This window comes from Vibrio aquaticus, assembly GCF_003970385.1.
GTDB classification, from domain to species: Bacteria; Pseudomonadota; Gammaproteobacteria; order Enterobacterales; family Vibrionaceae; genus Vibrio; species Vibrio aquaticus.
The window spans coordinates 978,945-1,036,615 of sequence record NZ_RXZH01000001.1 but is presented as its reverse complement, the minus strand read 5'-3'; the positions used below and the strand labels follow the sequence as shown (position 1 = coordinate 1,036,615).

Sequence of the window (57,671 nt, the reverse complement as noted above, 5' to 3'; positions counted from 1 at the left end):
AAGTCATTATCTTGGATGGTTATGTTGAGAGTTTGACCACTTAAATCGATGTCTCCTAACCAAGTCGAGATATCAAAGACGGCAGTGACTGTTTCACCCTCAATATTCAGTGAATTGAGTGTGTAGTTGTAGTCATTGATCGATTCGTTGCTGCTATCAATGATGATATCGGGCTGAGTCCAACCTTGTGTTTTAGTCAGCACGACTTCAAGTCGATTGGATGCTTTATCCCATGTCGCTTCTTGTTTCGTAATCAGCGGGGAAGGCTTAGGCACCGCACTGATCGCCTGAGCGTGGATATACATCGCTTGCTCTGAAACCGTCAGCTCATTGGGGGTAAATGACAATGAAATCGGGTAGTCAGTCAGCACACATATCGTGGTACAAGAAGAAAGCGTTAGCTTCGCATCCACGACCACAGGTTGGGTGAAGTCTTTCACATGCAGTGTCATCGGGATCACTACATCGCCTTTGTATCCAAGCGTTTTAATGCCTAGCAGACTGTAATGTTCTGGGTGCGGCCAATGCCAATCCACCTTCTCAAGGTTACTGGATTCTCCCCAGTTTATTGACGGTGCAATACCGCCTTCTCCAGGCGTACGCCAATAAGTTTTCCAGTCACCAGATAAAGCGACATCCAAATAACCTTCTACGGTGTTATCCATAGGGTTGATTTGCCCCGTTAAGACAAAACGGGTTTTGACCGGTGGGTGATTTGGGTTGGTTAACCACCCAGTATCAGTTTGAGCATTCGCTACTAGCGAAAACAATAACGCACCGCTAAGCAGCAAAAAGCTTGCAAACGTACGCCATAAAAAAGCACATTGATTGTTCATTCGTGTGTCCAATGTCATCTCTCCCGGATCATATCGGAAGAGTAAAGAAAATATTAGGTGCGACAAAGCGCTAACAAAGCGTTAGAAGCGGTCGTTTATTCTCTGAACACACAAAACGTTAAGTGGCGCCGATATTTGGAGGGTATCGGTTCGGTAAAGGTAGGGGTGACACTTGCAGTAACAAGCAGCCAAGCGACAATCACCAACGCAAGAACAAACGTAAAAATAACGATGTTCTCTAAGTTCACTTTCGCGCTGCTGAGAAGCTTCTCTGTCAAATCGCACTTTTCGGAAATGTCGGAAGCCGGTTGCGAAACCTGAACACTCTCATCAACCGAAGCGTATTGGAACTGACAAACAGAATGGAAACCCGAATTTTGCGCAAGACAAACAGCCATCACCCATCCAATAAGGATTAAGGTAATTTTTGCCGATTGAGCTAACGTCAAATGTCTACGCAAGATAGTCAGGTTCCTGTAAAAAAGAAGCTCGAAGTATGACAAACAATAACAAGTGTTTGTTAGTGTAATGCAAGATTTTCCTTACACTAGACTCTTTTGTAAGAAGATTTTATCGATACCTTTGCTTGGAAAGTCGGTATAACGACCCACTTCTTTGAACCCTAACTTCAAGTAAAAGCCTTCAGCCTGAAATGTGTAGGTGTCCAGATAAAGAGCAGTAACGCCTCGTTTTAAAGCTTCTTGTTCAAGCTTCGACATCAGCAGCGATCCTGTGCCCGACTTTCGCTTGCTTTCATCTAACCATAAAAACTCAACAAACAAACTGGTCGTAAACAACTCACCCGTTAGACCACCGACAAAGTCACCGTTCTCATCTTCAGCATAACAGGCCAATGAGTGGCACTCTTCATCAGGAAGATTCTTCAAGTTGAAAGACTTTAATCCCTGATAAATAACATCTTTAATATTCTTTGGTGGATTTAAAACAAACTGTACATTCATCTTCACTTCCCTTTGCTACAAATACAAAAAAGCCAGCATTTAGCTGGCTTCAATTCGTTCGACTAGCTCGCAAAAGAGCTTAACATCCAAATCGCTAACAGAACAAATATTAGCCCCATGAACTTATGTTGGTAGGTTCTAAATTTTGCATTCTCTAACAGAGGCTTACCTAATGTGCCAACCAAGGCCACAAGCACTAGGTTAAACAGTAGGCCCAACACATTGAGTAACAAACCCAGAGCAAGCATCTGCTCGCCCGATGTTGCCGTAATGCTGCTTGAAACAAACTGAGGCAAAAACATCACGAAAAATACCAGGGCTTTAGGGTTAAGTAGGTTACTAACTAATGCACGCTGGTAAAAAGTGGTTGCCATTTTACGCTCGCCACCCAGCTCTGGTGCATCTGCTGCACTTGCTCGTAAACAATCCCAACCCATTTTTAGTAGGTAAGCACCGCCAAGTAAATGCAGTGCTTTTAAAGCAATTGGGCTCATGGCAATTAGCGCTGACACACCTAGCGCAGCCAACAAGGTTAAGATAATCCCAGACGTGGCATTACCTAAACTGGCAAAAATACCGACTTTACGCCCATAGCTCATGCTCGAACTCGCAATAAGTAGCATGTCAGGACCTGGCAGCAATAGCAGTGCAACTACAGCGGTTAAATAAACCGGCAGCACAGAAATATCAATCATGATGTAAATTTTATAAGAACAGGAAGGCGCAGAATTTTAATCCAACAAAGAAACAAAATCCACGATATTAACCAAACAAATAGTTAAAACATCAGCATAGTAGACAGGTCGCATAATCCTAAATATCGTAAATAAAAAGCGCAATTTTGTACAAAAAATCTTTGGAGCGATAAGCTAGACTGGCTAATCCACTTCATGGAGCAAGGAACGCACATGGCAACCCGTGACAAAGAATCGGCGTATTTTCAGCTGGCCAGTGAGCTGGGTGGACTAGAGCTGCTCGATGCCAAATACACCAATCAGAACTTTTCTCGTCACAGTCACGAAGGCTATACAATTGGGGTAATCGAAAAGGGAGCACAACGCTTCTATCGAACTGGTGGTAACCATATTGCTCCGCAAGATAGCATTATCCTAGTCAATGCCGACGAAGTTCATAACGGCCAAACCGCGACCGAAGGGGGCTGGGCATACAAAGCGATGTACCCAGTTCCTGAGCAGTTTGAGCGTTTATCAGAGGGGTTAACTTCTCGCTTTTCGATCCCCTACTTTCCAGAACCTGTGGTCTACGATCCTGAGCTCGCTCAGCAACTTAGATTGGTGTTCGATACCCTTGCTCAATCCGACAATAAGCTGCTTCGCGAAACCCTCATCTACGGCACTCTTGTTAAATTGGTCGCTCGCCATAGCAAGACGAAGTTCGATTGGGAACCGAAAACCAAAGGCCAGAGGCAGTTGCTATTGGTCAAAGAGTTTTTGGATGATTTCCCACAGGCAGAAGTCAGCCTTGAGGATCTATCGAAGCTTGCTGGCCTTAGTCCTTACTACCTGACGAGAAGCTTTCAAAAAACGTTCGGTCTTCCTCCCCATGCCTACCAGATTCAAGCAAGACTTCGAGTCGCTAAGCAACTACTCAGGAAAGGTATGAAGATTTCTGACGTTGCTCAAGAGACAGGGTTCCATGACCAAAGCCATTTTCACCGCCACTTCAAGCGCACTATGGGGGTAACCCCAAGGCAATTTCTCGGTAAATAAGCGCAAGAATATACAAGCTAATAGGCTGGCTGACATGACTTAATAAAGTGATAGCAGTCAACCAAAGAGACAAATGATGGACACCATGACGATACACCACGATGGCGAGCAAAGCCGCACTCACCTATTTTGGCAAGGAACCGTAGCGATGATACCGCTGAGCGTTGCCGTGATCCCTTGGGGCTTATTGGCCGGTTCGTTTGCCATAGAATCCGGGCTAACCGTCGTCGAAAGCCAAGCACTCTCCGCCATTTTGTTTGCTGGTTCAGCGCAATTAGTCGCCACCGGAATGTTCAAAGCCGGTGCAACATTAGCCACGATGTTACTCGCTGTTTTTTTCATTACGTCACGACACCTGTTATATAGCGTATCAATGCGGGATAAAATCGCACCTCTGCCCTTAAAGTGGCGGCTTACCCTTGGTTTTTTACTCACCGATGAGCTGTTTGCGATTTGCGGGCAACAATCTGAGAAGCAGTTCAATCGGTGGTATGCATTAGGAGCAGGGCTGAGCTTTTACCTCTGTTGGAACTTAGCCACATTGGCTGGCATTGTCGCAGGCAGTTATATACCGGCATTGAATGAGCTAGGTTTGGAGTTCGCTGTTGCCGCAACGTTCATCGCAATTGTCATTCCCAATATCAAATCGTCACCGGTTTTGGTCGCCGTTGTGGTATCGATGGTGGTATCAGTACTGTGTTATGCACAAGGAATTGAATCAGGATTAATGATTGCCAGTGTCGCAGGCATGTTGTCTGGCTACCTGACTGAATCTGTAACGGGAGGCCAACAATGATCATGTTATCTATTTTAGCGATGACAGTCCTTGTCTTTCTTAGCCGCTATCTGTTTCTTGAACCGAGTCTTCCTTTAAGGCTTAATCCGGCTGCGCAGCGATTACTTTCCTATTCAAGCCCTGCTGTGCTTACCGCAATTTGGGCACCGATTGTATTCATGCCCGAGAAAGAGCTTTGGATAGCGCCAACGAATCCTTATCTGATTGGAGCGGTTATCGCCGCGGTTATCGCTTGGAAGACGAAAAATGTCCTACTAACGACCATTGTCAGTATGCTGATTTTCTTAACGTTGAAGTTGATTTAACCAAACAGTGCGGCGAGTAAGAGTAGCGCCGCCGTCATAACCGCAATCCATTTCACAAGCAGTCCTAAGTTGGTACTACCGCCTTTTGGCGCTTTATTACAACATCCCATCTCAACCTCTATGCTATGTTCAAAACATTAGCATAGGGCTTACCCTTAAGGGAAAGTAAAGACTTACTCTGCCACCCACTCTATTTCGATTAAGGTATCGTCACATTGTTTTAAGCGGGCTAAGAAAAGATCGGAAGGGTGGACTTCACCAACCCCTTGCGGCGTTCCCGTCATGATGATGTCGCCATCGCATAAAGTGGTGTAGCTATTTAGCTCTTCTAAGATCACTTGAGGTGGATACATCATTTGGCGTACCGAGCCTTTTTGGACGCGTACACAATTAATGAAGAGCTCAATTTCTAAATCGTCAATGGATATTCCATCAAGAGGAATGAAGCGACTGAAAACGGCCGAGCCATCAAATGCTTTGGCACGTTCCCAAGGTAAGCCCTTTGCTTTCAAGTTCGATTGAAGATCACGTTTGGTTAAGTCTAAGCCCAAACCAACGGCAGCCAGTTCACCGTTCTCGATTAAAAAACAGATTTCACCTTCATAATGCAAACGCTCTTGGTGAAAGGAATGAAGTTTTTCAGAAATAGAAGTGGTAGGTTTAGAGAACACCACCATTTGATCAGGAATGGCATTGTTGAGCTCTTGGATATGCTCTAGATAGTTTCTACCAACACAGACTATTTTTGTTGGCTGCACCAACCTATCACCAAGCTTCACTTTGCTCATTGCTTCATCCCTGTCATTTTTTAAGAGCCGATATTTTAATCGAACGTGCCAACAAGTTAATCATTTCCCTCGGAAAGTTAGACCCTGAACCCATATTATTGAAAGCACTTATCTCTGCTATTAATAATCCCTTAAATAGAAAAACGCCTATTCAATAGTGAATAGGCGTCAACACGAAAAGTGTGTTAAGGCAGTAGATTCTGTTTATAAGAAGTAACGGACACCGATGGTCCACTTGTCATCATCTTTAGTGGCAGGGTCATCATCCCCTAAGTCAAACTGGTAACCCGCGAACGTGACAAGTTTTGGTGTCACACTGTATTCGGCTTGAATCGCACTTTGGCTAAATTGGGTTTGTTCACTCGATGAAGACGTAGCTTTACCTTCAGCCGCTTCGTAGTTCACACTCAAGTTGAGCCCATTACCCAATGCGTAAGCAAAGAGTGCTTCATAATGTTCTGACTCGTACAAGCCATCATAGAAGTTGTCATTATTGGCATACACCAATGCCGCATAAATGCCATCACCATAACTGCCGTACTTAAGTGATACAGCGTGAGACTCGGCATCGACATTGTCCACGTCACCGCCATTGTAGACATAGCCTATCGCACCGCCCATCACGGAGAATGAAACGGCGATTTGACCTCTAGAGTCATAGATCCCAGCGTTGTCCCCAACTTCAGTATGTTTACCTTGCCAGCCTAAGCCGAAGTCCAACGACATCCCTTCACCCAGAGTAAGGCCTTTACGATATGTGACCATTTTGTCGCCACGGCCTGTCGCTAGATTTCCGTGGTTGTCATACAAGAAGTCATTGGCAAAGGCGATCGGCATATCGGCCACACCCGCAATGTCATAGTATGGTGCCCATTGAGTACCGAGTGCCAATCGGCCCGCTTGCTCATGGGTCATGCCGATGTAACCTAAACGAGTGGTAAATGAGGTATCACCACCATCGAGATAATCAATCGCCCACTCACCTTTGGCGTCGACAGTAATGCCATTGCCGACATCCTGTGTGCCACCAATGTTGATCCGAGGCGAGACTTGGTGAACTTCAACTTCGTCGCTTGAGCCGTACTCACCGAGTCCGACATCAACGTAGCCACCAAGGGAAATTGTTGAACCTTCGCTGTTATAGATTTCTGCTGCGAAGGCGTTTGTACCACATGCTGTTGCCGCGATGGTTGCGGCTAATAATTTAATTTTCATTTTGTAATGTCCGTATTTGGTTGTACCCATGTCCGAATTAGTTCTATTGAACTAAAAACTGCACGAACAAATAAACCGTAGTACGGAAAATGAAAAAGTTAAGTGCAACCACTTGCTTAATAAGCAGATAATATACACTTAGTCAGAACATGGCTTTTATCAATAGTTTTTAACCTAATGAATTCACTATTATTTCTAGCACGTGAATATCGGGCACAAACAATAACGACCTAGATCACATTTTAATAAATTAAATTGAACTTAGTCGAAAACAAAGAACAATTAGCTCACTATCTTCCATCTTTTTATGAGTATTGTTTTAATGAGTTCGAGCATTGACCGCTTTTATAAACGCCTGCTGCGCACCGTCTACTTCGAGCATTTTTGCTTCTTCAAGCAGTGCCAGTGCTTTATCTAACATGCCAACATTAACTGCATGTTCGATACTGGTCAGATAAAACTGTTGTTGTTGCGCTGATAAAGATTCCGACTCCCCTTTCGCCCCAACTTGAACGGTCATTACCTCAGCATTTTCATCAGACAGTTTTGCTAAATCTGCGTCTAATTTTTGCTGAGCCATATCGGTACTCGACACTATAGCGGGCTCTTCAACCACAACGGCACTGTCAGCTTTAACAATCAAGCTGAGCTCACCGTATTGCGCATGAGGGATAACAGGGTTTGGAACATCCGGCGGGTAGTTACCTCTTGCAATCGCATCAAGTTTTACTGGGTGAAGCACTTCAGACTCGCCTTTGAGCAGCGCATCTGTTGTATAAACCAATAGTTTCACTTTCTGCTTGCCGACAGGTTGAATGGTGATTTCAGCGGTAAGCCTGTCACCATCTAAGCCATAGGCGTGTTTATACTCAAAGTCACTATCGGTAAACGTTTTTAAAATTTGGTTGTCGTCATTAAGCAGGACTGCATTAGGATAAAAGACGCTTTTCTTGAAATGGCTGATGATTTCCAGTTCCACCTCTTTGCCTTGAGTATTAATACTAAACGCTGCAATTGGGCCTAATCCGCTTGTCAATTGGTATTGTTGATTGCTTTGATCAATTGAGAAGTTCACGCGTTTACTCGGTTCTATCTCTACCCAATCGACTTGAGCGTATGAACTGGCAACTTGTTGATTGGTCGGGGCGTCAAACACCACGGTTTCCGTTGTTGTACATCCAAACAACGCCATCGTAATGGCACAGCCTAATACTAAATGCTTCATATAAACCTCTGCATTGAAAACGGGAAAAGCCGACGTTGATGGTCGGCTTATACTGGACTTAGGTCATTTAAACGAGGGGATTACCACCACGCTTCCATTTGGATACCAACACTGAACTCAGAGTCGTCCGTTTTGCCATTGAAGCTTTCGCCTTCGTGATCCATAAAGTAAGAACCGTATACTCGGATTTCTGGACGAGCCCAGAAGCTAGAACCCGCAGACCACGCCTGTGCAACGGTCACTTTAGAGCCAGCAGCATCTGTTGTTGTGCCGCTCTTCTTAGTTTCATCCGCAAAGTAGCCTAGTTCGAACACTGTTTTCATGTGCTCATCCCATTTGTACATAGGACGTACCACTGCGTTGTATGCTGTAATGTCACCGTCATCCGTATCTGAAGCTTGCGCGTACATGACTACGTGACCCAGTTCCCAAGCATCACCCATTCCAGTCACACCCCAGTTGATGATTCGGAAGCCGTCAGCGTCATTGTTGCCGCCACTGCGATCGTACCAACCACCGCCACCGTAGGTCGCCATCTGTTTACCGTAAGAAGCCGTACCGTACTGAAGTACCGTCTGGTTAAAACCATTTGATAGACCCTGGCCTAGAACCGCTGTTAAAAGAACACCATCATCAGCTTGAACAGTTTGGTCCTTAGCGTCAGAGGCAAAATCGTAAGCCACAGCCAGTTCTAGATTCGCATTTTCCCAAAGATCGATACCCGCGTAACGTAGGTCTAAGGTGTAACCTGAAACCATCTCGTCTTTGGTCTGTGCTTCTGACTTATAACACGCATCTGAGCTTGGCTTACCATCACAGCCAGGTAAGTCTTTATCAAAGACAAACGCTGTGCCATCGTCTACGGTCTGAGTGCCATCGTCATGCATCACCGCAACAGAAAGCTTGCCGCCACCAAGAGAGATATTCTCGATACCACCACCAGCACCGCCTGATGTATCTAGAAAGTAAAAGTCTGTAATGTGGATGTCTTTACGCTGGTAGTAACGTTGACCAGCCCAAAGTACCGCTTCCTTATCCGATTCAAACAAACCTTTTGCTTGAACGTTCATTACACGAAGTGCATTTGCGTTGCCTTCCCAGTTATTGTTACCCGCTTGACCGTAAGCAACTAGGCTTTCAAGTTTGAACGACACATCACCTTGGTTGTATAGCTCAGCATTTAGACCTAGCTCTGCGTATAGGTCGTCTTCGTTTCCTAAACGACCTACTTTGTTCTTCTCATAAGTAACATGAGAACCTTCACCACTTAGGCCAACACCGCCACGCGCATAACCATGGAAGTCCACATCGACTGCGAATGCTGAACCAGCCGCTAAAGTCGCTGTCACTGCAGCAGCAATTACACTTACTTTTTTCATTATTAACTCCATTTAGGGATTATTATTTTTTTGTTCTCTTTCTCTTCACCCTGTAAAGGCAGCAACAGAGCCGAGCAAGAGAAGTAAGGAAGGAGTAAGGCAAAACACCCATTCCCCTTTCGTTTCAACTGCGAAAAGAGTAACTGGGGAGGAGAAAGCTGAACTCATCCGAATGAGAAATTACTTAGGGGGATGAGAGAGGAGTAGAAAATTAACCGAATGATATTTTTCAAGGACAACTCACATTATTAGGGTTGAGTTTTAGGGTCAGTGAAAAAATAATCCCAACATAATGTTAAGTAGCTCACTATTTCTTGGAATTTGACGGAAATAATGAAATAAAATTACATTGTTACTTTTTTAATATGCCTCTTGACCTAGTGCACGCGAATCTATTAACTAATACTCAGCAATAAACAACATCAGTAAGCTATGACAATGCAGTGCTCTCGTCCGTACCCCCTCGGGGCGACACCAAATCGTGAAGGGTGTAATTTTTCTATCTTTGCACCACAAGCCAAGAATATTCAGCTCGCTTTATTTGATGAAAATGGAGAGTTTAAAACCTACCCTTTGTTAAATGAATATGCTGGTATTCGACACATCTTTTTACCCAATATCAAAACAGGGCAAAAATACGGGTACATCGTCAATAAAGCAGGTAAAGAACACTATATTTCTGATCCTTATGCGAAGGCTCTCGATAACGCATTGCATTACCATCCTCCTTTTGACTCGGAAGCTAGCTTTGGTCTAGCCAAGTGCGTTGTAGTTGATGACGAGTTCGACTGGCAAGGGGTAGCAAAGCCAAACCGACCGCGTGAAGAGATGGTCTTGTTTGAGACTCACGTCAAAGGTGTGTCTAAGCTTAATCCTGATGTTCCAAAGCAAGACCAAGGCTGCTACCTAGGGTTAGTTAGCCCTGCGATGCTTGAATTTTATAAGCAGCAAAACATCAACACATTGCAGCTACTTCCTGTTGCTGCGTGTATGCATGAGCCTCATCTGCTCAATATGGATAAGGTGAACTATTGGGGTTACAACCCGTATCTGTTTATGGTCCCGGATCCTCGCTATGCCTCTCATGATGCCGTCACCGAACTCAAGACAGCGATTCGAGAGCTACACCGCAATGGCATCGAAGTCATTCTTGACGTGGTTTATAACCATACGGCCGAGGGCGGTGCAGATGGCCCGGTCTTCAACCTAAAAGCATTAGACCCTCATTACTACATTCGTCACGATGAGCACTACGCGAACTTTACCGGTTGTGGCAATACCGTTGATCTCTCTTATCAACCCTCACTCAACTTGGTGATGGACACCTTACGTTATTGGGTCCAAGAGTATCAAGTTGATGGGTTCCGCTTTGATCTTGCCGCGACACTAGGCAGACACGGGGAGCACTTCAGCCCTGAAGCCGCCTTCTTTAAGTCCGTGGCTCAAGACCCTATTTTACGCGAAGCCAAGCTGATTGCTGAACCTTGGGATATTGGACCAAACGGCTACCAAGTGGGTAATTTCCCGTTCGGATGGAACGAATGTAATGACCGCCTGCGAGACATCACTCGAAGCTTCTGGCGCGGTGACCAAGGGTTCTTAAAAGAGTTCGCCACTCGCATTATGGGGTCTCGCGATCTGTATAGCGCGGCGAACTGGCCCTACAAACTGACCGTTAACTACATCACCTATCACGATGGGTTCTGCCTGCAAGATTTAGTCTCTTACAAGCACAAGCACAACGAAGCCAATGGCGAACAAAACCGCGATGGCCACGGTGACAACCGCTCTGATAATTATGGGATTGAGGGCGAAACCGAAAATCCTGTAATCATAGAGAAACGCGAGAAGCAAAAACGTAACTTTATGGCGAGCTTGCTGTTTGCTTTTGGTATTCCGCATATTTTGACGGCTGACCTGTTGTCTCATTCTCAAGCAGGTAACAACAATGCCTACTGCCAAGACAATGAACTCAGTTGGCTTGACTGGCAAAGCAATGAAAGAAAAGCGTCATTTAAGCAGTGGCTTGCCGACATGGTAGAGGCTCGCCAAACGTACATGGTGCCTTTCATACAAGCTTTTAGCGGAGAAAAAAGAAACACTAACCGAATCTTCTGGCGCCGAATTGATGGCAGCTTTATGGAGCATGATGATTGGAACCGCTTGAGCTCTGTTGCATTACACCTTGGTATCGGCAAAGAGGGAGATGAACTCTTTTACTGCATCAACCAAACCAATGCCCCTGCTCGCTTCACGTTACCTGAAACGAGTGATCGCGAGTGGTTGATGATTTGTAATACCGACTCGCACGAATTGCACCAGACCATCGATCACAAGCAGGTCCTTGTCGCCCCTTCCTCTATCGCGATTTTCCATCGCACTGCCTAACTTCACAAAAGTGAGCGATATGGTGATATATCGCTCAATTTTTGAATAAAAAAAACTCATTCGCTAGATTAATATGCATTGATGTGCTTGCAAAATCTGTTTACTATACGCCACATAATTACTATACCTATATAATCAGTTGGCACCCATGGCTTTACCCAAGTTACTCATACGCACACTCAGACCGTACATTATACTGCTAGTTCTCGGGATGATATACGCGGCCTACCAGCAGCTTAATAAATCCGAACAAAGCGCCTATCAACAATCCTTCTCCAACCTCAAAACCGCATCTGAGCTTATTTTTTCTCAAGTTGGCGCCGCCGCCAGTCAGCTCTATCTACTCGATGACAGTGCTTCCATTTCTGACTTTGACAACAGCGCCAAGAACATTCTTCAACTGACTCCCATTTACAGCGACATCATTTACGTCAATAACGAAACCCACCAATATCGTTCTGTCCTGCTCAATCCAACCGATTCTGAACAACACTCAGAGATGAGTTGGCACCCACTAAACAGCATCACCTCAAAGCTTGCTGTCTCTTCCGTTTATGAAAAAATACCGGATGTGTGGGTTTTCGCGGTCAAGTACATTCAGGAAAGTGGCAATGAGATCTGGATTGAGTTTAACCTTAAATATGCCACTCAAAGCCTACGCGGGCTGAAGACCCTCGATCATGGTTATGTGTTTGTCGTTGATGGCACAACTGGCCGTTTGGTTTTCCACCCTGACCCTTCTCGCATTGGTTCTCCATCCGTCAGCTATCATGCGGGGATTAGTGAGCTAATTGAGACTGGGCTTCGTTTCGGAAAGTACGAGTATTACTACAAAAGTCAGTTTAAGATGTCTGTTTTCGATGGCGATAACCCGATCAATTGGGTTTTTATCTCCGGCACCGATCGTTCGGATATTTTGTCGACTTCTTACCAATTTTCGCTTACAGCTATCGTGATCGGTTCTTTGCTTTTCCTTGCTGTAGCCATTAACTACCTGACCTACCAACTTAACCAAAACTTGGCCGACCTCAATAGCAGAGAAGATCTTGCCGACTTCAAACATAAGCTACGAGATATATTGGACCGATTTTGTCATCACAACGGCGTTCAGCTCTGTTTCTACGACGCTGATTATGGTCATTTCACGACGATTGATTATCACGGCAACAGCAATATCGTGTTGAAAGATAAAGATTTGGCAAAGCACTTCTCGCCAAGCTCATTAAGCTATACCGGTAAACGTTACGCAGACCCATTGGCGAAGAAACTGCAAATCAACTCTCGCCACTATACGATTCCTCTGTTTGATAAAGAGAGTTTGATCGCGGTTATCTATATGAAAGCGACGTTCCCAACGTATCGCAGTATCTTACGTATGATCCGTGATTATTCTGAGGTAGCACTGACCAACCTGATGCTGCACAAGAAGCTGCGTAGTAAAGATGTAATGACACATTTGGATAACAAGCTGACATTACGCGACAAGATCGACGCTAATATTGACAAAGAAGGCACTTATCTTGCTATTTTAGATATCGACCACTTTAAGCGCATCAATGACAACCAAGGCCATTTAGTCGGTGACCAAGTCATCACTCACGTTGCTGATTTAATGAAAAAGTGTTTCCCAAAACCTAACTCATTAAGCCTTGCTCGCTTCGGAGGTGAAGAATTCTGTATTCTCTTTAGAGCCAATGACGAAAACGATGCCTATGAGCAATGTGAGATGTTCCGTCACCTCGTCGAGAAATCAAAAATCGTCGTCGATGACATGCCGGTTCAATACACTGTCAGCATCGGTATTACGTCAAACACCATCAGCCAAAACATCGCAATTGGCCGAGCAGACAAAGCGCTCTATCAAGCCAAAGGCTTAGGCAGAAACCAAGTGGTGTTGAATACGTTTCAAGCTTAATCAATGGAGGGAAGTGCTGTCAGTGCTTCCCTTTTTAGTTATAAAAGCGCTACCAACATTCTAATCACTAAGCGTATAAGTCATCGAAGTAACGATTAGAATTCTAGACGTATAGAGTATAGTTTTACGGAACGTTGTTTATCCTCAATCATTCGAACAGTGTTAAAAGCAAGCTGATAACGATGAGATTAAGTGTAAATATGTAAATGGTATTTGATGAACATGACTTAAGAAGCCAGCTAGCAATGGGAATGCCCAGAAATGACCCTAAAGTAAACAGAGCCGCGGTGTGGACATCTGCTTGCCCTCCCGATAGATAACCAAGTGCAGTCACCATCGAAAGGAAAAAAGCCAAAACAACTGATGTTCCAATAGCTTTCTTTATATCGACTTTTAACACACTATTTAATACTGGAAGTAGTAATACCCCGCCTCCAACTCCTGTAGAACCAAGAATAGAACCACAAAAAACACCTGATAAAACCGCCACTTTCTTGTTGCTATAGGGTTGACGGTCTACCAAAATACGGGCTGCTGCAGTTCCCCTTCTCTGCTGAAGATACTTACAAAGCACAGCGATAAGGGACCCAATCATTACTATAATAATTAACGTATTTATAACTTGATTCATATAAGAACTGTAAAGTGGATCCTCATTAAAATAAACGACAGCTTGAGTAACACCTATAGATACAGGTAATGCTCCTACAAACAAATAACAAGCCGAAGGCCAAGACACGTTCTTAGCACGAATGTGACTCATCGATGCAGTAACCTTAACCAATGAAGATATAAGACTCGCCGTACCCACGGCTAACACAGGGTTCATGTCGCAAACAATTTGTAACATTGGAATAAGCAAAACCCCACCACCTACCCCAGTTAAACCAAGACAAAGACCAAAGAAAGCACCTAACACAAATTTTATTTCGAAAAGCTCTGTCTGTATAAGGCTTAGTAAAAACTGGATTACATCCATCAGAAGACCCCTATTTTATCGGAGCCTTATCTTATCGAATGCTATGTAGATCAACTTATGGCAGCGGCAATAAATGTTTTCATTGATTATCATCCTGATGAAATATATCTTCATAATATGGAAATTTGATGTTGTGAGGAATGGCATGCAAAGTCAATATGGTTGCCACGTTATGGCTAAACCATCTGGTTCAATTTGTAATATCGACTGTGAATATTGTTTCTATCTCGAGAAGGACAAGCTGTATCCTGAACGAAACGCGCATTGGAAAATGAGTGACGAAACACTTGTTCAGTATATTAAGCAGCAAATTGATGCCCAACCTGGAAATCAAGTCGACTTCGCTTGGCAAGGAGGAGAGCCAACGCTATTAGGTTTGGATTTTTATCGCCGCGTTGTAGAGCTGTGTGAAGAGTTTAAACAAGCAAAAACCATAACACACAGCTTTCAAACTAATGGCCTTCTCATTGATGAGGAATGGTGTCATTTTTTCAAACAAAACAACTTTCTCATTGGACTCTCGATTGATGGGCCAAAAGAAGCGCACGACTATTATCGAGTGACTCGCTCCAAAAAGCCAACACACGAAAAAGTTGTCGCAGCGGCTAAATTACTAAAGAGCTATGGTATTAAGTTCAATACGCTAACCGTGGTCAATGATAAAAATGTCAAACAACCAAAGCAAGTTTATCAATTTTTGAAGGAACTTGGCTCCACACACCTACAATTTATTCCTATCGTGGAGAGGTTAGACAATCAACCTCTATCCGATAGAATCACGCTGGCAGGGCCAGACCAAGATCATGAAGTAATGGCACCTTGGTCAGTTAAACCAAAAGAATATGGGCAATTTCTCACTGATATTTTTGACCAATGGGTTGAACAAGATGTTGGAACCATTTTTGTCCAAACCTTTGACTCTACGCTTGCCTCATGGCTAGGACAACCGGCAGGTGTTTGCTTATTTGCCAAAGAATGTGGCCACTCTTTCGCTTTGGAAGCGAATGGCGATTTATACCAATGCGACCACTATGTATACCCTGAGTACAAGTTAGGAAACATCCACATCCAAGATATCAGTTCTATGAACAATAGTGCTCGAGCCATTAAGTTTGGGAAGGATAAATCAACGAACCTTAATAGCGATTGCAAACAATGTAGATACAAGTTCGCTTGTTTTGGAGGATGTCCAAAACATAGATTTTCTCACTCACCGAACGGCCTACCCCACCACAACTACTTGTGCTCTGGATACCATCATTACTTTACGCATACCGAATCTGCTATGAAAATAATGGCATTCTTAGTAAACCAACAGCGTCCAGCATCCGAAATTATGACATTTATGCGACAGAAAAACCAAAGATCAGAAGGAGACATCACGTCAAAATCAATCGGACGCAATTCTCCTTGCTCATGCGGAAGTGGTCGTAAATCCAAAAAGTGCTGTCACTCAAACTAAAGTCGAAAAATGGCATTAATATGGAAATTTCTGAACTAAAGCTCCCCATTGATCTCATTGAACCAATCGACGTAGTAAAAAAGCAGGTCATCTATCAGTCAGGCCAGAAGTCACATGATATTTACTATTTGGAGTCTGGGTTAGTTGGTTTATATCAAACGTCCGAGGTTGGCAACGAAAGACTACTCAGGTTATACGGTACAGGGTCTTACTTTGGCTATAGAACGCTTTTCGCAAATGGGTATTATCCTTCATCTGCAAAGGCAATGTTAGGAAGCCGGCTAAAGAGAATCAAGTTAAGGTCAATAGAAGAACTGAGCACCATTAGCCCTAAGTTGCTCAACCATTTAGCTCAAGAGGTGTGTACTGAGCTAGGAGAGGCTGAGCATAAAATTATGCAGTTCAATACGTTTAACTCAAGAATTAGAGTATTGGACGCTTTAGATGTATTGTTCAACTTATATCCAGACTATCCGTGGACATACAGAGAGGTAGGTGAGTTTAGTGGTACTGACATTACGACTGTCTTGAGAACATGCAAACAACTAAAATCGATGAACATCCTGGATAAATCTACTCGTAAAATTTCGCTTTTAGACATGGACGCGTTGATAAAGTACAGAGCTAAGCAACTGTAAGATTGAGCACTAAAAAAAACTCACAATGCATAGGGGTGGACATCATGAGGTTTGATTCGTGGAGCTCCGTTGCTTGCTATGCTGTCAGCAATTACTCTTGCTTACTGAGGATTCCAGTCACCACTCTTATCACCTTCATTAATTTCTGGGTTCAATAAATGATGTGATCCATTTTTGGTAGGGTGATAGGTAAACCCATTTTCTACCCATGCTGGATCTAGTATCGGTCGAAAGTCTCGCGTATCAAGTTCTGTATAGAAAATACTCCAAATACGTTTGTCTACCTGCCAAGTTTTAATCTCTTCCCACAAAATACCGATTCGGTTATTACCTAAGTATTGCGTTGACACATTACCAAAGCCAGATTTGGTAATAGGCTGAACTTGCACAACTGGAGAGTCAGTTTCACTCAACATGTCGTTTGGATTAAATTTATGTATCCACGCTTCTTTCCGATGATGCAACTTTTCATCGTTTTCAGCCGTTTCCCAACTGACCGATGTCGTGTAATAAAGGTTCTCACCATCTGAAGATAACCCTGACTGAGTCGGTGTTACAAAACGGCCAGTAAGACCAACCTTCACATTATCCTTATAAGGAGCATTCGGATAAAAGCCTATGTTCCATGAACTCCCAGCATCCAAGCTATACGCTAGCCCGGAGCCATCAAAGCCATAAGCAGAGCCATCTGCAATGCGACTAATCATATAGGTAGTATCATTATTTCTGTGATAAATGATTTGCGCTTCTCCAAACGTGGCTTTATCGCTACCAGTGGTAATTGTGTTGTATGCGCGACTCCATGACTGGCCTCCATCTTCTGTCAAGATCGAGTAAAAACCACCCTTAGCAACCTTATCCACCTCTGAGCAAGAATTTGATTTTTCGGATTCAAGGTGACCAGTTCGCATAGGAACAATAATCCGACTACTTGACGTAAGCTCTTGTCCGTTAACGATGACAGCGCGCCCTGGACCTACCCAAGATGTTTCACATTCTCCCATAGCTTCTGAGATCATTGCTGGTTCAGACCATGTTGTCCCCCCATCGCTACTAGTTACATGATATGCCTGAACTTTTTTAATATCATTTGTTAGAGTATGAAAAACTGAATTAAAAAACAGGTGGACTGTATTCGTAGCCTCATCGAATATCGTAGTCGGGTTCATAAGGCTAGATAAGTAATTTTTATGAGTAAAGTCTTGATTATGCAATATAACTCTACCCGCTTCTAAGTATCCTGTTTCACGATTCAACTTTCTCATAACAATATCTTGTTTTCTAAAATCACCAACCCCAATCGGTCGCCTTTCAGCAAAGAAAAGTACTTCGTCATTTCCAATAGCAACCATTGACGGAAGACGGTATTGATCAGGGTTACCAGAACTGAACACAGATAGATTACTTGATGTTCGATAACGGCCACTCTCAACAGGCACATAAAGTTCTTGGCTCTCTATTGCGTCAAGCCTCAAATTAGGATCATTAACTTGTAGAGACTCTGGAGGAGAGTCAGCTAAAACTGGTCCAGCAAAAAAAAGGGATATAACAAGGGGATGTAGAAGAATTTTCATTATCAGTCCTTTAGATATATTGTTTCACGTTTGTTCATTGAGTAGTGAAAATTACTTACCACTACTCATGACTCTATTTTTTGTTATCACTTACTCGAGTTCTATCTCAAAGCATTGATTTGAAGCTGAGCCATCACTTTTCTCACCACCGATGACCAGCATCTTATCTCGATACACTTCACTGCAACCATAAGCCAACCCTAGTGGGAGATTTTTTAATTGTTGCCAACGCTCTTCTGTCCAAACCCATGTATTGCAACAATAAGTTTTTGACAAACCTTCATGTGTATACAGTTTCCCAGCCCTATAATTTTCTTGACTCCCAATAAAGTAAGCCCCGCCACAAATCACTGGATGGCCATTAACCACACCAGAAAATGCTCCAGCAAGACCTTCATGTTCACGATCACTTCGAGCTATAGATTCAAAACTTCTTGATGTATTACAGCCTCCAACCAAATTAAATGCATTTACTTGAGAGACTCGTAATCCAGGCTTTATCTCACCGTCTAAGACCCATAACTCTCCATCAACTTCGAATGATGCAGAGCCACAAGTAGCAAGATACGGATTATCTGCAAGAACCGTCCAAGCTTTATATTCAATATTGAACTTCCAAATTTTTCGGTTCCAGTTATAGTATTCGATAGGCTGAGAAAGAAACCCGCGTAGTGCTAATGCTTTCTCTTCAGGATCTAGTAAGCTGATTTGGCGGCTAAAGTCGTCGAAAACTGGCTTACTGTAGCCTCCAACAAATATGACTTCGTTATCAGACTGAGCATGTGCCACACTACCTAGCAAACCTGCCGGGCAAGGGGAATTGTAGGACAACCAAACCGCTTCCTTTGAATCATATTGGTAAACTACCTCATTCATCTGACCATCCACTACACCGCCAAACAACCACAAGGAATTACCACATTGGGCTGATACTGGGTTTGATATGTTGCCATATGGAAAGTCGATGCATCGTTCCCAAGTTGCGTTTTCTCTAGACAAATTTAGGGAGTAGCACCGGGCTCCCAAAGAGCCGAGACCAATATAAAGAACATCGTTAATAATCGAAGAAAAGCCATTCTTAAAACCTGATGGCAAGGAAGAAAACTCATTTAAAATCATATTTAACCTAACAATCAAAAACAAACAACCGAATAAATAAATAGAAAGCTAAATGGAACAATCAATATGATTAATAATACATTTCTCATATATCACCCAATAAAAAGCCCAATAGAATTATTGGGCTTTTAAATTATTTAACACTACTCACCAAGCATTAGAACTTTATTTAACTCATCATCTGATATATCCAAGTTCTTTGCCCACGCCTTATAATCAAGCTCTTTAGCCTTGACTACAGATTCGTCCTTCATTGCTTCAATAACTTCATCAACAAAGTTATTCTGCTCTGAAATTTCATCACTGTGGACAAGATGCTTTGGGTACTGAGGTCTTGCGATATTACGGTTTGGATTAGGTGTGTATTCACTTAGTACTTTAAATGTTCCATCATCATCAATATAGTCTTCATCCCAGTGTTCAATTTCTTGCTTCACTAGTTCCTTTCGGTAAAACTCAGCGACCGTATCAAATTCCTGTCTGTTTTTTTCCAGTAAGTTCGTCGTCTCATGAGGATCATTACGTAAGTCAAACAGCTCCTCACGCCCACCACCATAGTAGTAATTATACTTATACTTTTGGTCCGTTAACGAACACCAACGGCGATTCGATTGCGAGTAAGAAACGTACTGAATCTCACGATTCTTCTTCTTATCTTCAGAGATTAAGGATTCGCCCATTAATGGGTATGGTGGTTCAAAATCTACACCGGCAATATCAAGCACTGTCGGGAAGATGTCATTAAGGTCCACATGATCTTTTTCACAAACAGCTGGCTCGATACCCTTAGGATATTTAACCATAAATGGAATTCGTGTCGCAGCATCATATGGCAGCCATTTCTGGTACAAGCCATGGTCACCAAGCATCTCACCATGGTCCGTAGTGAAGAAAATAATAGTGTTATCTAGCTGTCCAATCTCATCTAATTTGTCGATAACTCTACCAACATGTTCATCCACATGAGAGATCATCCCGTAGTAAACTTCGCGCATGCGTCGTATATATTCATCGGTAGGCAAGTCACCTAAGAGTTTATTTTCTTCAGAAAGCTCAGACAATGATGTTTCAGATTTAGCTGGCATAGGGATATCTTGGCCCTTATACATTTCAGCGTAATCTTCGACTGCGTTAAATGGCGGATGTGGTGCAATCCAGCTTAAATATAATAAGAAAGGACGTTTACCTGAGTTCTCTTCAAGAAAGCTAATACCTTCATCAGCTACCCACTTAGTGCCATGCAAGTGCTTTGGCAACACACTACGTTGGGGTAACATATATAAAAGGTTGCGTACGCCATGGATATTGAGAACATTCCCGTACCCGTTTTCTTTCAAAAACATCGCGTAATCATCATCTTCACGATACTCGGGCACTTCCTCCATTAACTTCAAACGTTCAAAGCCATGGTGCTCTCGCATTGGTTGAAAATGCATTTTGCCAATAGCAGCTGTCTGGTAGCCCGAGTGGGAGAGCAAACGAGGAAAAACAGGGATATCAGGGCATAGACGTGCTGCAAAATCATTGTCTGCAATACCATGATATTTAGAACTTACCCCTGTAATGAAATTATGACGCGCCGGGCAACAAATCGGGTTTGGAGTGTAAGCGTTTGTGTAGTTTTCACTGATAGCTGCCAATTTATCTAAATTCGGTGTATACATATGGGGATAACCGTGCGCTTTGATCGTGTCGTAGCGTTGTTGGTCGGTCATCAAAATAAGAATATTAGGCCGAGTGTCTTTTTTAGAAAGATTCTTATAATACTCAGTAACTGCGTTAGTAGCATTAAAACCACTTTTTTCTTCTAGATTATCCATCATTACCATTTCCAAAAATATTAAAGATAATGAATTGGTGATGCCTCACCAATTCATATAGAATATAAAATGTCAGTTAACTTGATTCATTTACCGCGTCTACAACTTTTTGGTATTCTTCGCCTTTATCTTTATACGATGTTTTTAATGGTACAAACGCTTCCGCAAATTCAGATAAATCTGGCTTGCTAACTTTCATTCCAGCATTTTCAAACTTAGTAATTAAGTTTTTCTCATCTCGAATGTATGCATCTGTCACATATTGAGCCGCAAGCTCTGCACCTTTCTTAACGATGTCTCTGTAATCTTCCGGAATGCGATTCCAGCTAATGTCACTTACCACAATATTCATGCCAATAGTAATGTGTTTAGTCAGAGTCAAATTCTTTTGCACTTCATAAAACTTCGCTGAGTCGATAATAGATAATGGGTTTTCTTGACCATCAACTGCGTTAGTCTTTAGAGCTAAATAGACTTCTGAAAATGCCATCGGAGTTGGTGAGGCTCCTAGCTCGCTCACATAAGCCATATTACCTTTGGCTTTTGGTGTACGAATCTTTAGTGATTTGAAGTCTTCCACAGAATTTATTTCCTTCACTGTGGTAGTTGTGTTACGAGCGCCTCCATAGGCTAGAGAAAGTTGACGCCATTTGTACTTATTAAGAATTTCCTGTTTTTTCTCTTGGAAATAGGCTGTTTCTGAGAAACGTTGAATATGAGCGAAATCTTTGAACACATATGGATATTGTAACAATGTCAGCTCTGGCATAAATACGTTGTAACGACCGTAGTTAACGTAACCAAGATCAAGAGCCCCTGCTGTCATCTGTTCCATTGTTTCTAGGTCATCTCCTAATTGAGCATCGCTATACAAGCGAATTGTCAACTTACCATCTGTATTATCATTGACGTAGTCAGACATTATTTTTGCAGCTTTATACTCATTTGATTGAATACCTTGAACCATTGAGAACTTCAACTCTTCAAGATCTGAATTACTACTTCCCCAAAAAGCATAAGTAGGCAGAGACATTAGACTTGACATAATAAGTGATATTGCGATTTTTACTTTTTTCATGGTATTTCCTTAACCAAACATTTCAGGTAAAAACATTACAAGCTGTGGGAACATAATTAAGATCCCCAACGTTGCAAACAGAGGAAGAATAAACGGAATCACACCTTTAACTACGGTTGCTACTGGTATATCACCAACTTTGGAAACCATAAATAAGGCTGTCCCCATTGGTGGAGTTAATATTCCTATCATTAACGTTAATATAGTTAGTATACCAAAGTAAATTGGATCAAAACCTAGAGCAATAACTACAGGAACAAAAATCGGAACGACTAAAACCAAAAGCGGTAATGAATCAATAAAAATACCAAGAACAAATAGTGCCAATAGTATTAGAAGCAAAGAAATAATCGGCTCATCAGAAATTGAACTAAAGAAAACACCGACATCCATCGCTATTTGCTCACGAGATATTATTTGCCCAATAAATCCAACCCCCATAATCATTAGCCCTACAACACCAGATATTTTCACTGCACCAATGAAATCCAAGAAAATCTGCTTAACTGTAAGCTCCTTATATATAAACAGTCCTAACCCCATCGAATAGACAGTTGCAATAACTGCCGCCTCTGTTGGCGTAAATAAACCAGAGAAAATTCCACCAATAATAATAATAGGAGTTAACAGTGCGAAAAATGCTGATTTAAAATGATAGACACGTTCCGTTCGCGATGCTTTTTGGCTAGGCTTATACCCACGTTTTTTTGCTAGTATATAGGCCATAAACATTAAACATATGGCCATTATTAAGCCTGGTATAAAGCCGCCGAGGAACAGTTTCGAGATCGATTGATTAGATACAATGCCATACATGACGAGTGGCATACTAGGTGGAACCAACGGGCCTATAATACAAGATGCCGCCGTTAGGCCACCATTATAGTCATCATCGTAACCAGCTTTGCGCATAGTCTTGATTTCAAGTTGCCCTAAACCTCCAGCGTCAGCGAGCGCAGAGCCTGACATCCCTGAAAAAAGCAAACTAGCAAATATATTTACGTGCCCCAATCCACCAGTGTAATGACCCAACATCGCTTTAGAAAAGTTAAAAATTCTATCTGTGATTCCTGAGCTATTCATTAACTTACCTGTTAACGTAAAGAAAGGAACCGCAAGTAAGCTGAATGAGTTAAGACCTTCGATAAATTTAAAGCCGGAGAAAGCAATGAGCATTAATTGATCACTTACAAAAAAGTAAGTCAAAGAACCAATGATCAATGAGAAACCGACAGGTAATCCGATTGCTAATGTAAATAGCCATACAGAAATCATCATTGCTATTTCCATTTTACCCTCCTTTCTTCTTTAAATTAATGTATAGACGTTGAAAAAATCTAAACAACATCAATATAGATAGAACAGGTAGAGCGCCATATAAATATCCAGAAGAGATACCTAATCCAACCATCTCTATAACTGCCTTTCGCTCTGTTAATTCAATTCCAACAAGTAAGAAAACAACAAGGCACAGTAGCGTACAAACACTAATGGTAAAGGCAACCACTTTCATTAATACTGGTGAGAGCTTCCCACTAATCAAGTCGATACCCACATGTCCATCGTCCTTAATTTCACTGGAAACACCAAGGAGTGCTACATAAACAAATAGCATCATCGATAACTCTTCAGACCAAACTAACGGATTATCAAAAACTTGCCTAAATACAATTTGCAGGACTAGAGTCATGAACATTAGCGTAAAAACGCTAGCTCCTATCAACTCTTCCGCATTGTTCAAAAAATATAATATTCTCTTTTTCATTATCTAATTCGCCAATTAGTAACTTAATCACTGAACATATATAAAAAATAAAACTGACATACAGTAGTAAAAGCAATATATGCCATCAGTTCTATTTATTTCACGATCATAATCCTATAGATTGAAACTTTTTAATGACTTCTTGTTTCAACTCTTCACTTAGGGCTGAAATAGGCGTTCGAGGGTCCCCAACATCAATTCCGTGTAACTGCATTGCAGCTTTACCCGCAGCAACTCCACCGTATTGCACTAGGATACGAATGATTGCTATAACCTTATCCATCAACTCAATAACACGTTCTTTATTTCCTTCTTCTTGAGCTTTAATGATCTCTAAGTACAGTGGCGCTGCGTAGTTATAAGTACTCCCGACTGCACCAGTTGCACCAATCGCTAAACCCGCAGGTAAGAATTCATCTACACCAAATGGGAGATCGAATTTGCCATCTAGTACACGTAAGCAACGTTGATATTCATAAAGGTCTGAACTATTGAACTTCGCACCGATTAGATTTGGGATGCACTTATCGGCTTTGATAAGGAATTGTTCTAAATCGAGGGTTACACCTGACATTCCTGAATGGTAATAATAAAAACCCTTACTAGGCGCCGCAGCGGCCACAGTTGCACAGTAACTCACCAAATCATCCACACTTTCAGGCTTAAAGAAGCATGGGCCAATAACAGAGGTAGCATGAATATCAAGTGTTTCTGCATGCTTTGTTAGATCTAATGTATCAACAATGCTAAGTGAGCCCGTATGAACGATGAGAGCCAGGCGATTCTTTGAAGCCTGAACCCAACGCTCTGCAATTTGTTTACGCTCTTCAACAGAGCATTGAATCCCCTCGCCCGTAGTACCGCAGATATACGCCCCTTTCACACCTTGCGTAACAAGTAGTTCTGCGATTTGGTCAATCACTTGTAAATTTACACTCCCATCCTTTGCGAAAGGTGTATGGGGAGCGGCGATCAGTCCTGTCAATTTTTCCATGAATTACTCACATTTCAATTAATTTTAAAAATTTACTCCACAATCTTGTATGAAAAAAAAAATCTCTTCAATGAGCATTTGTGGAGACTGTGATTTATACAACATAACCAGAATTTATATTTCCATCTTATTTATTACCTTCACTCACTTACCATACGAGCGACTTCCTTGCCAGGTAAATTAAAATAAACCATTGAATTTTAAGGACTTACCTACAAGACCCTGAAAATGAATGGCAGAATTCCATAGCAGAGCTTATACGCCACACATTAATGGAATTTTTTTTCGTTGGAATGTATATTAAGAAAAATTACTCCAAAAAGTAGGTAACCTAGAGTATGACGACATGCATAAATGAACTAAATATTATTCTTAGCGGGCAAACTGTTGTTTCAATCCAACCCGTTCCAGGAAGTCCTCTCGATAACCCTGTTTCCATTGTTGCTATGGCGAAAGCGGCAGAGAATGCTGGAGCTAGAGCTTTGCGAATTGAAGGGGTTCAGAACGTTGATGCCGTCTCCAATGCAGTCTCAATCCCTGTCATCGGTCTAATCAAACGTGACATAACGGGCTCTGAGGTACGTATAACCCCCTATATCTCAGATGTAGATGCTCTGATCAAAGCTGGAGCTACTGTCATTGCTTTTGATGCTACTTCTCGTCCTCGTCCTGTGACACGAGATGAAATACTGAAACGCATTAAGCAAAGTGAATGCTTCTCTATGGCTGATTGTTCTTCGCTCGAGGATGGTCTGTGGGCCAACGAAACTAACGTAGATATCATTGGCACTACTCTCTCGGGCTATACAACTAAGCAAACACCTGAAGAACCCGACTTTCCGTTGATTCGGGAATTCACCAAATTTGGAAAGATAGTTATGGCGGAAGGTCGATTTAACACGCCTGAATTGGCAGCTGAAGCTATAAAGCATGGCGCGACTGCAGTAACTGTAGGCACCGCTTTAACTCGCTTGGAAATCATGATCGATTGGTTCAACTCTGCAACACAAAAGGCATACAGAGATGAGTAACGTATTATCAATTGATATTGGGGGTACCAAAGTAGCCATCGGGTACGTATCCGATGGTAAACTCAAAGAATCTATTCGAATATCAACCCCTAAAATAAATGATGTAGAAACCTTTGTTGATTGCTTACTAAAAGTGAAACCAAATTGGATAAAGCAATCTGACATGATTGGTATATCAACTACAGGTTTCGTTAAAGAGCAAAGTATCACAGCTATCAACCCTGACACTTTGCGATTTCCACACCCGTTTCCCCTACAGAGGGTAATTCATCAAAAGTCCCAACTACCTACCATCATGATCAATGATGCTCAAGCTGCCGCTTGGTATGAGTACAGCTTTATCGATAACGTTAAAAATATGGCTTACCTCACCGTATCAACAGGTGTTGGGGGAGGTATCATCATCAACGGCAAACTGGTCGAAGGAATTGCTGGTCATGTGGGGCATACAAAAGTTTCAGATATTATTCGATGTGGGTGCGGCCGTACTGGTTGTGTCGAAGCCATTGCCTCTGGAACAGCTGTCCTAAAACGAGCTAATGAAGAAATTGATCCCGATATAACCAATGTAGAGCTCTTCAAATTAGCAGAGACTGATTCTAGAGCATATTCAATCATCAATCATAGTGCCAAAGCCATCGCTGCGCTTTGTGCCAATTTAAAAGTATCCTTAAACTTAGAGGCCATAGTAATTGGAGGTGGTATCGGTCTTGCTGAAAACTACCTCAATTTAGTCAAAGCTCACATAAAATCGAAACCTGATTTCGCACAGATAGATATCATGCCTGCTAATGGCGGTCACAACTCCTGCTTACTAGGCGCTGCATACCTGGCCGCGCATACCTTGAAGGATAAATAGTGTGGCCGCAAAAAAATGAATATGAAGCCCCTCATTTTAATTAGTATTATATTGTTGCAAGCTTGTTTAGGCGGCACCTACGCTTGGAGCCTTTTTGACGCGAACATAATCGCCCTTGGTTGGACAAATAGCACCATGTCAGGTATGCCATTCAATATCTTTTATATTGTGTTTCCAGTAGTGCTGTTGTTCGCTCGTGTCATCATTCAAAAATTAGGTACCCGCGCTTCATCTCTACTTGGACTCTTCCTATTTTCAGGCGGGTGGGGACTTTGTTATTTTTCCCAGAATAACATTTACATGATTATTTTAGGTGTGGGCCTACTTGGCGGGATCGGCGTTGGGATCTGCTATCTTATCCCTATAATGGTAGGCACAAGTTGGTTCCCCAATCATACGGGTTTGATCACTGGCATTGCTGTGGCTGGATTTGCTAGCGGATCTGCAATTGTGAGTAAAACTGCAGATATTATGATGACTTCGTTCAATTGGCTACCAAATACCGTTCTTGCGGTCATTGGCGTTTCGTATCTTGGAATAGGGTTATTTCCAGCAATGAACATGGTCCTGCATAAACAAAAGCCAAGTATACGTTGTCGGCCACCTTCTAGTTATGGGGAGGTACTTAAAAATAGATATTTTCAGACACTTTTTGGAGCTATGACGTCAGGGCTCGCAGTTGGCTTTTTTGTAAACAGTAAGCTAATTACTCTATCTGAACATTTTGTTCCTACAACTGCTTCACTCATAGCAATATTCGCCGCTTTCAATGCTATTGGTAGATTATCTTGGGGAGCGTTAAGTGATAAGTTAAATATATTACACTGCATCAGAGCAAACTTATTAATACAGGCTTTAGGAGTTTTCGTCCTATTTCAAATGAGCCAATGGCAATATAGCGCAGTAATTATAGCAGGGTTAACAGGATTTAATTATGGTGGAGTCCTAGTCCTTTATGCTAATGCCTCTCGCGAGTATTGGGGTTTAGATAACTTTAGTCAAGTGTACTCTTTGCTATTTTTATCCAACATAGTTGCTGCGTTAATTAATGCTCTAATTGGCATTATTTATCATTACTACAGTATAAATTTGACAGTTATAATATTGACTGCCATCTTAATCATTCCTTTATTATTAGTAAGTCGTAGTACAACTCGACACTGCAATAATTTTCGACGACAATAATTAAAAGGACTTTATTCATACCATAAAGTCCTTCCTCATACATTTTGTACTTAGCAACGTAACTTAAATCATCAAAGCCATTGTTGCATCTGCGGTATATTCAAATACCTGTTCGAGTTCCGGGTTTTGCTCCAAAATCCCTCGCATTAGTACATCGATCATATACATTACTCCGATCTTTGATGATAAAGATCCACCGGTTAAAGGACTTTCAGGTGAAGCAGCAACTAAAGTCTGAGTACATAATGACGCTAGAGGACTCATCTTAATATTTGAGAGACAAACACTCTGTACACTCTTTCTCTCCAAGATTTGGGCAATATGAACTAATTCTCTCGTGGACCCCGAACTCGATACAAACACCCAAACATCTTTTTCACCAGCTTTGATTGCTCGCATAGAAGCCATATGAGTATCAGAATAAATATTGGTAGAAATGCCTATTCTAACTAAACGATAATGTAAATACTGCGCGAGGACTTGGGACGCACCGACTCCCACAATATGTACATTATTAGCGCTACTAAAAGTATTACAAACGCTAATAACCTTGCTTTTATTAATCAATATATGTGTATCGCGTATAGCTCTTACGGCTTCATTTTCTGCCATCGTGAATATATCACTCTCGCTTTTGTCCTCTACATCAGACGAAGTCGAAGCTGATATATCTTTCGCAAGAGCCATGCGAAAGTCCGAATATCCCTTGAAGCCAAAATCACGACACATTCTAACAACGGTAGCTTCACTGGTTTGCGTACTTTTAGCGAGCTCTGTGATAGTCTGAAATTGAACTTGCTGAGCGTTGACCGAGACATACTGAGCTACCAGTCTTTGTTTCGGACTAAGGGAGCCAGTCTGGCTTCTTAGCTTAGTAAGGATACTGATACTATTCATTTGGCCCTCAAGAAAATTATTTTCATCACATTAATTACTGATGAAAAAATTATATCAGCGATATGAACAAGACAAAATCACTTTCTTTCAGAATTAGCACATATCTTAACTGCGCATTCTGTTTTTCAGACAGCACTGAGCAATCTAAGACTTAAATTGGAGGAGTGTTTAGCATAGGTAGTTTTGCAGGTGAAACCAACATAGATGACAACCACCGAATGAAGTTGGTAGTTTAGGGTTGAATATAAAGCTCATCATGTTGATGAGCTTTGGGTGTGAAATTTTCAATCCATAAATTGAGTTACTTCATCAGAGGAAGAACGACCTCTGCAGTTTCCATTACTGATTCAGAATATTCAGGGTAACTGTCTAGCAATGTATTGATCAGTGCATCAACCAAAAGTAGCGCCCCTACCTTTGAAGCAAAAGCACCACCGGTCAATGGACCTTCAGGTCTTGCTGCAACTAATAGTTCATCAGAAATCGCCGAGAGCGGGCTATGACTAATATTGGTAAGCGACACAACAGGAACCCCTCGTCGATGCGCTTGCGTTGCAGCATGGAGCACTTCTTTAGTAGAACCTGAGCTTGATACAGAAAACCACATGTCTCCTGCCTCGCTTCGGCCTGTGCTCATCGCTGCTAAGTGGGTGTCTTCGTACATAATGGCTTTTTTGCCAATACGTACCAATCGATACGCTAAGTAACGCCCAACAATACTTGAAGCACCTACGCCAACACAACCGATGAACCGCGCGTTATGGATTAACTCACATATCCGTGCCAACGATTTACGGTCGATCAGCTTAGCGGTGTCTTGAAGGCTATCAACTGCACTTTGAGCTGAAATATCGCAGATATCCCCTTCAACAGGCGCTTTATTTTTAGTGGCAGTCTGACTTAAGTCGACAGCCAAAGCCATTCTAAAATCAGAGTATCCTTTGTATCCCATATCGCGACACAAACGTACGACCGTCGCTTCACTCGTTTGTGTATTACGAGCAAGTTCCGTAATAGTTTGAAACTGAACTTCATGAGCATGCTCTAGTACGTAATCCGCGACTAGTCTTAGTTTTTTACTCAACGGTTCAATATTAGAACGCAATCGAACCAATAGATTTTTAGGCGAATTCACTAGGGCCTCATAGAGTTTGTTTGGCTAAGCTAAAAGTATCAAAGACCTTCGAACATTGACACTAAATCTAGAAGATTTCATCCGAAAACGCTTGAAATCAGAGGAGGAAAGCCTCCCCCGATGCCTTTAAAGAGACATGAAACCTGCGTCACGCATCTTCACGACAACATCGGCTTTCTGTTTCTCTGTCAGTGCTCGAATTGGTTGGCGAGGGTCGCCTGCATCAATACCGTGCAGTTGCATCGCTACTTTACCTGCAGCTACACCACCGTACTCAACCAGCACGCGAATAATCGCGATCACTTTATCCATCAGTGCTGCAACTTCATCATGTTTGCCTTGGTTAAATGCTTCGATGATTTTCAAGTAAAGTGGCGCAGCATAGTTGTAAGTACTACCAACCGCACCGACTGCGCCAACCGCGAGACCTGCAGGTAAAAACTCATCCACACCAAAAGGAATATCAAACTTACCGCCCGACACACGAACACATCGTTGATATTCATAAAGATCAGCGTTGTTGAACTTCGCACCTGACAAATTCGGAATGCGCTGCTCACCTTTAATCAAAAATTGTTCAAGATCTAAGTTCACTCCAGACATGCCTGAATGGTAGTAGTAGAAACCCTTAGATGGTGCAGCTGCAGCGAGTTGCGCACAATATTCAACAAGGTCATCAACACTACCTGGTTTAAAGAAACAAGGACCAATTGCCGATGTTGCTAAAATGTCCAGAGTCTCAGCGTGCTCAGTTAAGTTGAGCGTATCTACGATACTCAATGCACCAGTATGTAGAATCAAATCTAGCTTACCATCTGCCGCTTTCACCCAGCGCTCGGCAATTGCTTTGCGCTCTTCTACCGAACAGTGGATACCTTCGCCTGTTGTTCCACAGACGTAAGCCCCTTTCACACCCTGTTCAATCAGAAGTTCGGCAATTTGGTCAATTGCAGAAAAATTGACTTTGTTGTTTGCATCGAACGGCGTATGCGGAGCAGCAATAAGACCAGTTAACTTTTTCATTTTAAATACCTTTAATAAATAATTTTCTACTGTCCGTAGCCCAAGAAGATTTCAGGAAGCAACAGAGTAAATTGTGGAAATACAGCAACAAGCGCAAGTACGATAAATAGCGGCACAAGCAATGGAATCACGCCACGCGTCAACACATGGAAAGGTATGTCACCGACACGTGATACGACGTATAACGCCATGCCCATCGGCGGAGTTAAAATACCGATCATAAGGTTCAAGATTGCCATTACGCCAAAGTGAACAGGGTCAATACCTACAGCGCCAGCAACAGGTACCAAGAAAGGCACCAGAAGAAGCAATAGTGCCAATGACTCAATAAAGGTTCCCAAGAACAGTAGCAATAAGTTGATAAGTAGCAGTAGAACGAGAGGGTTCTCACTGATGGTTAGGAAGTAATCGGCAAGCATTTGTGGCAACTGTTCACGCGCAACGATCCAACCAAATACCGTTACACCCATGACCATTAACGCAACCACAGCCGTGGTATTAACCGTTTCTCTTAGGATCTCAACAAAGCCGCTTAGCGTCAGTTGTTTGTACACGACTGTACCTAGGAACAAAGCGTATAAAGAAGAAACGACCGCCGCTTCCGTTGGTGTGAACTTACCTGAGAAGATACCGCCAATAATGATCACTGGCGTCAGCAAAGATAGGAAAGCTTCTTTAAAGGATTTCAATTGCGCTTTACGTGATGCACGCGGCAATGTCATGTAGCCACGCTTTTTACAAATAAAGTAGCTCATTGTCATTAGAGCGGCACAACACAATAGGCCAGGGATCGCACCCGCTAAGAATAAAGCACCGATGGAAGTGTTTGAGACTACACCATAAATGACCAAAGGAATTGAAGGGGGAACCAATGGACCAATAATACAAGATGCAGCGGTCAAACCACCGGCGAAATCATCGTCATACTTTGCATCACGCATCGACTTAATTTCAAGCTGTCCTAGACCACCAGCATCAGCCAAAGCCGAGCCCGACATACCTGAGAATAATAGGCTCGCCATGATGTTTACGTGGCCTAAACTGCCCGTAATATGACCCACCATGGACTTAGCAAAATTAAAAATGCGCTCTGTAATACCCGCACTATTCATTAAGTGGCCAGTCAGTACGAAGAACGGAACAGCTAACAAAGTAAAGTTGTCGATACCACCCAACATCTGCTGAGCGGCAAAATTTATACCTGTGCTGTTGGTAACGAGTAAAAACACCAACGCGACAAAAATAAGCGAAAAGCCTACTGGCATACCTGCAAACAGCAGCCCTAGCCAGCCAAAAATTGAACCTGCCATAAGGATTCCCTACCTCTGTACCATTTGCGAGTTAGATGCTTGCGCACCTTTAGTACAACTAAATAGTTGCTTTGATAATCCAAACATTCTTTCAAGCTGTCTGAACACCATAAACAAACCACCCAACGGAAGGCTGTAATTCATCAAACTGCTTGATACACCTAATGTAATCAATTCAAAAAAGGCTGTGCGCTGAACGTGTTGATAGCCTAAGTAAACAATGGCAAAAATGGATAATAAAACAGCCAGTTCGAGTGATAGCACCAAAGCTAAACGAACTCTTTCCGGTAACTTATCTGAGAAAAAAGTGATGTTGACGTGTGTACTGCGCTTTATCGCAATCGCACAGCCAATTAACGACATGTACATAAACAGAACTCGGGCGAGCTCTTCACTCCAAAGAGAAGGATCATTTAACAACCAGCGGGTACCGATTTGCCATGTCAGCACCACCAACAATGCCACCATTAAAGGTACCGTTAAGATCTCTTCAATATTTTCAATTATCTTCTTAAGCATCTTGAGCTCCATGGCTGGCCAAGTGCGGCCAGCCTGAATAGTCGAAATAAACTGACGGGTTTATTCCCTTACATTGCCGCTAGCATCTTAACGACTGGTTCGCCGATTTTCTCTTCAAACTCTGCGTACAGTGGCTGCATTGCTTCACGGAATGGCACAAGTTCTGGGTAAGTCACATTGACGCCTTCTTTCTCAAAGAATGAGATGAGATCCACTTCTTGCTGTTTCACAGATGCCGTATGCGCTGCTCCAGCTTTGGCGACTGCTTTGCTTACGATATCTTTTTCTTCAGCTGATAGTTTTTGCCATGTCGGTTCAGAAATGATCACCATTTGGTCATTAACGATATGATTCGTCATCGCCAAGTTGCCTTGAACTTCATAGAACTTCATGGTTTTGATAGTTGGTAACGGGTTTTCTTGGCCATCAACAGCGTTAGTTTGCAGTGCTAGGTAAACTTCTGAGAACGCCATTGGTGTTGGTGAAGCGCCAGACAGTTTTGCATAATTTAGGTTCGGTTTAGCGTTTGGAACACGTAGTTTAAGACCTTTGAAGTCTTCAATATTATTTAGAGGGCGGTTAGAAGTGGTTTCACGTGTGCCATTGTACCAAGTGTCGAGTGCACGCCAGTTAAACTTCGTCAGCATCTCTTCACGAACACCTTGACCAAATTCAGAATCAAACATGCGGCGTAAGTGATCATAATCACGTGCGACGTAAGGCAGCGTTACCGCTTCAGCGCGTGGAATCCAAAGGCCCATACGACCAAATTCTGCGTAAGTGATGTCCAAATCACCCATGCTTAGTTGTTGAAGCATTGCTCGGTCATCACCTAGCTGGGCACTTGGGTACAGTGCTAGCTTCAACTCGCCATTACTCATCTCTTCAATGGTGTCAGCTAACAACTTCGCTGATGTGTATTCGACAGAACCAACAGAAGCTTGCATGCCCATTTTTAGCGTCGTTTCAGCATTAACGGTAGCAACGCAACCAAGAGCCAGCATAGCGATAGTAAGTTTGTTGATGGCTTTCATATTATTCCCTTTTTATTCGATTTTTACCTTGTTTCACCAATTTCAAAAAAAACTTTTATTTTGTTTGAAAAAAATCTTCGTTATAGATTATCATTGCAGTGAAGATTATTTTCAAAGCAACTTTTTACAGAATGTGATCGCGGACAAAAATTCGCCAGAGTTATCAATTGGCAGACTGATTAGACGAATTGTGATGGATTGTTTTTCTCCCATCACTCCGCAACTCAACGCTTAATTTATGAGGCTCGTCGTGAGAACAAAAAATTTAAATATCAATGAATTAAGGTCATCCTTGCTAGGTCAAACCGTTGTTTCTATCCAACCCGTTGTTGGTAGTCCATTAGAAAAAACAGACTTTATCGTCGCAATGGCGTTGGCTGCAGAACAAGCAGGAGCGAAAGCATTACGTATTGAAGGTGTCGAAAATGTCGCCGCTGTTTCTGCAGTTGTGAGTGTACCAATAATTGGAATTGTTAAACGTGACTTGCAGGACAGTCCTGTACGCATCACACCTTTTGCCAGTGATGTTGATAACCTTGCCAATGCAGGCGCAACCATTATTGCCTTTGATTCGACAGATCGCGTTCGTCCTGAAAGCCGCGAGCACATTGCGCAAGCCATTAAGAATTCAGGCTGCTTTGCCATGGCTGACAGCTCATGTTTCGACGATGGAAAGTGGGCGCACGAACAAGGCGTTGAGATCATTGGATCGACTTTGTCTGGGTATGTTGGAGAGGCCGAGCCTACCGAACCAGATTTGCAACTGGTTAAGCAGTTTTCACAAGCCGGTTTCTTTACAATGGCGGAAGGTCGCTACAACACGCCAGAGATGGCAGCTCAAGCAATTGAAGCGGGCGCTGTTGCGGTAACGGTCGGTTCAGCAATCACTCGTTTAGAAGTTGTGACCAATTGGTTTAATTCAGCAACACGAGCTGCAGGGGAACAAGCATGCGCACACTAGCCATTGATATTGGTGGAACCAAAATCGCTTTAGGTATCGTCGAAAACGACGAACTTATAGAGCGCGTTCAGATCCCGACACCACAAGCTGAGAGTGCAGACCAATTTGCCCAAGCAATTCTTGCTTCGGCCGCTCAGTGGCTAGCTAATGTCGACAACATTGGAGTTTCCACAACAGGGCTAGTAACCAAAGAAGGTATTTCAGCCATCAACCCTGACACCCTCGCCTTTCCTAGCCCATTTCCGCTCGGTCAAGTACTTGAAACACTGACAAACAAGCCGGTTTCCATGCTCAATGACGCACAAGCAGCGTCTTGGTATGAATTTATCAAGCTTGATACGGCCGTAAAAAATATGGCGTTTATTACTGTCTCTACTGGTGTTGGTGGCGGTATTATCATTGGCGGAAAGCTGCATAGTGGTCAATCCGGACTGGCTGGGCACGTAGGGCATATTTCTATCGATAGCCAAGGCCCTATATGTGGCTGTGGCCAAACAGGGTGCGTCGAAGCCATCGCTTCTGGTACTGCGATAAAGAAGGCGAGCGATGCTGAATTTACTTCGCCAATCAATAATATCGAACTGTTTGAGCAAGCTGATGTTAATCCTAAGGCCGAAACGATCATACTTCGTAGTGCCGATGCGATAGCAACACTATGCTGCACTTTGAAAGCCACACTCGATTTAGATGTCGTTGTACTCGGAGGAGGCGTAGGTTTGGCTAGAGGTTATTTAGACCGAGTTAAAATAGCCATTCAGTCTCGTCCAGATGCATTCCAAGTTCCCGTTATCGAAGCGGTAGGTAATTACGATGCCTGCTTGCTGGGCGCAGCATATCAATTTAAGGAGTAATCAATGGGACTCAAAGCCATCTCGGCCCCACGAATTTTTGACGGAAAGCAATATCATTCGAACGCTGCATTAGTTTGGAATGATGAACATATCCACTCAATCGTCCCTATCTCAGAGCTCAATGACAACATTGAACATCAGCACTTTGCCGATGCACTCATTGCTCCTGGATTCATTGATATTCAAGTCAATGGCGGCGGTGGGGTGATGTTCAATAATGATATAACCCCAACAGGCATTGAGGTTATATGTTCGGCACATAGAAAACACGGCACCGCCTACTTACTACCGACATTAATCAGTTCCACACCGGAAAGGATTCAATTGGCGCTCAACGCAACGCAACAAGGGATAAGAGACAAAATTGCTGGCTTGTTGGGTGTGCACCTTGAAGGCCCTTGGCTTAACAAAGACAAAAAAGGTGCTCACGACCCCAACTTATTCTATGCACCAAGTGTGGATGACCTAAGCCAGTTTACTTGGCCAAGTCAGGGAAAAGTGCTTGTCACAGCAGCCGTTGAGAATATTGAGCCCAGCGCTCTTCGTTGGATGAAAGAGCACAATTTCACTCTGTCATGCGGCCACAGCAACGCTAAGGCCTCACAATTGACAGAAGATAAGCTTGTTTTGGTAGATGGATTTACGCATTTATTCAACGCCATGTCGCCATTTGAAGGAAGAGAGCCCGGCGTTGTTGGCACAGCACTCAACACCGATAGGGCATGGTGCTCAATCATCACTGACAATATCCATGTCCACCCACAAAGCTTCCTACTGGCTCACAAAGCCAAACCTCAAGGCAAAATGTTGATTGTTACTGATGCAATGGCAACAGTTGGCAGTGAAAAAGATTACTTTGAGCTTGATGGCGAAGTGATCAGCGTGGTCGATAACAAGTTGGTCAATAGTCGAGGCAACCTTGCAGGTGCACACATTGGTATGGACGAGTCAGTCGCCAATGTTATTGAATGGGGTATCGCTGAAGATGAAGCGCTAAAAATGGCCTCAACTTATCCTGCACAAGCACTGCAATGCGACAAACTTGGCACTCTTGAAGATGGCTTCCGTGCTTCAGCGACGGTATTAGACCGCGAATATCGAAGTCAGGCGGTACTCGTCGATGGAAAGCTATACTAAAAAAGGAGGCCTAGCCTCCTTTTTTCTTATCGCGCCAACTTAGCGAATACCAAAACAGTGCCAAATACGCTGAGTGCCAATCCCAGGTCTTGCATCGTACCCACCGCAGACAAGCCCAATCCAATCATCAAGTAGTACATCAGACCAAACAAGGCACCGGCACTGCCAGCTTGCGCTTTGTAATTGACGAGCGCACCGCTCAAAAGGTTAGGGATACCAACGCCAAACGAGGCAACAATCAATAGCATGGGCGCTAAAAACCATAAGCTTGATTGCAACACGTAGACACCAACCGCCCCAGCTAATGCTCCGCTAACCGCAAGCCAAATCAATTGTGAGGAATGCCACTGTCGCTTAAGCAATGATTTATTTATCACGCTACCAACAAAAGTCCCTGCTGCCAGTACAACACCGCTGTACCCAAATTGCTGACTATTAAACCCCATAGACTCAAACACAAATGGACCTTGAAGGTAGTAGCTAAACAATACTATGTTAAACGCAGCCACCATGATTGCATCTAACCAAATGTGCTTGTCCGATAACATTGCTCTCATTAGTCTTGCGAGGTCTGGGCGGCTAATCTGCTCTGGTTTGGTTTCTGGTAACCGGACACTACACGCCAACACAAGCACAACTGCAAGGAGTGACAATGCCGCAAATACGCCTTGATAGCCACCAATGTCAGCCAGTACACCACCTGACATTAAGCCAATCACAGGGCTTATTGAGATCCCCACTCCCATATACCCAAACACTTTAGCCAAACCTACGCCGTCGTAGCTATCACGTAACATAGTTTGCGTCACCACAGAACCAACCGCTGCACCAAAGGCACTTAACGCCCTGAAGCTGATCAGCTGCTCAAAGTTGCTCGCAAACATGGCACCAATTGCCGCTAAACCATAGACCGTTAGCCCGAGTAGCATCGAACGTCTGCGACCTAAGTAATCTGCAGCAATCCCCCAGAAAACCACGCCGACTGCAAATGCACTAAAGTAGACAGACAAGGTTTGACTGGCCACGATATTTGTCACGTCAAACACCTGAGCAATATTAGGCAGCACAGGGCTATAAATCGTCTCAATGATTTGCGGGAACATCATCAATGTCACCATGAGCCAAATTGAAGGAACCTTCTTCATCTCTTTCACCTGTTCTCAAATAAGTAGGCGTAGTTTAGGCAAACTGCTAAAGTCCATATAACGACATTAAAACAATAAACATCAAAATAAGGACAACATGGCGCTGATTGATGAAACAACCCGTTTTAACGCTGACGAGCTTGATTCTTATGTCGTTGGCATTGCAGCGCGAGTCGGCAAACATGACTCAGGTATGCACTCTCATGCCAAAGCGCAATTACTCTATGCCCCTCAAGGATGTATGAGCATTCAGCTACAAGGACGAAAGAGTGTCTTGCCCCCTACTCGTGCGGCCTGGATCCCTGCAGGTGTTAAGCATTGCGCCATCATGAACAACGTCGTTGAGTATCGTTCACTTTATTTCGATCTCACCGTAGCGCCCCAAATTGATCAGGTTAGTCGGATTGATCAAATCAAAATTGTTGAAGTGACTCCCTTACTGCAAGCCCTTATTGAACGCATGTCGTTTTGGGAGTGGAACAAACCAGAGTCTGAAATGACCAACACACTTGCCCTATTTATCGAAGAGTTAAACCAATCAACTGAGCAATTGCTTTCCTTACCGATTCCTAGTGATCCTCGATTGTCAGGTTGGATTGACTCCCTAAACCAGCCCACTTCTATCGTTCCAGCACTCAATCAGCTCGCCAATCACATTGGGGCGAGCAGTAAAACTATCAGCCGGATATTCACTCGAGAGACAGGTATGCCGTATCAATCTTGGCGGCAACAATGGCGACTGCTTAGATCCATAGAACTATTGTCACAAGGTTTGCAAGTCAATGACGTCGCTTATCAGTTAGAATTTTCGAGCGACAGTGCTTTCATTACCTTCTTCAAGCAGCAAACTGGCGCTACGCCTCTCCAATATTTGCACTCATCCGCTTGATTAAATTGGTCTTTACTCCAACAATGTCGATATTGAACCGGAGGTACCCATGTCTGACAAAATCTCAACCACGGCACTGGCAAAGTTGCGCGATCTGGACGCCAAAGATCTATTTAGCGAGCTCAAAATCGCAGGCTACATTAATCGCGGCGAGGATGGCTGGGTACTGACAGAACTGGGGAAAAAATTTGGTGGTGAGTACGTGAATCACACCAAGTTTGGGCAATTTATTGTCTGGCCAGAAAACCTACTGATCGACTCGACAGCCACTAGCGGAAACACGCTCAGCGCCACTCAAATTGGTCAACGTTTCTCGCTTAGCGCCAAGAAAATCAATCAGCTACTGCAAGAGCTTGGTTGGATAGAAAAGTCTGATGATGGGTGGTCAGTCACCGCATCGGGACTGACCGCAGCAGGTTATCAAAGAGAAGACAAAGAAAGTGGACAAAAGTTTGTCGTTTGGCACGACAGTATTATTCGTAATAAGCGACTCAGACAATCCGTCGTCGAGTTTTCGGGCCAAGACGCCGAAGCACACGCAACCGACAAGTCACTTTCTAGCTTTAGGCAAAAATTCGAAGCCAAACATCGCACCTTAGACGGCCATTATGTTCGTTCTAAAGGCGAGCTGATCATTGATAACTGGCTGTACATGAATGGCATTGTTCACGCCTATGATCGACAACTTCCTATCGAAGAAGATGTGTTGAGTGATTTCTACCTACCGAGCGGTAAGGTCTATTTGCAATACTGGGGCAATGACTCAGGTAACATGAATGAACAGCAGCAAACGTCAATCAGAGACATTTACCAAGCACACCAATTTCCACTCATCGAAATTTACCCTGACCAAATAGATCAACTTGATAGCGTGCTGCCACCAAAACTCAAAGCTTTTGGGATTAAGGCATATTGATGGTTTATTCTTGATTCGTAAGGAATATGTATTGGTGAATCTATCATAAGAGCGATATTATCGAACCACTAGCACGGAGGCTGACATGGCAAAAGACCTATTCGCAAACTTAGATTTAAATTTATTACGCACTTTTATTATTCTTCATCAAGAACGAAATATGCGTAAAGCGGCAGAAAGGCTATTTGTCTCTCAACCTGCAGTCAGTAAAGCGCTACAAAGGCTAAGAGATCATTTCGATGATGAGCTGTTTGTCAAAACCCATCACGGACTTCGAGCAACGGAATACGCCAACACCTTAGCGGATAATATCGCGCCGCTCTTGGATCAGTTGTCTAGTTCCATCAACGCGAGTTCTCAATTCAACCCAGAAGAGCTTACAGGGACCATCAAGATCGCTCTCGCCCCTTTTATTCTCAGTTCATTTGCCAGTGACATCTTTTGGGCCATCCGTTCACACGCTCCAAACGTTCAAGTTCAGCTGCTTAATTGGTCAAAGAACACCATGCAAGAGCTAATTAACGATGAAGTGGTATTGGGCGTTAACTACGAAATCAGTCACGCACCTAAAGAGCTGATCAGTAAAAAGGTCGCGCAAGATAGTTTTCATATCTACGTGCGAAAAGATCATCCATACCAGGGTAAGACTTTAGATTTTGAACAGGCGGCTGACTTCGAATTCGCCACCATCATCGCTGCGGACTGGAACTCGACACAATCGTTCACTGAAAAGATGCTCAAACTGAGGAACATTGAACCCAACATCGCCTTTCGATCAGAGCTGCCATCCGCTGTTATATCGGTTGTCGAAAGTTCGGATATAGCTTTCCCCGCTTCTAAGCTCACAAACGCCGATAAATCAAAAGCGTTAAGACGCATTCCTATTGTTATGGATAACGAAGAGTTTGGCCCAGAAGTCTTTGTCTACTATCACCATAAGAATCGTCAAAACAAAACCACCCTATGGATTAAGCAGATTATTGAAGAGCTTTTGAACTCTGAGGAACGCTAGTTCAAACCGCTTTTAGACTCACTCCCCGTCTTTCGCTAACCACTCCACCAGCTGCGTTATATGCTGGCTTTCCGCTCGGCTTGGTGTCATCAGATAATACCCATTGCCCGACAGCACGCTTTCGTTAAAGGGTTGGACGAGGTGTTTCAGTTTGAGATCTCGTTCGGCCAATGTCAGATCGCCAATTGCAATCCCATAGCCAAGCTGCGCAGCACCCATAGATTGATCCAGCGTGGCGAAGGTTTGGTTACGCTTGGCCTTCTTCACACCAGAGGTAAACTCACTCAGCCAAAGGTGCCAATCAGATTGCTCAGCATTGGCGTGTAACCAAGTAAAATCAGCCAGCTTAGATAGCCTCTTCTCTAATGTGCCCTCTTCTGATGCCCACAGTTCTGGTGAGCAAATTGGTGACAAGCGCTCATTGAACAGCAGGGTTTGATTGATGGTTTTGGTCTTTAGTGGCTTGCCGTACAAAATGGCCAAATCAAAACTGTCAAAGTTAGGGGTCACTTGATGTTTCGTCGTGGAAGTCAGCTCAACATTGATATCGGGATAATGCTGCTGAAACTCAGCTAAACGACCTAGCAGCCACGAGGTTATACAGGTTGGCGCATTGAGTTTAATTCGATTTGCCCCTTCCGCCACTTCCCTCACCGCTCTTTGCAGTTGACCGACGACCTCTTCAGCCAAGCTAACAAAACGTTCACCTTCAGGTGTCAGGGAAAGACCTCTTGCTTGGCGATAGAAAAGGTTCACCCCTACAATCTCTTCCAAGGATTGAACCTGTCGACTGATCGCACCTTGAGTCATGTTCATCGCTTCACCTGCATGAGTGAAATTAAGATGCTGTGCGGTAGCCAAGAAGATTTGTAGCTGCTTTGTAGAGGGGAGTCTATGTGCCATTCGCTTTAGTCATGATAAAAATGCATGGCTAGTATGTCTTATTTTCGTTTCATAGTTAATCAACTTTTGACTAAATTACCAATCAAAGAGCATTTATATGAATTTATTTTCTAAAATAGTGCCTATAAAATCACAAGAGATACTGACTCATGACTTCGATTGCTGAAAAACTGGCTCCAGAGAGCATAAAAAAATTAATACCTTACCAATCTGCACGCCGTATTGGTGGCTCAGGTCGTTTATGGCTCAATGCAAACGAACTAGAAGAAGCGATCCCGTTTTCTGAGCATCAAGCGGATTACAGTCGTTACCCTGATTTCCTGCCGCAGGATATCGCTGCCGCTTATCAAAAATACTGTGGTACACAACAGCCTGTGCTTGCGGTTCGCGGAGCAGATGAGGCGATAGACCTTCTAATTAGAACCTTCTGTCAGCCAGGTAAAGATAAGATTGCGATCTGCTCACCAACATACGCCATGTATGAGTTTTGTGCCGAGTCTTTGGCAATTGATGTAGTGGATACACCTTTGCTTGCGCCTGATTTTTCATTAGACGTGGCAGGTGTGGTTAATGCTGCTCAGCAGGCCAATCTGATCTTCTTATGCTCGCCAAACAACCCAACAGGTCAACTTCTTAGCAAAGAGAAAATTGTTTCTGTACTTGAGCAAACTCAGCACGATGCGATTGTTGTTGTCGATGAAGCGTATATTGAGTTTGAGATTGGAGAGACAGTCGTCGACTTGATTGACCACTACCCGAACCTAGTGGTGATCAGAACCCTATCAAAAGCATTTGGCCTTGCCGCGGTAAGATGTGGCTTTATTGTCGCTTCACCAAGCGTGATGGAGTTTGTACAAAAGCTTGTGCCTCCTTATCCAATGCCAGACTGCTCAGCGCAAATCGTGTTAGAGGCGCTAAGCGATGGTGGATTAAGCAAGGTTCACCAAGCCACGACGGCACTGATCAATACTCGTGAAGAGTTTGTAGAGCGTATTCAGTCGCTCCCTTGGATTGAAATGGTTTACCCATCATCAACCAACTTTGTTTTGATTCGTACTAAGTCAGATATTCCGCTGTTCCAATACTTACTTGAGCAGGGCATCGTGACACGTAATCAAGCCCATGAGCCAAGCTTAAAAGACTGCGTTCGCATCACCGTTGGCTCAAAAGTGAGCATGAATGAAGTCGCAGACACCATCTGCCAATACCCATATAATGAATCGAAATAAAGGACTAAATCATGAAGAAATTACTGACTGTTATTGCTTGTGCCTCTGCACTACTGGCTTCTCCTGCGTTCGCGAATAAGCCTGTACGCCTTGCTTCTGATTTTACCTACCCTCCTTTTAACTACATGGGTACAGACGGCAAACCAGCTGGTTTTGATATCGAAATTGCTGATGCTCTATGTGAAGAAGCAAAGCTAAAGTGTACTTGGGTTTCACAAAGTTGGGACTCTCTGATCCCTGGCCTTATGTCTCGTAAGTCAGATGTGATTATGGCGTCAATGCGTATCACTGAAGAGCGTAAGAGACGCGTGCTGTTCACAGACAAGTATTACCAAACTCCTGCGCGCTTTGTGGCAGCCAAATCAGAAGCAATCACGATTTCAAAGCAAGGTTTAGAAGACAAAGTGATTGGGGTTCAAACAGGCACTATTCACGATCGTTACGTCACTGATATGTTTGGCGATGTGGCAAAAATCAAGCGTTACAACGGCCAAGACGAAGTGTACATTGATATGCAAAATGGTCGTCTAGACGCCACATTTGGCAACTCAGACCAACTTTCACTGGCATTCTTAGATCAAGCAATTGGTCAAGGCTTTGAGTTCGTGGGTGAAGCCGTCACAGATAAAGCCTACATTGGCGAAGGCACAGCACTGGCACTGCGTAAGAACGATAAAGCGCTGGCTAACAAGTTTAACCAAGCGATTAAGACGATCCGTGAGAATGGCACTTACGACAAGATCGCCGCAAAGTACTTCTCGTTCGATATCTATGGTGAAGAGCTAACAAAGTAACGTCACCTTAAACGCAAAAAGCCCCAAGTTTGGGGCTTTTTCTGTTTCTATTGGGTTACTTTGAGTAACGCGCCATTGCGGCTTCTTCTTTAGACACCACGGTTTTCCCGATTGGAGCCAAAGAAATGTACGCTAACTTTAAGTGCTGCAGCGCAAATGGAATACCGATGATGGTAATAAAACACGCCACTGCTGACATGATGTGACCAATCGCAAGCCAAATACCGGCAAGCAAGAACCAAACGATGTTACCGATCACACCCAATGGACTGGTACCGATGTCCATCTCTTTGGTCAATTCATCTCTCGATACTACTTCTTGGCCAAATGGGAAAAACGAGAAATTACCCATCACAAAACATGCTCGGCCCCATGGAATACCGACAATACTGATAAAGCAGATCAAGCCGACTAGCCACCAAGCTAGCCCCATAAACACACCACCACACAAGAACCAAATAATATTACCAAGTGTTCTTAACACGTTATTTCTCCTTCTTTAGAAAACCTTAACCGTAGACTTTTTCAAAGTGTTCTACGGTTGGGAATGGGTCATAAAAATGGTGTAAAAGAGCCTTCCATTCCTGATATTCAGCAGACTGTCTAAAGCCTTGCTCATGGTCTTCCAATGTTTGCCAGTTCACTAATAAAATATAGCGGCTTGGGTTTTCAATACAACGTTGAAGCTGATGTGACACATACCCTTTCATACTTGAAATGATGGTCTGTGCCTTTGCGAAGTTTTGCTCAAACTCAGCTTCCAAATTGGGTTTAACATCCAATATTGCGACTTCCAGTATCATGGTTTTTCCTTAACCTAAGATGAATAACGAAAAATTATTGTAACCCTTGCCATACCGCTGTAACGCCACTGATCGAACACAGCAGCAATGCACCCACTCGAATTTTCTCTTTTGGTAGAGAATGAGTGGTTAATTGCGCCAACTTGTAGCCAACCCATGCCGCTGGAATAAGCGGGATAGAAATCCAAAGATGGTGCAAGGTTAAAAATCCGGCCGGCATTTGAATCAATAAAGAGATCAGGGAACTAAAGACAAAAAACGCTGAAAGGTTTCCTCTTAGCTGATTCGCTTCTTGATGTTGTAAAAGCAGCGCCATTGGTGGGCCACCGATCGCAGAGCTCGTTCCGAAAAATCCAGAAAAGAAACCTGCAATACCCATTCTGGTTGGAGTTGGTTCAATCCGAAACGGAAGTAAGCTAACCACAACAGCAAACAGCACCAAAACACCCAGCCAGAGTGCCAACAAGTCAGTAGAAACCATCACAAGCAGCACGCCACCAGCAATTGAGCCCGGAACACGACCAATCAGGGCCATTTTAAGCCCGCCGATCTCAACACTATCACGGTGTTTCATCGCGTTAAGAATGGAGATAAACAACGCAACAAGACAGATAGGCGCTGGCACATAGTCTGGGGATATCAGAAACAGAAGTGGGGCGGCAACAATTGCCAGTCCAAAGCCGATTGCAGTCTGAACAAAAGAGCCTAGAAAAATGAGCAAGGCTGCAATCAATGCTTCTGGAGTTATCCATTCAGCAAACATATTTATTTTCATTTTGTAACAAAGTAGGCACTCATCATAATGTAAATGCCTATCTTTTAAAGAAAATAATCGTGCAATTGCTCACCGATTTTTGCTCACGTCAACTAAAGCGCATCAAGGTCATCCAAATAAGATTGAGCCGTGTCTAACACCGCTTGCTGAGCATCAACGTCCATGCCGTCCCAAGAGCGATAAATCACACCGACTCTCGGGTTCTGCGCTAGCCTATCGCGGTGCTTGACCATAAATCGCCAGTAAAGGCTGTTCAGAGGACATGAGCCGTGACCACTTTTACTCTTTTGGTCATAACGACAACTTTTACAGTAATCACTCATTCGATGAACGTAGGCGCCACTGGCCGCATAAGGCTTTGTACCGACAATACCGCCATCAGCAAACAGCGCCATACCTCGGGTATTTGGCATTTCAACCCACTCTAGCGCATCAACATAGATGCCTAAATACCACTCCTCGACTTGATCTGGCTCTACCTCCGCAATTAAGCAAAAGTTGCCGGTAATCATCAAGCGTTGTATGTGGTGAGCATACCCGTAGTCTAGCGACTGGCCGATAGCACGCTGCATACAGTTCATTTGTGTTTTTCCAGTCCAAAAGAACTTAGGTAGCGCATTGCTCGCAGATAAGTGATTTTTTTCAGCGTATTCCGGCATGTTGGTCCAGTAAACCGCTCGGATGTACTCTCGCCAGCCAAGGATTTGCCTGACGAACCCTTCGACCTGAGAAATATCGATGTCAGGGTTATTTTCATAAGCAGACAGCGCCGCATTAATCACCTCTAATGGGCTCAGCATTTTACTATTGAGGGAAAAGGCCAAACGGCTGTGATACAGGCTCCATTGCGATGGGTGTTGATCCGTCATTGCATCTTGAAAACGACCAAAATTGGGCAAGCATACTCGGCAAAAGTGAGCCAACAACGACAAACTCTGATTGCGATTTATAGGCCAAAGTAAACGTTCACTGGCATTTCCAATGGTTTGAGTATTATGGCTGTCTAACCGAGCGATAAACTCAGTGACGTTATTCTCAAACATCAGTGGCATGGGCAACTCTGCCACGTCTGCAGGCTTTAATTTATTGCGATTATTGGCGTCGTAGTTCCACTTTCCTCCAAGCGGCTTGTTACCCTCCATCAATATATTAAAACGCTTACGCATGCGGCGATAAAAATGCTCCATCATCACATGCTTACCCTTCACAAAATGCTCACCGAACTGCTCTCGAGGTAACAAGAAATGTTCGCTATCAATGGTCGATATCTGGCATGTTGTCAGCGTCAATGAGCTGAGCTGTTGTTGGAGTCGATATTCATCTGGGAGTTGGTATTCGAAAGAGTCAACGTTGTGTTGCGTTACTAAGCTCAATAGCAGCTCATTCAGTTTTTCAAACTTTGCGGTGTCATCGAGGGTCAAGTGCAGAACTTGGTGGCCATTTTCTCTAAGCTCGCAGGCGAAACTCTGCATGGCAGCAAAAAAAGCGCAAACCTTTTGAACATGGTGGCGCACATATTCAGCCTCTTGAGGAAACTCGGCGATCACATACAACACCGACTCATCAACATTGGAGAACCAAGAATGGTTGTGATTAAGCTGATCGCCAAGGATTAGACGAAGTGTTTTGTAGTTCATCAATTGTCCTCGTTGTCTTCTTTAGTCCACTTGCGAATGAACACTCCGTCTGGATCGTACATTTCTGTTTGTTTTTGCAAATTGAATTGACGCGATGATCTTGGGTCGGCCCCAACACCAGCAAGGTACTGCCAGTTGCCCCAGTTAGATCCAACATCGTAATCGATCAGTTGGCTTTCAAAATAAGCAGCACCGTACCGCCAATCTAGAACCAGTTCATGAATCAAGCAGCTTGCGACTAACTGCCTTCCTCGGTTTGACATATATCCGGTTCGTTTAAGCTGCTTCATGCAGGCATTGACGATCAGGTAAGGTGTCTCGCCTTGTGCCCAGGCTTCAAAGCACTGTTTATCAAAAGAACCACTCGGTGTTTGATCTGTAATTCCGGTCAAACAAAATAATCGATTTTGGTGCTTTCTGCCGTACCAATAAAAATACTCTCGCCATAGCAACTCGAAATAGATCCAGTAGGTTGAATCGTTGGCTCCTTGTTGACGCTCATAAGTGCTCAGTCTCTGCAGGATACAGTGAGGAGACAAACAGCCTAGCGCGAGCCAAGGAGAGAATTTGGTTGAGTAATCCATTCCATCTAAACCGTTGCGAGTTTGTTTATATTCACTGGGTAGTCGAGTCGAGAAGTAATGCTCACAGTGGCTTTGGCCAGCACTCTCGCCGCCTAAAAAGTCGACGTCATATGACGTATTGAGTGAAGCAATCGTCAGCGAAGAGAGTGATAACTCACGCTTTCTCGGCAATGAATATGCGGTTTTGGGTTTAGCGAAAGAGAGGGATTCAACTTTTTTCCGGAATTGGGTGAAAGTCTTGGGCAAGTCGACCAAATCAAACGGTAATTCTGCTAACTGAAACAGTGAACCGACACTATGCAGGACCATCTTGAGATGAGGAAACTGCGCTTCGATACTTGAGACCACTTGTTGCTCGTCACTCCCTGCGCTATGGGAGCAATAAAAATGAGTCACATTGTGCTGTTGAATCACCTTTTCAAGAATCGGTGCGGGCTCTGAATCAAACAGCCATAATTGTTGGCCAAGATGCTCTAGACGAGCATTCAATTCATAAACTGACTGCGCGGTAAATCTTTCTTTAGGTAGACCTAAGCGATGCTGTAATGAAAAGTGTCGAAGAAAAGGTGTGGCAGTGGGAAAGCAATATAAGCAAATCAGTTCATCGACCTCGAGGCTTGCTTGATGCAGTAGGTCATTATCTGTAATTCTTAAATCATTAGTGAACCAATAAAGTCCGATGCATGTTGGCAAAATCTGCTCCTATCACAGGTATCGTAATTAACATTGTTTATTAATACGATGTGATAGGAGCAAATCGCTCATCAAGATGACAAAGATTATGCCGTTGCTAAACGTCGAACAGGCTGATCGTTAATCGGTAGATGAATCAGCGCAGCCGCAAATGCAAGTACAACCGTCGACCACCAGATTGGATCGTATGAGCCGTAGTAATCGTAAATACGACCTCCAGCCCATGCACCCAAGAAGCTGCCAACCTGGTGAGTAAAGAATACCAAGCCGTACAAGGTCGATAGGTACTTCGCGCCGAAAATCTGACGAACTAAGCCTGACGTTAACGGCACTGTACCTAGCCAGCAGAAACCAATCGCACCACCAAAGATAGCGGCGGTGTGCTCCGTTACTGGTAGCGTCACAAAGGCACCAATCACCACTGTTCGCATCAGGTATAGAGCAGACATTACGTGACGTTTACTGTACTTATCACCCATCACGCCCCAGAAGTATGAGCCGAAAATGTTAAAAATACCGACATACGCAAGCGCCATTGCCGCAGTTTGAGCCGACAAGTTTTTATCTGCTAAGTAACTTGGTAGGTGCGTAGCAATAAACATTACGTGGAAGCCACAGACAAAGAAGCCTGCATGGATCAACCAATAGCCTTTGTGAGCAAACGCCTCTTTTAACGCCTGCTTAAGCGTTTGTTGCGGTTCTTCTGTTTGCGCAGCATTATCTGACGGCTTAGGCGAACGCATGAAAAGAGCAAAGGCAATCATGGTTGAACACAGAATCGCAAAGCCTTGCAATGCACCTTGCCAGCCAAACTCAGACAACATGGTTTGCGCTCCTGGGATCATTGCGAACATACCAAATGAGCCAGCCGCAGTAGTTAGGCCGAATGCTTTCGCTGCATGTTCTGCAGGCACCACTTTCGCTACCGCACCCAAAACAATCACGTAACTCGTTGCGCTTAAACCTAAGCCAACTAACACGCCCAATGATAAGTACAACATGCTTGGTTCAACCGCAATCGAGGTTAAGTACAAGCCCAAGCCATACGAGATTGCACCTAAAATAATGATGCGCTTGGCGCCAAATCGGTCTGCTGCCATACCAACAAATGGCTGAAACACGCCGAACAAAAGGTTCTGTAATGCAATCGCAAAGCTAAAGAACTCACGGCCAGTTTGGAAGTGGTCCGAAATCGGCATCATGAAAATGCCAAAAGATTGCCTGATACCCAGACAGGTAATTAAGATGGCGATCCCTAGCCAAACCATTAGTGGAAATCGAAAAATGCTCATCAGGTAACCTTAGTGATGATGGTGGTGAGAATGATCGTGTCCATCACCTGTTGTCTGGTGACAGCCGCTATTAATCGCTTGTTGTGCCAACAAATCCAATAACTTAGGTGAATTGTGAACCGCAACAAGTGATAGCACGAGCAGTAAGGTCATTCTCATCAGCTGAGCAAAAAGTGATTGAGAAAACATAGTTCTATATCTCAGCATGTTGTGAAAAAGAGCGCGAAGTGTAGAGATCTCCGCGCAATGACTCAAATGACATTTAATCAATTAGGCTATGCGTTTTTTGCATACATCAAGTTCGGACTTCAATTCGAACCCTTCATCTAGCCAGCCCGTTACCCCACCAATCATCTTCTTCACCGGTCGACCTAACTTTGCCAGTCGAATCGCTGCTTTTTCCGTACCGTTACAATGTGGACCCGCGCAATAAACAACAAACAGTGTATCTTGGGGAAATTCAGCCAAGCGCTTTTCGTTGAGCCTTGGGTGAGGAATATTGATCGCGCCCTCCACATGGCCTTGCTCAAAGAGGCTTTCGCCACGCACATCAACCAGAACAAAGTCTTTCAGACCATTGGTTAAGGCGTGGTGAACATCCCAACAATCAGTCTCGAATTTCAGCAATGACTCAAAATGCGCGAGGGCTTCTTGGCTATTTGCGGCTGCGACTCTTGATACTGCACTTCCCATGTTTTATCTCCTTATCTTAGTGAACAAGGTTGATTATGCGAGCAAAACTTAACCATAAAAATTGGCTTAATAGACAAGGTTCGTTAATATTAAGCCAACATAGTATTCAACCAAGGATCGGAAAATGAATCGTGTCGCTATTCTTGCTCACTCGCACGTTACGCTGTTTGAGATGTCGTGTGCCGTCGAACTGTTTGCTCTGCCAAGGACTGAATTTGAAGACTGGTATCAAACCGATGTGATTAATATGGAAAATGAAACGATCACCACGACAGGTGGCATTGTGATATCGACTCAATTCACCGAGTCCCTTGAAAATTATGACACGCTGATCATTCCCGGTTGGCCAACGTGGGATTACCCAATCCCTCATATCATTGAACGTGAAGTATCTAATTTTGTCTGTGCGGGCAAACGCTTACTGACATTATGTTCCGGGGCCTTCTTACCCGCTAAGTTAGGGTTACTTGATGGCAAAACCGCCACCACCCACTGGATGTACGAGAAAACCTTTCAAGAGCAATTTCCACAAATCCACTACCAATCTGACGTGCTTTACGTGTTTGATGGCAATATTGGTTGCTCAGCAGGCAGTGCCTCCGCCCTCGATCTTGGTTTGGCAGTCATTCGTCAAGACTATGGCTATACTATCGCGAACCAAGTAGCGAAACGTCTAGTGGTCTCGACACATCGGCAAGGTGGACAAGCACAGTTTGTCGAAACACCGATATTAGAAGTGCCGAACCAATTCTCTGATGCTCTAGACTGGGCCAACCAGAATTTAGATAAGAGTATTAATGTGGATGCACTTGCCGCCAAAGCCAATATGTCTCGCCGAACCTTTGATCGTAAATTTCGCGCCAGTTTTGACCTCTCACCCAAAGAGTGGTTGATCAGACAACGAATTGAACGTGCTAAAGGGTTACTTGAGCAAGAGCCTACATCAGTGGAGCAGCTTGCCTATCGAGCGGGTTTTGAGAATGCCACCACTATGAGACATCACTTTCGGCGTTTAGTGGGTGTGTCGCCCCAACAATATCGGGCGCAATTCAACGCTGGATAAAGTATCCATTGACCCAAATCAACCGTATAGCGTTTATACCCATTGGTGCGATGTACTAATGACATCGTATTGTTAGGATGCCTGAACCGCTCTTCATACAGGCTAATCGCTATGCATCAAAACATGAGTAAAGTGCTTCTCGATATTGCACTTAACCTAAGTTCTAACCTCACCAGTGAAAAACAATACCAGCACCTAATTGATGGTATCGACCAAGTTTTTCCTTGTGATGCAAGCGCACTGTTTATTTTGGATGAAGAGGGATTTTTAACCCCTGTTGCGGTTAAAGGCTTATCGAGTAGTGTACTCGGGCGACGCTTTTTTCCTAAAGCACACCCTCGTCTTGAATCAATAATGCAAAGCCGAGAGCCGGTTCGTTTCGATGCCTATTGCGAACTACCCGACCCATTCAGTGGCGTGCTACTGAGTGAAGAAGCGGAGCTCGATGTTCACGACTGTTTGGGTTGCAGCTTATACGTAGAAGGGCAATTAGTCGGCATCCTCACACTTGATTCGATGACGGTAAGTGCTTTTGATGCCATTGAACCCATGGCGATCGAAACTTTCGCAGCATTGGCAGCAGCCACCCTGCGTAACATCGGCCAAATCAAAGCACTGAAAGCTCAGAACAAAAAGCAAAAGCACGTGACTGAAACCTTAATCCAACAAGCTCGCTCTAAAGAGGGGGAAATGGTTGGACTAAGCCCTCAAATGCAGCAACTCAGAAACAACATCGCAACGGTCGCTCAATCAGATTATGCAGTGCTGATCACAGGCGAGACTGGCGTTGGTAAAGAGTTGGTTGCTCACAGCGTTCATGCGCAGTCTCATCGCAGCACTAAACCAATGATCTACGTAAACTGTGCAGCGCTCCCTGAAGGGCTAGCAGAAAGTGAGCTGTTTGGGCACGTGAAAGGCGCATTTACCGGTGCAAACAGCTCCCGTGCAGGTAAGTTTGAACTGGCTGACGGTGGGACAATCTTTTTGGATGAACTAGGTGAACTTCCACTCGTTCTTCAAGCAAAGCTATTGCGTGTGATCCAGCAAGGTGAGCTGCAACGAGTAGGCAGCGACAAACATTTATTGGTCAATGTTCGCATCATCGCTGCAACCAACCGGAACCTAGAGCAAGAAGTGGCAAACGGACAGTTTAGAGCAGATTTATACCACCGCTTAAACGTCTTTCCGATTGCGGTTCCACCTCTTAGACACCGTGACGGCGACATTCCGGTGCTATCCGGTTACCTGTTAGAAAAGGTGCGTAGCCAATTCAATATTCCAAACTTGCATTTACACCCAAAGGCCTTAGTGAAACTAGAAGCCCAACCTTGGCCAGGCAACGTGCGTGAGCTGGAACATACACTAACAAGAGCAGCATTGAGAGCGATTCAAGAACAGAAGCAGATTATACAGCTAGGGCATTTTGAGTCAGTCGAACGCGCCAAGGATGTAAAAAACACATCAAAATATTTTCCGCAACAGAGTATTGGTATGCGTTCCTTAGTCGAAGAGTATCAAAAGGAATTGATCATCCATGCGCTTGATAAATCGGAGAGAACTTGGTCAAAAGCAGCTGAATTTTTGCAGATGGATCGCGGTAATCTGTACCGTATGGGCAAAAAATTCGATATCAACCCATAAAACCCTAGCAAGTTCGTTGTAGAAATCACATCGCCAACGTTGTCTTTTCTACAACGACCGACAATCGAGAAACAAAGTTAAATTAATAAAATCAAACACTTAGTTATTGGCACAATCCCTGCTCTTACAGTGACATATAAAAACGAAGCGGACCAAACCGCTGAGAATCAAATAATCGTTACTGGAGACACGCTATGTTCTGTATTCAATGTGAACAGACTATTCAAACCCCAACTGTTAAAGGCTGTTCTTTCGCACAAGGCATGTGCGGTAAGACTTCTGAAGTGTCAGACCTGCAAGACGTTCTTGTTTACACACTTCAAGGTGTTTCTTACTGGGCAGAACAAGCACACAAATTCGACATCATCGACAGTGAAATTAACCAGTGGGCACCTCGCGCATTCTTCTCAACGCTGACTAACGTTAACTTCGATCCTGCACGTATTCTAGAGCTATCAGCAGAAGCTGCTCAGTTCAAGGCTCGCTTAAAAGAGCAAACTCTGGCGGCAGCAAAACTGGCTGACTTAGCCTTAGATGAAGCCCCAGCAGTTGCTAACTTTGAGCTTCCAGCGACGGCAGAAGAGATCCTAGTATTCGCACCACAAGTTGCGGTTAACCGTGGTTACGAAACCATCAGTGAAGATGTGATTGGCTTGCGTCTACTGTGTCTTTACGGCCTAAAAGGTGCTGCTGCTTACATGGAACACGCTCGTGTACTTGAACAAACCTCTGACGAAATTTATGCCGAATACCATCAAATCATGGCATGGCTAGGCACTGATCCTGAAGATCTCAATGCGCTTCTAGAATGCTCGATGCAAATCGGCTTAATGAACTACAAAGTGATGGAGATGCTCGATCACGGTGAAACTCAGACGTTCGGTCACCCAGCGCCAACAGCAGTGAACGTAAAAACCGTCAAAGGCAAAGCGATTCTAGTGTCAGGCCATGATCTACATGACCTTGAGAAAATTCTTCAGCAAACCGAAGGCAAAGGCATCAACGTTTACACCAACGGTGAGATGCTACCAGCACACGGCTACCCTGAGCTGAACAAATACCCTCACTTAGTGGGTAACTACGGCAGCGCATGGCAGAACCAACAAAAAGAGTTTGCGAATTTCCCTGGCGCAATCGTAATGACATCAAACTGTCTGCTTAACCCAAACGTTGGCCAATACGCTGATCGCTTATTCACTCGCAGCATTGTGGGCTGGCCAGGTGTTGCACACATTGAAGGTGATGATTTCAGTGAAGTGATCGAGTGTGCTCTAGCACAAGACGGTTTCCAACATAATGAAATTGAACAGATGATCACCGTAGGCTTTGGCCGCAATGCACTGATGCAAGCGGCTCCTGCTGTGGTTGAAGAAGTGAAAGCAGGCAACATCAAACACTTCTTCCTAGTGGGTGGTTGTGACGGTGACAAATCTGAGCGTAGCTACTACACAGACTTTACTGCCCAAGCTCCAGAAGACAGCGTAATCCTAACGCTGGCTTGTGGTAAATTCCGCTTCAACAAGAATCAGTTTGGTGACATCAACGGTATTCCTCGTCTGCTAGATGTTGGCCAATGTAACGATGCGTACTCTGCAATCCAACTTGCACTTGCTCTGTCTAAAGAGTTCGACTGCGACATCAACGAACTGCCACTAACCTTGGTTCTATCTTGGTTTGAACAAAAAGCGATCGTAATTCTTCTGACTCTGTTCGCACTAGGCGTAAAAGGCATTTACACCGGTCCAACAGCACCTGCGTTCTTAACCGACAATCTAATCAAAGTGATTCAAGATAAATTCGACATGCGCAGCATTGGCAACGTTGAAGACGATCTTAAAACCATCCTAGCGGCTTAATCGCTTTACTGCTTACGCCCAATACTTGGTTCTCCGGTATTGGGCGCTTTTGTATGAGAGAAAATGATGTTTATTGAATGGCACAATAATCAACCCGCGACCATGCGCTGTGTGGACAAGTGGAACGAAACGAACGATACCGTCAGCATCAAATTGGAAGCTGCAGATGGCTGTCACCTCCACTTTACGGGCTTTAAACCTGGGCAATTTGTCTCGTTAGGTTTTGAGCTCAATGGCAAACTGGAATATCGCGCTTACTCCATCGCCTCTATGCCGGGGGATGACCACTTAAAATTGACCATCAAAAAGGTCGAAGGTGGATTGGTCTCTAACCATGTTATCGAGCAATTCCAAATAGGTGATACCGTCAACGTGCTAGCCCCGACGGGGCCATTCAATAGTGTCGATTGTCCACCAAAGACAAAAGTCGCTTTGCTTAGCGCAGGCTGCGGTATTACTCCAGTAATGTCGATGGCATCGACATGGTTACGTGACCGAGCGGACGTGGATATCACCTTCATCCATATGACAAAAAGCGCAGACAAAACGATCTACTTCGATCAGTTAGAATCGATGGATGCCGCCAATGACAACTTCAATTTCAAGCTACTTCTTAAAGACAATAGTGGTACGCGTCATCCTCAAGGGCGCCTCGACCAAGAGTGGCTAAATACGCTTTGTCCTGATATTGCAGAACGTACCGTCTACTTATGTGGCCCAACTCAATTCATGCAAGATATGGAATCGAATGCCCTAGCACTGGGTGTTGCCCCTGAGCAATTTCACCAAGAAAGCTTTACACCAATTGAAGCCCATACCGAGAATGAAACCGGCGGTGTGGTTCAGTTTGACGTCCCTGCTTTCGGAGTGGCAACAGAAGTGGCGCAAGGCTCAACCTTAGCCGATATATTGGAAGAAAGTGGCGTCCCTATCATCATTGCTTGCCGCAGCGGTATGTGTGGTTCGTGCAAATGTAAGGTGACGAAAGGTGAGGTCTCGCGTACCAGTACTGAAACATTGAGTGAGGAAGATTTGGCTGCTGGCTACACGTTGGCATGTTCAAGCCAAATTCAAAGTGATGTTGAAGTTGAGCTCGCTTAACGACTCAACCAGCTTGTAAAAAACAAAAACCCGATAGGCCTAGGCGTATCGGGTTTTAGTTTAATCGCGTTATCGTTTAGAAAATGGCGTGAGCGACTAAAACGATGATTGGCAGTGTCACTAGCGTTCTTAGTAGGAAGATAGCCACTAGCTCTAGGAAGTTAATTGGCACCTTACTGCTTAGGATTACTGAACCAGTTTCTGACATGAAGATAAGCTGAGTTACCGACAATGCCGCTACAACAAACTTAGTTAGGTCAGTGTTGATGGTTGAAGCCGCAATGATTGACGGTACGTACATATCAGTGAAACCAACCAACATTGTTTCCGCTGCTGCTGCTGCTTCAGGCACGTTTAGCATTTCAAGTAGAGGCACAAATGGCGCACCTAGAACAGAGAAGATTGGCGTTGCTTCTGCAACAACTAGACCTAGCGTACCAATCGCCATTACCACTGGTAGAACACCAAACACCATATCAAGTGCGTTGCTTAAACCTTCTTTTGCCACTGAGCCGAGGCTCTTCACTTTGTCAGCACGTTTTAGCGCAAGCTCCATACCGAAACCGAATGTCGATTTCCCTGCTGGTACTAGCTCATCCTCACGGTTTGGCGCAGTGCCATCAATGTAGAGGTCTTTCTTGTATGACAGTGGTGGAAGGAATTGAATCACCATTGCTGCAACAACACCTGACAAACAGATTGCGAAGTAGAACGGAACGAAGAAGTTTTCTAGACCAACTTGAGTTAGTACCACCAGCGAGAATGAAATACCGACTGGCGAGAACATTGTCGCCACAACAGCCGCTTCACGCGCTGTGTATTTCTTATCTTCATACTGTTTGCTCGTTAGGATAACACCTACCGTGCCATCACCAAGCCATGAAGACATACAGTCAATCGCAGCACGGCCCGGCAGACGGAAAATTGGACGCATTAGCTTACTTAGCATTGTGCCTAGTAGTTCCAATAGACCAAAGTTAAGCAGCAGTGGTAGTAATAGACCTGCAAGGAAAAACGTCACCAATAGAGACGGTAGAAGGTCATTAAGAACCAAACCGCCCGTGTTGCCGTGCCAAATGATCTCAGGACCAATTTGGTGTAGCGCTAGCAGAGTAAATACCGCACCTAATACACGGATAGTTAACCACGTAGGGTTAAGAACAAATAGTCGAGTAAGCAGAGGAGATTGAGTCACAAAAGTTGGCTTAACAAGACTAACCAATGCAGAAGCAACGGCAGAAAAACAAATCACACCCGTTACGGTTGGCAAAATCGCATCACCTAGAATCGACTTCACACCTTTAGCCATAAGCGCTAGAGGAAACGTGAAGCTACCATCGTATGTAAGTGGTGCAAGGAAAAAGAACAACCCCAATAGAGATGGAATCGCAAACATCAGCATATTTCTGCTTGTTTTATGATTCTCTTGGGCAAGAAGTGTATCGCTCATCTGACAGCTCCCTAGATGACTACAAAATCACATTAAGTGAATAACTTTTCAATGAGAGTGATTATATAGGCAAAAGTCGCCAAAACAAGCGAAAAATGAAATTTTATTCACCAATAATGAAATAATTTCCAAAAAAACCGTCGTGTAAATTAAATGTTTTGGAATTTTATCCTATTGGTTAATGCATGGTTTCATTTCTTAAGCTACCTATTACTTATAGAGTCTATTGGATAGCAAGAGTAAACATTAAAGCAGAATTAATGACGTATAATAATGAATTATTAT

At 43.7% G+C, this 57,671-nt stretch carries 55 protein-coding genes (1 of these 55 only partly in view); 22 read left to right on the top strand and 33 right to left on the bottom strand.

What is annotated here, in order from left to right:
- The 4 genes from EJ063_RS04445 to EJ063_RS04430 form a co-directional block, all read right to left on the bottom strand.
- Window positions 1-836: the 5' end (the start) of a protein-disulfide reductase DsbD family protein gene (locus EJ063_RS04445; protein ID WP_126572791.1), read on the bottom strand. 1,273 nt of this gene lie to the left of the window's left edge; the window shows 836 of its 2,109 coding nt (coding positions 1-836); it begins with the start codon at window positions 834-836; the stop codon falls past the left edge of the window.
- A gap of 95 nt (window positions 837-931) precedes the next feature.
- On the bottom strand, window positions 932-1,234 hold the full coding sequence (locus tag EJ063_RS04440) for a hypothetical protein (protein ID WP_244225133.1): 303 nt from the start codon (window positions 1,232-1,234) through the stop codon (window positions 932-934).
- Between the two features lie 144 nt (window positions 1,235-1,378).
- Window positions 1,379-1,798, bottom strand: a complete 420-nt coding sequence (locus EJ063_RS04435; RefSeq protein WP_126572789.1) for a GNAT family N-acetyltransferase — start codon at window positions 1,796-1,798, stop codon at window positions 1,379-1,381.
- Between the two features lie 62 nt (window positions 1,799-1,860).
- Window positions 1,861-2,493 carry a LysE family translocator gene (locus EJ063_RS04430; protein ID WP_126572788.1) on the bottom strand — a complete coding sequence of 211 codons (633 nt, stop codon included), beginning with the start codon at window positions 2,491-2,493 and terminating at the stop codon, window positions 1,861-1,863.
- Between the two features lie 213 nt (window positions 2,494-2,706).
- Between EJ063_RS04430 and EJ063_RS04425 the strand changes: the two genes are divergently transcribed.
- From EJ063_RS04425 to EJ063_RS04415, 3 genes are all read left to right on the top strand, one after another.
- The gene (locus EJ063_RS04425; RefSeq protein WP_126572787.1) at window positions 2,707-3,528 is read left to right on the top strand and encodes an AraC family transcriptional regulator; all 822 of its coding nucleotides are present in this window, start codon (window positions 2,707-2,709) and stop codon (window positions 3,526-3,528) included.
- 76 nt (window positions 3,529-3,604) lie between these two features.
- Window positions 3,605-4,324: an AzlC family ABC transporter permease gene (locus tag EJ063_RS04420; RefSeq protein ID WP_126573112.1), complete on the top strand. Its 720-nt coding sequence runs from the start codon at window positions 3,605-3,607 to the stop codon at window positions 4,322-4,324.
- On the top strand, window positions 4,321-4,629 hold the full coding sequence (locus tag EJ063_RS04415) for an AzlD domain-containing protein (RefSeq protein WP_126572786.1): 309 nt from the start codon (window positions 4,321-4,323) through the stop codon (window positions 4,627-4,629). The genes EJ063_RS04420 and EJ063_RS04415 overlap by 4 nt, the downstream gene beginning before the upstream one ends.
- Window positions 4,630-4,802: 173 nt before the next feature.
- Here the strand turns inward: EJ063_RS04415 and EJ063_RS04410 are convergent, their stop codons facing one another.
- From EJ063_RS04410 to lamB, 4 genes are all read right to left on the bottom strand, one after another.
- Window positions 4,803-5,417, bottom strand: a complete 615-nt coding sequence (locus EJ063_RS04410; RefSeq protein WP_126572785.1) for a fumarylacetoacetate hydrolase family protein — start codon at window positions 5,415-5,417, stop codon at window positions 4,803-4,805.
- Window positions 5,418-5,621: 204 nt separating this feature from the next.
- Entirely contained in the window at window positions 5,622-6,632 is a 1,011-nt protein-coding gene (locus tag EJ063_RS04405) for a porin (RefSeq protein WP_126572784.1), read from the bottom strand.
- A gap of 319 nt (window positions 6,633-6,951) precedes the next feature.
- Window positions 6,952-7,857, bottom strand: a complete 906-nt coding sequence (locus EJ063_RS04400) for a MalM family protein (RefSeq protein ID WP_126572783.1) — start codon at window positions 7,855-7,857, stop codon at window positions 6,952-6,954.
- An 80-nt stretch (window positions 7,858-7,937) separates the two neighbouring features.
- A complete protein-coding gene (gene lamB, locus EJ063_RS04395; RefSeq protein WP_126572782.1) occupies window positions 7,938-9,236 on the bottom strand; it encodes a maltoporin LamB in 1,299 nt (432 codons plus the stop codon).
- 438 nt (window positions 9,237-9,674) lie between these two features.
- On the opposite strand from lamB, the gene glgX reads away from it, so the two are divergent.
- Window positions 9,675-11,624, top strand: coding sequence for a glycogen debranching protein GlgX (gene glgX / locus EJ063_RS04390; protein ID WP_126572781.1), 1,950 nt, complete (start codon window positions 9,675-9,677; stop codon window positions 11,622-11,624).
- A 211-nt stretch (window positions 11,625-11,835) separates the two neighbouring features.
- Window positions 11,836-13,539 carry a diguanylate cyclase domain-containing protein gene (locus EJ063_RS04385; RefSeq protein WP_244225131.1) on the top strand — a complete coding sequence of 568 codons (1,704 nt, stop codon included), beginning with the start codon at window positions 11,836-11,838 and terminating at the stop codon, window positions 13,537-13,539.
- Between the two features lie 148 nt (window positions 13,540-13,687).
- On the opposite strand, the gene EJ063_RS04380 is transcribed toward EJ063_RS04385, so the two are convergent.
- Window positions 13,688-14,518: a sulfite exporter TauE/SafE family protein gene (locus EJ063_RS04380; RefSeq protein WP_126572779.1), complete on the bottom strand. Its 831-nt coding sequence runs from the start codon at window positions 14,516-14,518 to the stop codon at window positions 13,688-13,690.
- A 172-nt stretch (window positions 14,519-14,690) separates the two neighbouring features.
- On the opposite strand from EJ063_RS04380, the gene EJ063_RS04375 reads away from it, so the two are divergent.
- Together EJ063_RS04375 and EJ063_RS04370 are read left to right on the top strand one after the other, a co-directional pair.
- The gene (locus tag EJ063_RS04375; RefSeq protein ID WP_244225130.1) at window positions 14,691-15,980 is read left to right on the top strand and encodes an anaerobic sulfatase maturase; all 1,290 of its coding nucleotides are present in this window, start codon (window positions 14,691-14,693) and stop codon (window positions 15,978-15,980) included.
- A gap of 20 nt (window positions 15,981-16,000) precedes the next feature.
- Window positions 16,001-16,618 (top strand): Crp/Fnr family transcriptional regulator, encoded by a 618-nt coding sequence (locus EJ063_RS04370; protein WP_126572778.1) that lies wholly within the window; start codon window positions 16,001-16,003, stop codon window positions 16,616-16,618.
- Window positions 16,619-16,719: 101 nt separating this feature from the next.
- Here the strand turns inward: EJ063_RS04370 and EJ063_RS04365 are convergent, their stop codons facing one another.
- The 7 genes from EJ063_RS04365 to EJ063_RS04340 form a co-directional block, all read right to left on the bottom strand.
- The gene (locus EJ063_RS04365; RefSeq protein ID WP_126572777.1) at window positions 16,720-18,192 is read right to left on the bottom strand and encodes a sialidase family protein; all 1,473 of its coding nucleotides are present in this window, start codon (window positions 18,190-18,192) and stop codon (window positions 16,720-16,722) included.
- Between the two features lie 90 nt (window positions 18,193-18,282).
- Window positions 18,283-19,311, bottom strand: coding sequence for a YjhT family mutarotase (locus EJ063_RS04360; protein ID WP_126572776.1), 1,029 nt, complete (start codon window positions 19,309-19,311; stop codon window positions 18,283-18,285).
- A 143-nt stretch (window positions 19,312-19,454) separates the two neighbouring features.
- The gene (locus EJ063_RS04355) at window positions 19,455-21,134 is read right to left on the bottom strand and encodes a sulfatase family protein (protein ID WP_158675987.1); all 1,680 of its coding nucleotides are present in this window, start codon (window positions 21,132-21,134) and stop codon (window positions 19,455-19,457) included.
- Window positions 21,135-21,207: 73 nt separating this feature from the next.
- Entirely contained in the window at window positions 21,208-22,209 is a 1,002-nt protein-coding gene (locus tag EJ063_RS04350) for a DctP family TRAP transporter solute-binding subunit (protein ID WP_126572774.1), read from the bottom strand.
- Window positions 22,210-22,218: 9 nt separating this feature from the next.
- Window positions 22,219-23,499, bottom strand: coding sequence for a TRAP transporter large permease (locus EJ063_RS04345; RefSeq protein ID WP_439333255.1), 1,281 nt, complete (start codon window positions 23,497-23,499; stop codon window positions 22,219-22,221).
- Window position 23,500: 1 nt separating this feature from the next.
- Window positions 23,501-23,974, bottom strand: coding sequence for a TRAP transporter small permease (locus EJ063_RS21125; protein ID WP_208640338.1), 474 nt, complete (start codon window positions 23,972-23,974; stop codon window positions 23,501-23,503).
- A 106-nt stretch (window positions 23,975-24,080) separates the two neighbouring features.
- A complete protein-coding gene (locus EJ063_RS04340; protein ID WP_126572773.1) occupies window positions 24,081-24,968 on the bottom strand; it encodes a dihydrodipicolinate synthase family protein in 888 nt (295 codons plus the stop codon).
- A 338-nt stretch (window positions 24,969-25,306) separates the two neighbouring features.
- Here EJ063_RS04340 and EJ063_RS04335 point away from each other — a divergent pair, with 338 nt between their 5' ends.
- From EJ063_RS04335 to EJ063_RS04325, 3 genes are read left to right on the top strand one after another with little or no spacing between them, the layout of a single operon-like run.
- Window positions 25,307-25,999 (top strand): N-acetylmannosamine-6-phosphate 2-epimerase, encoded by a 693-nt coding sequence (locus EJ063_RS04335; RefSeq protein ID WP_126572772.1) that lies wholly within the window; start codon window positions 25,307-25,309, stop codon window positions 25,997-25,999.
- Complete coding sequence (locus EJ063_RS04330) at window positions 25,992-26,858, top strand: N-acetylmannosamine kinase (protein WP_126572771.1); 867 nt, start codon at window positions 25,992-25,994, stop codon at window positions 26,856-26,858. The genes EJ063_RS04335 and EJ063_RS04330 overlap by 8 nt, the downstream gene beginning before the upstream one ends.
- Window positions 26,859-26,873: 15 nt before the next feature.
- Window positions 26,874-28,043, top strand: coding sequence for an MFS transporter (locus EJ063_RS04325; protein WP_126572770.1), 1,170 nt, complete (start codon window positions 26,874-26,876; stop codon window positions 28,041-28,043).
- A 63-nt stretch (window positions 28,044-28,106) separates the two neighbouring features.
- Here the strand turns inward: EJ063_RS04325 and EJ063_RS04320 are convergent, their stop codons facing one another.
- From EJ063_RS04320 to EJ063_RS04295, 6 genes are all read right to left on the bottom strand, one after another.
- Window positions 28,107-28,940 carry a MurR/RpiR family transcriptional regulator gene (locus EJ063_RS04320; protein WP_126572769.1) on the bottom strand — a complete coding sequence of 278 codons (834 nt, stop codon included), beginning with the start codon at window positions 28,938-28,940 and terminating at the stop codon, window positions 28,107-28,109.
- 301 nt (window positions 28,941-29,241) lie between these two features.
- The gene (locus EJ063_RS04315; protein WP_126572768.1) at window positions 29,242-30,075 is read right to left on the bottom strand and encodes a MurR/RpiR family transcriptional regulator; all 834 of its coding nucleotides are present in this window, start codon (window positions 30,073-30,075) and stop codon (window positions 29,242-29,244) included.
- Window positions 30,076-30,201: 126 nt separating this feature from the next.
- Window positions 30,202-31,098: a dihydrodipicolinate synthase family protein gene (locus tag EJ063_RS04310; protein ID WP_126572767.1), complete on the bottom strand. Its 897-nt coding sequence runs from the start codon at window positions 31,096-31,098 to the stop codon at window positions 30,202-30,204.
- 26 nt (window positions 31,099-31,124) lie between these two features.
- Window positions 31,125-32,408 (bottom strand): sialic acid TRAP transporter large permease SiaM, encoded by a 1,284-nt coding sequence (siaM, locus tag EJ063_RS04305; protein WP_005470240.1) that lies wholly within the window; start codon window positions 32,406-32,408, stop codon window positions 31,125-31,127.
- Window positions 32,409-32,417: 9 nt separating this feature from the next.
- On the bottom strand, window positions 32,418-32,927 hold the full coding sequence (locus EJ063_RS04300; RefSeq protein WP_167469869.1) for a TRAP transporter small permease: 510 nt from the start codon (window positions 32,925-32,927) through the stop codon (window positions 32,418-32,420).
- 68 nt (window positions 32,928-32,995) lie between these two features.
- Window positions 32,996-33,961, bottom strand: coding sequence for a sialic acid TRAP transporter substrate-binding protein SiaP (locus EJ063_RS04295; RefSeq protein WP_126572765.1), 966 nt, complete (start codon window positions 33,959-33,961; stop codon window positions 32,996-32,998).
- A gap of 238 nt (window positions 33,962-34,199) precedes the next feature.
- Between EJ063_RS04295 and EJ063_RS04290 the strand changes: the two genes are divergently transcribed.
- From EJ063_RS04290 to nagA, 3 genes are read left to right on the top strand one after another with little or no spacing between them, the layout of a single operon-like run.
- A complete protein-coding gene (locus EJ063_RS04290) occupies window positions 34,200-34,922 on the top strand; it encodes a putative N-acetylmannosamine-6-phosphate 2-epimerase (protein WP_126572764.1) in 723 nt (240 codons plus the stop codon).
- The gene (locus EJ063_RS04285; RefSeq protein ID WP_126572763.1) at window positions 34,910-35,773 is read left to right on the top strand and encodes an N-acetylmannosamine kinase; all 864 of its coding nucleotides are present in this window, start codon (window positions 34,910-34,912) and stop codon (window positions 35,771-35,773) included. The genes EJ063_RS04290 and EJ063_RS04285 overlap by 13 nt, the downstream gene beginning before the upstream one ends.
- A gap of 3 nt (window positions 35,774-35,776) precedes the next feature.
- Window positions 35,777-36,910 carry an N-acetylglucosamine-6-phosphate deacetylase gene (nagA, locus tag EJ063_RS04280; protein WP_126572762.1) on the top strand — a complete coding sequence of 378 codons (1,134 nt, stop codon included), beginning with the start codon at window positions 35,777-35,779 and terminating at the stop codon, window positions 36,908-36,910.
- A gap of 26 nt (window positions 36,911-36,936) precedes the next feature.
- Here the strand turns inward: nagA and EJ063_RS04275 are convergent, their stop codons facing one another.
- Window positions 36,937-38,055, bottom strand: coding sequence for a multidrug effflux MFS transporter (locus EJ063_RS04275; protein WP_126572761.1), 1,119 nt, complete (start codon window positions 38,053-38,055; stop codon window positions 36,937-36,939).
- 97 nt (window positions 38,056-38,152) lie between these two features.
- Here EJ063_RS04275 and EJ063_RS04270 point away from each other — a divergent pair, with 97 nt between their 5' ends.
- From EJ063_RS04270 to EJ063_RS04260, 3 genes are all read left to right on the top strand, one after another.
- Window positions 38,153-38,944: an AraC family transcriptional regulator gene (locus EJ063_RS04270; RefSeq protein WP_126572760.1), complete on the top strand. Its 792-nt coding sequence runs from the start codon at window positions 38,153-38,155 to the stop codon at window positions 38,942-38,944.
- A gap of 49 nt (window positions 38,945-38,993) precedes the next feature.
- Window positions 38,994-39,860 (top strand): glycerol kinase, encoded by an 867-nt coding sequence (locus tag EJ063_RS04265; RefSeq protein WP_126572759.1) that lies wholly within the window; start codon window positions 38,994-38,996, stop codon window positions 39,858-39,860.
- A gap of 85 nt (window positions 39,861-39,945) precedes the next feature.
- The gene (locus EJ063_RS04260) at window positions 39,946-40,872 is read left to right on the top strand and encodes a LysR family transcriptional regulator (protein ID WP_126572758.1); all 927 of its coding nucleotides are present in this window, start codon (window positions 39,946-39,948) and stop codon (window positions 40,870-40,872) included.
- A gap of 18 nt (window positions 40,873-40,890) precedes the next feature.
- On the opposite strand, the gene EJ063_RS04255 is transcribed toward EJ063_RS04260, so the two are convergent.
- Window positions 40,891-41,775 carry a LysR substrate-binding domain-containing protein gene (locus EJ063_RS04255; RefSeq protein ID WP_126572757.1) on the bottom strand — a complete coding sequence of 295 codons (885 nt, stop codon included), beginning with the start codon at window positions 41,773-41,775 and terminating at the stop codon, window positions 40,891-40,893.
- A gap of 149 nt (window positions 41,776-41,924) precedes the next feature.
- Here EJ063_RS04255 and hisC point away from each other — a divergent pair, with 149 nt between their 5' ends.
- Together hisC and EJ063_RS04245 are read left to right on the top strand one after the other, a co-directional pair.
- Complete coding sequence (gene hisC, locus EJ063_RS04250; RefSeq protein ID WP_126572756.1) at window positions 41,925-43,004, top strand: histidinol-phosphate transaminase; 1,080 nt, start codon at window positions 41,925-41,927, stop codon at window positions 43,002-43,004.
- Between the two features lie 11 nt (window positions 43,005-43,015).
- Window positions 43,016-43,798, top strand: a complete 783-nt coding sequence (locus EJ063_RS04245; RefSeq protein ID WP_126572755.1) for an ABC transporter substrate-binding protein — start codon at window positions 43,016-43,018, stop codon at window positions 43,796-43,798.
- Between the two features lie 55 nt (window positions 43,799-43,853).
- Here EJ063_RS04245 and EJ063_RS04240 read toward each other — a convergent pair whose 3' ends face one another.
- The 8 genes from EJ063_RS04240 to EJ063_RS04205 all read right to left on the bottom strand — a co-directional run bounded on the left by EJ063_RS04240 (window position 43,854) and on the right by EJ063_RS04205 (window position 50,275).
- The gene (locus EJ063_RS04240) at window positions 43,854-44,282 is read right to left on the bottom strand and encodes a YccF domain-containing protein (protein WP_126572754.1); all 429 of its coding nucleotides are present in this window, start codon (window positions 44,280-44,282) and stop codon (window positions 43,854-43,856) included.
- Between the two features lie 25 nt (window positions 44,283-44,307).
- On the bottom strand, window positions 44,308-44,601 hold the full coding sequence (locus EJ063_RS04235) for an antibiotic biosynthesis monooxygenase family protein (protein ID WP_126572753.1): 294 nt from the start codon (window positions 44,599-44,601) through the stop codon (window positions 44,308-44,310).
- Window positions 44,602-44,635: 34 nt separating this feature from the next.
- On the bottom strand, window positions 44,636-45,364 hold the full coding sequence (locus EJ063_RS04230) for a sulfite exporter TauE/SafE family protein (RefSeq protein ID WP_126572752.1): 729 nt from the start codon (window positions 45,362-45,364) through the stop codon (window positions 44,636-44,638).
- A 104-nt stretch (window positions 45,365-45,468) separates the two neighbouring features.
- Window positions 45,469-47,013 carry a cryptochrome/photolyase family protein gene (locus EJ063_RS04225; protein ID WP_126572751.1) on the bottom strand — a complete coding sequence of 515 codons (1,545 nt, stop codon included), beginning with the start codon at window positions 47,011-47,013 and terminating at the stop codon, window positions 45,469-45,471.
- On the bottom strand, window positions 47,013-48,290 hold the full coding sequence (locus EJ063_RS04220; RefSeq protein WP_126572750.1) for a DASH family cryptochrome: 1,278 nt from the start codon (window positions 48,288-48,290) through the stop codon (window positions 47,013-47,015). Before EJ063_RS04220 ends, EJ063_RS04225 begins: the two co-directional genes overlap by 1 nt.
- Before the next feature lie 86 nt (window positions 48,291-48,376).
- On the bottom strand, window positions 48,377-49,582 hold the full coding sequence (locus EJ063_RS04215) for an MFS transporter (protein WP_126572749.1): 1,206 nt from the start codon (window positions 49,580-49,582) through the stop codon (window positions 48,377-48,379).
- Window positions 49,583-49,591: 9 nt separating this feature from the next.
- Window positions 49,592-49,771, bottom strand: a complete 180-nt coding sequence (locus EJ063_RS04210) for a hypothetical protein (protein WP_126572748.1) — start codon at window positions 49,769-49,771, stop codon at window positions 49,592-49,594.
- Window positions 49,772-49,852: 81 nt separating this feature from the next.
- Window positions 49,853-50,275, bottom strand: a complete 423-nt coding sequence (locus tag EJ063_RS04205) for a rhodanese-like domain-containing protein (protein ID WP_126572747.1) — start codon at window positions 50,273-50,275, stop codon at window positions 49,853-49,855.
- Between the two features lie 124 nt (window positions 50,276-50,399).
- Here EJ063_RS04205 and EJ063_RS04200 point away from each other — a divergent pair, with 124 nt between their 5' ends.
- The 4 genes from EJ063_RS04200 to EJ063_RS04185 all read left to right on the top strand — a co-directional run bounded on the left by EJ063_RS04200 (window position 50,400) and on the right by EJ063_RS04185 (window position 55,936).
- Window positions 50,400-51,338 (top strand): helix-turn-helix domain-containing protein, encoded by a 939-nt coding sequence (locus EJ063_RS04200; RefSeq protein WP_126572746.1) that lies wholly within the window; start codon window positions 50,400-50,402, stop codon window positions 51,336-51,338.
- Window positions 51,339-51,449: 111 nt separating this feature from the next.
- Window positions 51,450-52,979: a nitric oxide reductase transcriptional regulator NorR gene (norR, locus tag EJ063_RS04195; protein WP_126572745.1), complete on the top strand. Its 1,530-nt coding sequence runs from the start codon at window positions 51,450-51,452 to the stop codon at window positions 52,977-52,979.
- A gap of 194 nt (window positions 52,980-53,173) precedes the next feature.
- A complete protein-coding gene (gene hcp, locus EJ063_RS04190) occupies window positions 53,174-54,835 on the top strand; it encodes a hydroxylamine reductase (protein ID WP_126572744.1) in 1,662 nt (553 codons plus the stop codon).
- Between the two features lie 66 nt (window positions 54,836-54,901).
- A complete protein-coding gene (locus tag EJ063_RS04185) occupies window positions 54,902-55,936 on the top strand; it encodes an FAD-binding oxidoreductase (RefSeq protein ID WP_126573110.1) in 1,035 nt (344 codons plus the stop codon).
- Between the two features lie 76 nt (window positions 55,937-56,012).
- Here the strand turns inward: EJ063_RS04185 and EJ063_RS04180 are convergent, their stop codons facing one another.
- Window positions 56,013-57,386 (bottom strand): YjiH family protein, encoded by a 1,374-nt coding sequence (locus tag EJ063_RS04180; protein WP_126572743.1) that lies wholly within the window; start codon window positions 57,384-57,386, stop codon window positions 56,013-56,015.
- Window positions 57,387-57,671 lie beyond the last annotated feature (285 nt).

Excerpts from the sequence above, each read along its gene's own strand:
- EJ063_RS04200 (WP_126572746.1), top strand. The coding sequence starts at position 50,400 with ATGAATCGTGTCGCTATTCTTGCTCACTCGCACGTTACGCTGTTTGAG.
- EJ063_RS04290 (WP_126572764.1), top strand. The coding sequence starts at position 34,200 with ATGAGGCTCGTCGTGAGAACAAAAAATTTAAATATCAATGAATTAAGG.
- EJ063_RS04400 (WP_126572783.1), bottom strand. The coding sequence starts at position 7,857 with ATGAAGCATTTAGTATTAGGCTGTGCCATTACGATGGCGTTGTTTGGA.
- EJ063_RS04415 (WP_126572786.1), top strand. The coding sequence starts at position 4,321 with ATGATCATGTTATCTATTTTAGCGATGACAGTCCTTGTCTTTCTTAGC.
- EJ063_RS04355 (WP_158675987.1), bottom strand. The coding sequence starts at position 21,134 with ATGATGGATAATCTAGAAGAAAAAAGTGGTTTTAATGCTACTAACGCA.
- EJ063_RS04255 (WP_126572757.1), bottom strand. The coding sequence starts at position 41,775 with ATGGCACATAGACTCCCCTCTACAAAGCAGCTACAAATCTTCTTGGCT.
- lamB (WP_126572782.1), bottom strand. The coding sequence starts at position 9,236 with ATGAAAAAAGTAAGTGTAATTGCTGCTGCAGTGACAGCGACTTTAGCG.
- EJ063_RS04365 (WP_126572777.1), bottom strand. The coding sequence starts at position 18,192 with ATGAAAATTCTTCTACATCCCCTTGTTATATCCCTTTTTTTTGCTGGA.
- EJ063_RS04295 (WP_126572765.1), bottom strand. The coding sequence starts at position 33,961 with ATGAAAGCCATCAACAAACTTACTATCGCTATGCTGGCTCTTGGTTGC.
- glgX (WP_126572781.1), top strand. The coding sequence starts at position 9,675 with ATGCAGTGCTCTCGTCCGTACCCCCTCGGGGCGACACCAAATCGTGAA.
- EJ063_RS04270 (WP_126572760.1), top strand. The coding sequence starts at position 38,153 with ATGGCGCTGATTGATGAAACAACCCGTTTTAACGCTGACGAGCTTGAT.
- EJ063_RS04330 (WP_126572771.1), top strand. The coding sequence starts at position 25,992 with ATGAGTAACGTATTATCAATTGATATTGGGGGTACCAAAGTAGCCATC.
- EJ063_RS04370 (WP_126572778.1), top strand. The coding sequence starts at position 16,001 with ATGGAAATTTCTGAACTAAAGCTCCCCATTGATCTCATTGAACCAATC.
- EJ063_RS04230 (WP_126572752.1), bottom strand. The coding sequence starts at position 45,364 with ATGTTTGCTGAATGGATAACTCCAGAAGCATTGATTGCAGCCTTGCTC.
- EJ063_RS04180 (WP_126572743.1), bottom strand. The coding sequence starts at position 57,386 with ATGAGCGATACACTTCTTGCCCAAGAGAATCATAAAACAAGCAGAAAT.
- EJ063_RS04405 (WP_126572784.1), bottom strand. The coding sequence starts at position 6,632 with ATGAAAATTAAATTATTAGCCGCAACCATCGCGGCAACAGCATGTGGT.
- EJ063_RS04325 (WP_126572770.1), top strand. The coding sequence starts at position 26,874 with ATGAATATGAAGCCCCTCATTTTAATTAGTATTATATTGTTGCAAGCT.
- EJ063_RS04225 (WP_126572751.1), bottom strand. The coding sequence starts at position 47,013 with ATGAACTACAAAACACTTCGTCTAATCCTTGGCGATCAGCTTAATCAC.
- EJ063_RS04185 (WP_126573110.1), top strand. The coding sequence starts at position 54,902 with ATGTTTATTGAATGGCACAATAATCAACCCGCGACCATGCGCTGTGTG.
- EJ063_RS04340 (WP_126572773.1), bottom strand. The coding sequence starts at position 24,968 with ATGGAAAAATTGACAGGACTGATCGCCGCTCCCCATACACCTTTCGCA.
- EJ063_RS04265 (WP_126572759.1), top strand. The coding sequence starts at position 38,994 with ATGTCTGACAAAATCTCAACCACGGCACTGGCAAAGTTGCGCGATCTG.
- EJ063_RS04210 (WP_126572748.1), bottom strand. The coding sequence starts at position 49,771 with ATGTTTTCTCAATCACTTTTTGCTCAGCTGATGAGAATGACCTTACTG.
- EJ063_RS04360 (WP_126572776.1), bottom strand. The coding sequence starts at position 19,311 with ATGATTTTAAATGAGTTTTCTTCCTTGCCATCAGGTTTTAAGAATGGC.
- EJ063_RS04260 (WP_126572758.1), top strand. The coding sequence starts at position 39,946 with ATGGCAAAAGACCTATTCGCAAACTTAGATTTAAATTTATTACGCACT.
- EJ063_RS04375 (WP_244225130.1), top strand. The coding sequence starts at position 14,691 with ATGGCTAAACCATCTGGTTCAATTTGTAATATCGACTGTGAATATTGT.
- EJ063_RS04275 (WP_126572761.1), bottom strand. The coding sequence starts at position 38,055 with ATGAAGAAGGTTCCTTCAATTTGGCTCATGGTGACATTGATGATGTTC.
- EJ063_RS04215 (WP_126572749.1), bottom strand. The coding sequence starts at position 49,582 with ATGAGCATTTTTCGATTTCCACTAATGGTTTGGCTAGGGATCGCCATC.
- norR (WP_126572745.1), top strand. The coding sequence starts at position 51,450 with ATGCATCAAAACATGAGTAAAGTGCTTCTCGATATTGCACTTAACCTA.
- EJ063_RS04380 (WP_126572779.1), bottom strand. The coding sequence starts at position 14,518 with ATGGATGTAATCCAGTTTTTACTAAGCCTTATACAGACAGAGCTTTTC.
- EJ063_RS21125 (WP_208640338.1), bottom strand. The coding sequence starts at position 23,974 with ATGAAAAAGAGAATATTATATTTTTTGAACAATGCGGAAGAGTTGATA.
- EJ063_RS04205 (WP_126572747.1), bottom strand. The coding sequence starts at position 50,275 with ATGGGAAGTGCAGTATCAAGAGTCGCAGCCGCAAATAGCCAAGAAGCC.
- EJ063_RS04285 (WP_126572763.1), top strand. The coding sequence starts at position 34,910 with ATGCGCACACTAGCCATTGATATTGGTGGAACCAAAATCGCTTTAGGT.
- hcp (WP_126572744.1), top strand. The coding sequence starts at position 53,174 with ATGTTCTGTATTCAATGTGAACAGACTATTCAAACCCCAACTGTTAAA.
- EJ063_RS04430 (WP_126572788.1), bottom strand. The coding sequence starts at position 2,493 with ATGATTGATATTTCTGTGCTGCCGGTTTATTTAACCGCTGTAGTTGCA.
- EJ063_RS04310 (WP_126572767.1), bottom strand. The coding sequence starts at position 31,098 with ATGAAAAAGTTAACTGGTCTTATTGCTGCTCCGCATACGCCGTTCGAT.
- EJ063_RS04300 (WP_167469869.1), bottom strand. The coding sequence starts at position 32,927 with ATGCTTAAGAAGATAATTGAAAATATTGAAGAGATCTTAACGGTACCT.
- siaM (WP_005470240.1), bottom strand. The coding sequence starts at position 32,408 with ATGGCAGGTTCAATTTTTGGCTGGCTAGGGCTGCTGTTTGCAGGTATG.
- EJ063_RS04235 (WP_126572753.1), bottom strand. The coding sequence starts at position 44,601 with ATGATACTGGAAGTCGCAATATTGGATGTTAAACCCAATTTGGAAGCT.
- EJ063_RS04335 (WP_126572772.1), top strand. The coding sequence starts at position 25,307 with ATGACGACATGCATAAATGAACTAAATATTATTCTTAGCGGGCAAACT.
- EJ063_RS04440 (WP_244225133.1), bottom strand. The coding sequence starts at position 1,234 with ATGGCTGTTTGTCTTGCGCAAAATTCGGGTTTCCATTCTGTTTGTCAG.
- EJ063_RS04420 (WP_126573112.1), top strand. The coding sequence starts at position 3,605 with ATGGACACCATGACGATACACCACGATGGCGAGCAAAGCCGCACTCAC.
- EJ063_RS04435 (WP_126572789.1), bottom strand. The coding sequence starts at position 1,798 with ATGAATGTACAGTTTGTTTTAAATCCACCAAAGAATATTAAAGATGTT.
- EJ063_RS04245 (WP_126572755.1), top strand. The coding sequence starts at position 43,016 with ATGAAGAAATTACTGACTGTTATTGCTTGTGCCTCTGCACTACTGGCT.
- EJ063_RS04425 (WP_126572787.1), top strand. The coding sequence starts at position 2,707 with ATGGCAACCCGTGACAAAGAATCGGCGTATTTTCAGCTGGCCAGTGAG.
- EJ063_RS04320 (WP_126572769.1), bottom strand. The coding sequence starts at position 28,940 with ATGAATAGTATCAGTATCCTTACTAAGCTAAGAAGCCAGACTGGCTCC.
- nagA (WP_126572762.1), top strand. The coding sequence starts at position 35,777 with ATGGGACTCAAAGCCATCTCGGCCCCACGAATTTTTGACGGAAAGCAA.
- EJ063_RS04385 (WP_244225131.1), top strand. The coding sequence starts at position 11,836 with ATGATATACGCGGCCTACCAGCAGCTTAATAAATCCGAACAAAGCGCC.
- EJ063_RS04345 (WP_439333255.1), bottom strand. The coding sequence starts at position 23,499 with ATGGAAATAGCAATGATGATTTCTGTATGGCTATTTACATTAGCAATC.
- hisC (WP_126572756.1), top strand. The coding sequence starts at position 41,925 with ATGACTTCGATTGCTGAAAAACTGGCTCCAGAGAGCATAAAAAAATTA.
- EJ063_RS04410 (WP_126572785.1), bottom strand. The coding sequence starts at position 5,417 with ATGAGCAAAGTGAAGCTTGGTGATAGGTTGGTGCAGCCAACAAAAATA.
- EJ063_RS04350 (WP_126572774.1), bottom strand. The coding sequence starts at position 22,209 with ATGAAAAAAGTAAAAATCGCAATATCACTTATTATGTCAAGTCTAATG.